This is a genomic window from Collimonas sp., assembly GCF_035566375.1.
In the GTDB taxonomy this organism is placed as follows: domain Bacteria; phylum Pseudomonadota; class Gammaproteobacteria; order Burkholderiales; family Burkholderiaceae_D; genus Collimonas.
Genome location: NZ_DATMRK010000030.1, coordinates 57,194 through 114,864 on the forward strand (window position 1 = coordinate 57,194; position 57,671 = coordinate 114,864).

A 57,671-nucleotide genomic window follows, 5' to 3' on the forward strand; every position below is an offset into this window, starting at 1 on the left:
CCTGGAAACCTGCGCCACGCTGGGCATGCTGGGCGAAGGCCAGGCTGAACGCCTGAAGGGCGCCGGTCTCGATTACTACAACCATAACCTCGATACCGCACCGGAAATCTACGGCGACATCATCACTACCCGCGATTACCAGAACCGTCTGGACACGCTGGACAGCGTGCGCGGCGCCGGCATCAAGGTTTGCTGCGGCGGTATCGTCGGCATGGGTGAATCGCGTTTGCAGCGGGCCGGCCTGGTGGCGCAACTGGCGAACCTGGAACCGTATCCGGAATCGGTGCCGGTGAATAACCTGGTGCAGGTCGAAGGCACACCGCTGCACGGCATCGAGCCGATCGACCTGTTCGAGTTCGTGCGCACCGTAGCCGTGGCCCGCATCACCATGCCGAAGGCGCGGGTGCGTTTGTCTGCTGGCCGCCGGCAAATGGGAGAAGCGATTCAGTCGCTGTGTTTCCTGGCCGGCGCCAACTCGATTTTCTACGGCGACAAGTTGCTCACCACCGGCAATCCGGAAGTCGAAGAAGACCGCGCCTTGCTGGAAAAGCTCGGCATGCATTCGCGCTCGTCGGCTTTCGATGCGCGTTGCGAGGTGACCGCCGACGCCACCGCTGACAGCAATACCCAACCACAATAAATCCAAAAAAAGGGGGAGACAGCATGTTTACCAAAATCCTGATTGCCAATCGCGGCGAGATCGCCTGCCGCGTGGCCGCCACCGCACGGCGCATGGGTATCAAGACCGTGGCCGTGTATTCGGAAGCCGACGCCGGCGCCAAGCATGTTGCGGTATGCGACGAGGCGGTGCTGATCGGCCCCGCTGCGGCCAAGGAAAGTTATCTGCGCGCCGACAAGATCATCGAAGTGGCGCTGGCCACCGGCGCCCAGGCAATCCATCCCGGCTACGGCTTCCTGTCCGAGAACGCCCGCTTTGCCGAGGCTTGCGCCAAGGCTGGCCTGGTATTCATCGGCCCGCCTGCCAGTGCGATTTCGGCGATGGGCTCGAAGTCGGCCGCCAAGGAGTTGATGGAAAAAGCCGAGGTGCCGCTGGTGCCCGGTTATCACGGCGAGAACCAGGATGCCGAATTTCTGCAGCAGCAGGCCGACAAGATCACCTATCCGGTGCTGCTCAAAGCCAGCGCCGGCGGTGGCGGCAAGGGCATGCGCATCGTTGAGCAAAGCGCCGATTTCAAGGCCGCGCTGGCGTCCTGCAAGCGTGAAGCGATCAACAGTTTCGGCGACGACAAGGTGTTGGTCGAACGTTATCTGACGCGTCCGCGCCACATCGAGATCCAGGTGTTTGCCGATACCCAGGGTGAATGCGTTTACCTGTTCGAACGCGATTGCTCGGTGCAGCGCCGCCATCAGAAAGTGCTGGAAGAAGCGCCAGCGCCGGGCATGACGCCGGAACGGCGGCGCGCCATGGGTGAAGCTGCGGTGGCGGCAGCCAAGGCGGTCGGTTACGTCGGCGCCGGTACGGTGGAATTCATCGCCAACCAGGATGGTTCTTTCTATTTCATGGAAATGAACACCCGCCTGCAGGTAGAACATCCGGTGACGGAAATGATTACCGGCCTCGATCTGGTCGAATGGCAATTGCTGGTGGCGTCGGGCCAACCGTTGCCGCTCAAGCAGGAGCAGCTGCAACTAAGCGGCCATGCGCTGGAAGCGCGGATCTATGCCGAAAATCCGGACAAAGGATTTCTGCCGTCGACAGGCACTTTGCGTCATCTGCATACACCTGCCGCCAGTGAATTTACGGTCAGCCAATCCAGTACCAGCATCGTGCGGATCGATTCCGGCGTGCGCCAAGGCGACGCCATTTCGCCGTTCTACGATCCGATGATCGCCAAGCTGATCGTCTGGGGCCAGGACCGGCAGCAAGCGCTGGCGGCGATGGCGACGGCGCTGGCGCAATATCAGATTGTCGGTCTGGCCAGCAACGTCAAATTCCTGCAGCGCCTGGTTGCCAGCAAGGCGTTCTCCGAAGCGGATCTAGATACCGGCCTGATCGAGCGCCATCAGGACACGCTGTTTCCCGCTGGCACTCCAGTGGCGATCGAAGTATTCGCGCTGGCGGCGGCGTCACTGCTGCTGTCGGAACGCAACGCTACCCACAACGCCGGCAGCGATCCGTGGACCAGCACCGATGGCTGGCGCTTGAACGGCAGCCTGCAACGCCGGCTCGCCTTTGTCGACGACGGCCAGGCCAGCCCGCTCGATGTCACGTATGAAACAGGACGCTGGTTGCTGCGCCATGAGCAGTTTGACAGTCAGACTTTCAAGCAGATGAGCGTATTGGAGCAAGACGGTAATTTCATCGAAATCAGTCTCGGCGACAGAACCGTAGCCGGCACAGTGGTGCGCGCAGGCGAGCAGTTCCACGTTTTTTACGGCGGCAGCCAGCACACGCTAGGTTACGTCGATCCGTTGCTGCACGCCGGCGATACCGAAGCCGAAGGCGGCCGCCTGACAGCGCCGATGCCAGGCAAGATCGTTGCGCTGCTGGTTAGCCAAGGCGAACAGGTAAAAAAAGGCGCACCATTGCTCATCATGGAAGCGATGAAAATGGAGCACACGATTGCCGCCCCGGCCGATGGCCTGGTCGAAGAATTGTTGTACGCAGTAGGCGACCAAGTAAGCGAATCCGCCCAGTTGCTGGTCTTCAAACCGGTATAAGAAGTCAATTGGGGTCAGAGTTTTTTTACGGCAGCTTCATCGTCGTAAATTGCTCTGACCCCAATTGACGGCCCACGGAGTAAATGCCATTGCATTCGTGTTGTAAAAGCAAGAGGACCCAACAGTGAAAATCCTGTGTTACGTACCGCCAAACACCGACTTCGAAACCTGGATAGCAGACTTCAGCACCGCACTGCCGCAAGCCGAGATCCGCTTCTGGCAAGAAGGCGATACCGCCGCCGCCGATTACGCCCTGGTATGGCGGCCGCCGGCAGCCATGCTGCAAGGACGCCATGACCTGAAAGCCATCTTCAATCTCGGCGCCGGCGTCGACGCCATCCTGCAATTGGGCGAGGCCTTGCCAGCCGGCGTACCCTTGATCCGGATCGACGACGGCGGCATGGCAATTCAAATGGCGCACTATGTGACGCATGCGGTGCTAGGTTATTTCGGCCGCTACGACATTTACCGGCAGCAAGCTGCGCGCGGCGAATGGCGGCCATTGCCGGCGCCGGATAAACGCGATTTCAGTATCGGCATCCTTGGCATGGGTGTGCTGGGCTCGCGTATCGCCGAGGCCTTGGCGCATTTCGATTTTCCAGTGAATGGCTGGAGCCGCAGTCCGAAAAGCCAGCCGGGTGTACGCAGCTTTGTCGGCGATGACGGTCTCGACGCTTTCTTGCGCGCATCGCGGGTGCTGGTGTGCATCTTGCCGTTGACTGACGCCACGCGCGGCATCGTCAACCGGAAAAATCTGCAGAAGCTGCAACGGGGCGCAGATGGCAAAGAGGGCGCTTACCTGATCAATGTCGCCCGTGGCGGCCATGTGGTCGAAGCGGATCTGCTGGCGTTGATACAGGAAGGACAGATCGCCGCGGCGACGCTGGACGTGTTCGAACAAGAACCGCTGCCGCCGCAGCATCCGTTCTGGCAAGAGCCGCGCATCAGCATCACGCCGCATATATCGGCGGTGACGGTGGATGTCGACACGGTCGAGCAGATTCGCAACAAGATATTTGCGTTAGAACAAGGCCTGAGCGTAAACGGTGTAGTCGATCGCAGCAAAGGTTATTGAAAATAGGACTTACGCAACACTGCCCCAGCGGCGTTGCTCCTCCTAGCCGTACTAGTCGTACTGTCTTCGTCGTCGTGCCTTGCCGGGACAGCGTTGCGTAAGCCCTAGAAAACTGAAAAACAGGTGATGACATGAAATTCCCCAGCAAGGTAAAAATCGTTGAAGTCGGCCCGCGGGATGGCTTGCAAAACGAGAAGGAAACCATCCCGGCCGATGTCAAGATAGCGCTGGTCGACCAGTTGACCAAGGCCGGCTTCGTCAACATCGAAGCCGCTTCCTTCGTCTCGCCGAAATGGGTGCCGCAGATGGCGACCTCGAGCGAAGTGATGGCCGCTATCCAACGCAAGCCGGGCGTCATCTATTCCGCGCTGGTGCCGAATATGAAAGGCTTGGAAGCCGCCCTGGCGGCGGGCGCCGACGAGATGGTGATCTTCGGTGCGGCGTCGGAAGCGTTCTCGCAAAAGAACATCAACTGCTCGATCGCCGAATCCATCGAACGCTTCCGCGAAGTTGCGCTAGTCGCCAAGCAACAGGGCAAGCGCCTGCGCGGCAGCATCAGCTGCGCCTTCGGCTGTCCGTATCAAGGTGAAGTCAGCATAGACTCGGTAGTCGATGTGCTGCATCGTCTGCGCGATCTCGGCTGCGATGAAATCGATATCGCCGACACCATCGGCGTCGCCACGCCGAACAAAGTCCACGCAGTGATGGGACGACTGGTGCAGGAATTCCCGATCGAACGCCTGTCCGGTCATTTCCACGATACCTATGGCCAGGCGCTGGCGAATATCTACGCCAGCCTGGAAGTCGGTATTTCGATTTATCACTCCTCGGTGGCCGGCCTGGGCGGCTGCCCGTATGCCAAGGGCGCGACCGGCAACGTAGCGTCGGAAGACGTGTTGTACATGATGCAGGGACTCGGCATCGAAACCGGCGTCGATCTCGACGCCGTGGTCGACGCCGGACAGTTTATTTCGAAGCATCTCGGGCGCAAGGCGGTCAGCCGCGCGGGCAATGCGATCACGGCCAAGCGCTTGGCTTAACTTAAAAAATATCGTTAAAAGACATGGATAAACTTCCCGAAAGCGCACAGCGTGTCGCCGATCTTCTGACAGAAATTGGACATGACAAGCAAGTCGTGATGCTGCCTGAAACCGGCAAGACTTCAGCCGAGGCCGCCGCCGGACTGGGCTGCAGCGTCGCCGAGATCGCCAAGTCGATCGTGTTCCGCCGTTTGACCGATGACGCCGCCGTGATGGTAGTGGCCAGCGGCAGTAATCGTGTCGATGAAGCTAAGGTGGCGGCGCTGGTCGGTCCGCTCGGCAAGGCCGATGCGCGTTTCGTCCGCGAGCGTATCGGCTACGCCATCGGCGGCGTTTGCCCTATCGGCCATGTCGGTAAGACCGTGATGCTGATCGATAGCGACTTGCTGGAATTGGATAGCGTCTGGGCAGCAGCGGGGCATCCCCATGCGGTGTTCAACCTGACGCCGCAGCAGTTGGTGGCGATGACTGCGGCGCCGGTTGCGGATGTGGCGTTGCGGGCTTGAATGTAAAGATTAACCGTCTGGCTTTTCAGTATTCGCGGTTGCAACTTGTAACTTGTCCGGCGCGGCTTTTATTTGCTTTCAGCAGCAACAGTCCAAGTGCAGCAAGTCAGATGGCTTTCCGTCTTTTATCCAAGCCGCTCCAGCAAAGAATACCGTTGCATGTAGCGCTGCATGCTATCCAAGAATGCATGATCGGCAGCATTCATCTTGCGCTCCCGGTGCCACAGCAAATGGATGTCGACATCCATCAAACCATCGTCCGGCGGCAGTCGCCACAAACGCTGCTGCGCCAGATCGTCGCGCACGATATGTTGCGGCAGGCAGCCGATGCCGAAACCGGCGAAGATCAGGCGTCGTACTTCATCCAGGCTGGGTGACGAGGCGACGATGCGTCCGGTGAATCCGCGTTGATCGCGAAAGACGGCAAGCGGCGACAAACTGTCGCCGATCTGGTCACTGGTGAACGAAACGAAATTCTCCGCCAGCAAATCATCCATAGTGAGGCCTGAACGGCCAAACAAGCGATGATGCCTGCCGCAGAAAATCGCATAGCGTTGGCGAAGAAAACAGTGGCGCTCCAGTTTCTCTATCGGATTACGGCACAGGCTCAATCCCGCCGTCGCGGTTTTCTGCAGCAACGATGAAATCACATCCGATGAACGCATTACTTCGATTTGCAGGTCGATGCGTGGATATGCGCGATGAAACTCGGCGAGGAATTCGTCGTAGACCGGGGAATCGATGCGGCTGACGCTCATAAAACGGATAGTGCCGGTGATGTCGTCGGTCTTGTCGTCGAGTTCCGTTTCAAGGCGAGCAATGTGCCCATAGATATCGCCGGCAATCCGGTAAACCTCTTGACCCGCTGCGGTGGGTTCGAACTGGCTGCCGCGGCGCTGGATCAGCGTGCGGCCAAGGGTTTCTTCCAGCCGCTTCAAGGCTTGACTGACCGCCGGCTGCGTCACGTGCAATCTCGCTGCGGCGCGGCTCATGTTGCGTTCCTGCACGATCACCAGATAGGTGCGCAGCAGGTTCCAGTCCAGCCGGTGATTCAGGTAATCCGAAATATCGAGGCGCATGGAAGACTCCAGGGGACTTCAGGTATTAGTGGGCTGGTATTAGTGAAATTTATATTGATAATAATAATTCAAAATTTGACTAATGCCGCCCTGGCTCCGACAATTTACTCGCACGCCAAGTTGTCTAGGCTTGCACGGTGACCGTAAAGAACGGCGTCGCTTTGTCTATATAAAAAAGACGCCGCAATCCGATTGCGAGCGTACTCAAAGGAGATCGGATGAATCATTCAACACCCTCGGCGCGCCAGCCTGTGCGTGCCGCCACCGCCGCTTTCATCGGCACCATGATCGAGTGGTACGACTTTTACATTTATGCGATGGCGGCAGCGTTGGTATTCGGCGAGTTGTTCTTCCCGTCGCAGGATCCCTTCCTTAGCACCATGGCTTCATTCGGCACTTTTGCCGTCGGTTTTTTTGCGCGGCCGCTGGGCGGCATCGTGTTCGGCCACCTCGGTGACAAGATCGGCCGCAAGAAAGCCTTGATGACCACCTTGATGATGATGGGCGTGGCAACTGTCTGCATCGGCTTGCTGCCAGATTTTGCAAAGGTCGGCGTGCTGGCGCCGATTCTGCTGGTGCTGTTGCGCGTGGTGCAAGGCATCGCCGTCGGCGGCGAATGGGGTGGCGCAGTGCTGATGGCGGGCGAACATGCGCCCAAGGGACGCCGCACCTTTTACGCTTCATTCGCACAGCTCGGCAGCCCGGCTGGCCTGGTGCTGTCGCTGATCGCCTTCCGTGCAGTGAGTGCCATGGACAAGGCGGATTTTCTGGCCTGGGGCTGGCGCCTGCCTTTCCTGGCTAGCGCGGTGCTGTTGATTGTCGGTATCCTGATCCGTCTCGGCGTCAACGAATCGCCGGAATTCCAGCAAGCCAAGGACACGCGCAAGACGGTAAAACTGCCGATCGCAGAAGTATTCCGTTCATCCTCGGGACTGGTATTGCTGGGGATTGGCGCCAATACCATAGGCATCGCCGGCGTCTACTTCACCAACACCTTCATGATCGCCTACACCACACAGTACGTCGGTGTCAGCAAATCGCTGATACTCGATTGCCTGTTCGCAGTCGCCATCATCCAGTTCTGCATACAACCGCTGGCCGCCAGGTTGTCCGAGCGTATCGGCGATGCGCGTTTTCTCAAGCTGGCGGCGCTGGCTGCCATGATTTCGCCCTATCCGATGTTTATGCTGGTGCAAAGCGGCCAAGCCGTGGCGATGGTGATCGGCATCGCCACGGCGGTGGTGTGCATGGCGAGTTTTTATTCGGTGATCGCCGGTTTCATGAGCGGCGTGTTTCCGACCCATGTGCGCTATTCGGCCATCTCTTTGTCGTACCAGGTGTGCGGCGCCATCGCCGGCGGATTGACGCCTTTGGCCGGCACTTACCTGGCGCATCGCTTCATCGGGCAATGGTGGCCGCTGGCCGTGTTTTACAGCTGCCTGGCCGGCATCTCGCTGCTGAGCATAGTGCTGCTGGACGCCCGGCGTCAGCGGCGCGCAGACGCCGTTGATGCAGTATTGGCCAATTAAGATTGAATCCAAGGAATACCGATGCTGACCTATTTTCACCCGCAACAATTGCTGCACCATCCGCGCACTTATCTGTCGCGTGGGCAGATGCGCACGCCGCAGGAAATTCCCGAGCGTGCAGTGCGGCTCGTCATGGCTGCACAAGCCTTGGGTTTCGATGTGCGCGAACCTGCCGATTTTGGCATCGCTGCGCTGGCAGCCGTGCATGACATGAATTATTTGCGGTTTCTGGAAGAAGCGCATCGCAACTGGAAGGATCTGCCTGACGACTGGGGCGACGAGGTAATGTCAAACATCTATGTGCGCGAGCCGAACCGCTTGCGCGGCGTGCTGGCGCAAGCAGCGCGTTACCTGGCTGACGGCAGTTGTCCGGTCGGCGCCGATACCTGGCGCTCGGCGTACTGGTCGGCGCAGAGCGCGCTGGCTGCGGCAGCGGCGGTCAACGATGACGCAGCCGAAGCCTATGCGCTGTGCCGCCCACCTGGGCATCATGCACGGGCCGGCAGCGCCGGCGGCTTTTGTTATCTGAACAACGCCGCGCTTGCCGCTCAGGCCTTGCGCAGCCGTTTTGCAAGGGTAGCGATTCTCGATACCGACATGCACCACGGCCAGGGTGTGCAGGAAATTTTTTACGACCGCGACGATGTGTTGTATCTCTCAATCCATGGCGATCCGACCAATTTCTATCCGGTAGTCGTGGGTTACGAGGATGAACAGGGCGTAGGAGCCGGTGTCGGCTTCAATCGTAACTTTCCGATGCCGCACGGTGCACCCGAACAGCTGTTTTTCGACAGGCTTGACGACGCCTTGCACGCACTGCATCGTTTCGAACCGGATGTCTTGGTGCTGGCCTTAGGCTTCGATATCTACAAGGATGATCCGCAATCGCAAGTGACAGTCACAAGCGCCGGCTTCGAACGCCTGGGCAGCGCTCTCGGCGCCCTCGATTTGCCGACAGTGATTGTGCAAGAGGGCGGTTATCACATTGACAGCCTGGAGGCCAATGCGCGCGCCTTCTTCGGCGGTTTCGCCAGCCGTCGCTCGTTAGGTCGGGTATTCTAAGGAGTCTTTTACAGAAAATAGAAACGAGGAACAGCCTCATGACAAGTAGCAATCCAACGGCCTTGGTCATGACCGACGACAGCGCCGTCGCAGGCCTCACCGCTTCACCTTGCATCAACGTTTGCGTGATGAATGCCGACAGCGGCTTGTGCCAAGGCTGCTGGCGGACCCTGGATGAAATAGCCGCCTGGTCAAGCGCCAGCGATGAGCAAAAACGCGGAATCTGGCAGCGCATCCAGCAACGACGGGCGACATCATGACGCTGCCGCAATTGCCATCCACCATGCGCGTGCTGGAACGCGGCTGGCTGTCTTCCAACAACATCCTTTTCCTCGGGCGCGAGCAAACGGCGCTGGTCGACAGTGGTTACCTGAGCCATGCGGCGCAAACCGTGGCGCTGGTGGCGCACGGTTTGCAGGGCCGGCCGCTGGACCGCTTGCTGAATACCCATCTGCATTCCGATCATTGCGGCGGTAACGCCGCTTTGCAACAGGCTTACGGCTGCCGCACCGCGATTCCGTCAGGGCAGGCCGAGCAGGTGCGCAACTGGGATCGAGACGCATTGAGTTATAGCGGCACCGGCCAGCAATGCGCCCGCTTCAGCTTCGACCAAACGCTGCAGCCCGGCGACTTGCTCACCCTGGGCGATTTGCAGTGGCAGGTATTGGCGGCGGCCGGCCACGATCCGCACTCTTTGATTTTTTATTGCCAGGAGCACGGCATCCTGATTTCCGCCGACGCCTTGTGGGAAAACGGCTTCGGCGTGATCTTCCCGGAACTGGATGGCGATTCCGGTTTCGCTGAAGCGCGGGCGACGCTGGAATTGATCGCGACGCTGGATGTACGGCTGGTGATTCCTGGCCACGGCAGTCCGTTCAGCGGCGTCGGCGCCGCACTCGATACTGCGTTTTCGCGGCTAGCCTATCTGGCCGCCGATCCGCAGCGCAACGCCCAGAACGCCATCAAGGTCTTGCTGAAATTCCTGCTGTTGGAACGACAACAGATCAAGTTGACTGAAGTCCAACACATGCTCGCCAGCCTGCCTCTGGTGACAGCGGCCAACCGGCGTTATCTGCAGCGCAGCGAGGCCGATCTGAGTGAATGGGCGAGCGCGCAGCTGGTGCGCGCCGGGGCGGCGGAAATACGTGGCGGATTCTTGTGCAATCGACATTGATTCAAGCATTGGCATCTGATCAAGAGGTAAAGACGGGGCCGGATTTTAGAGGGCAAAATCTAGCACGATCGTACTTTTTATTGCCGTTTTTCGCCCTATAATCAGATCCTTCTCACCCAATACTAGAGGTCGTTATGGCATTGCCCGCTGCGTTGCAAAACCTGAGCCTACCCGTCATCGGCTCGCCGATGTTCATCGCTAGCGGCCCGGCCCTGGTGGCCGCGCAATGCAAGGCCGGCATCGTCGGCTCGTTCCCGGCGCTGAACGCGCGCCCGGCGGAATTGCTGGATGTCTGGCTGACCGACCTGCAAGCCGAACTGGCCGCCTACCAGGCCGAGCATCCGGACGCAAAAATAGGGCCGATCGCGGTCAACCAGATCGTCCACCAATCGAACGACCGCCTGGCGCACGACGTCGCCGTCTGCGTCAAGCATCAGGTGCCTATCATCATTTCCAGCCTGCGCGCGCCGCCGCCGGAAATGATGGCTGCGATCCACGGCTACGGCGGCATCGTGCTGCATGACGTGATCTCGATCCGCCATGCGCAAAAGGCGCTGGAAGCCGGGGTCGACGGCTTGATCCTGGTGGCGGCCGGCGCCGGCGGCCATGCCGGGCCTTTGTCGCCGTTCGCGCTGGTGGGCGAAGTGCGCAAATTCTTCAAGGGGCCGATCGCCTTGTCGGGCGCCATCGCGACCGGCGACGCGATCCTGGCAGCGCAGGCGATGGGCGCCGATTTTGCCTACATCGGTTCGCGCTGGCTGGCCACCAAGGAGGCCCATGTCGACGACGCCTATCGCCAGGCGATCGTGGAATCGACCGCGGCCGATGTGGTGTACACCAATCTGTTCACCGGGGTGCATGGTAATTACTTGAAGAAATCGATCATCGCCGCCGGCCTCGATCCGGAAAACCTGCCTGAAGCCGATAAATCGAAGATGAATTTCGGCTCCGGCGGCAGCGGCGCCAAGGCCTGGCGCGATATCTGGGGTGCAGGCCAGGGCGTCGGCCTGATGGACGATGTGCCTAGCGTGGCGCAGATGGTCGATCGTTTGCAGACCGAATACCAGGCGGCACGCAAGCGCCTGGCCTTGTAATTGTCGAGGCAATTCGAGTGTGGGCCACGCAGCTTGCGTGGCCTTGAAATAAAAATCCAAAGCCTGTCACAAAGCCTCTGCCAATTCGCCCTATCATCACGAATCAGGAGCAGAGCATGCATCAAAACCCCAAGCCAGACAGCCAATTCAATCAACACCGCAGCCGCCTGTTCGCATCGCCTATCGCAAGCAGGTCACGCCTGCCGAGCTGGCGCAGCCGGTTCGCTAACGGCCGCCAGCCAATCGGACAAGATCTGCAGCAATTGTTGCGGCTTTTCCAGCGGCGTCATATGACCGCAGTCTTCGATCAGCACCATGCTGGCGGCAGGAATCTGCGCCGCCATCTGTTGCGCTTCGGCGAGACTGCTGAGCTGGTCGTTGCGGCTGGCGACAACCAGTGTCGGGCAGCGGATGTTTTGCAGCTCGCTGTAACCGTCGCTGCGCAATGCCGATAACTGACGAATGAAAACTTCCTTGCCGTTGCGCAGGGCCATTGCCTGCAGGCGATCCAGCAACACCCGGTCATGGGCCCGGTCCGGATGAAGCGAGGACGCCAGCGCGCGGCTGGTCAAGCCCTTGAACGGCACTTGTCTGGCCAGTTCCAGCTGAACTTTGTTGCCGGCGATTTCGCGCGGGTTTTGCTGGCGCGCCGAGGTGTTTAGCAACGCCAGCGCGATCACCCGCTCCGGCGCTTGCTGCATGATCGCCTGGGCGACATAACCGCCCATCGAGAAGCCGATCAGGATGAAGCGTGGCGGCGCTTGTTGCAAGACACGCGCAGCCATCGCACTGATCGAATCATCCTGGCCGAGATCACCGAAATGCAACTGGCCGAGTTGCGCCAGGCCGTCGTGCATATCGTCCCATAGGGTTTGGTCCAGCATGAAGCCGGGTAACAGCAGCAGCTGCGGCAAGCTGTGATTCTGGTTGGCAGGCAACGTCATTATTTCTTGACCACTTCTGATTCCATGCGGAAGGTTGGCGTACAAACGTGAGCCGATATTTTAGCGTAACGATATTATTCCAGCCATCGGGCGCGGCCAGCCGCCAGCGCTACCGCAATGCACAGCACGCCGACCAGCGACAAGGCCGCCGGCAAGCCGAAGCCGTGCGCCAGAAAACCAATCACCGGAGGCCCGATCAGGCCGCCGGTGTAACCCATGGTGGTGACGCCGGCCAGCGCCGTCGGGCCGTGGCGGCCGGCGGCGCTGAAGATGAACGGGAAGATGGTGGCAACGCCGACGCCGGTCAGGGCAAAACCGGCGATGGCCAGCGGAATCTGGCTGGCGAGCAAGGCGATCAACATGCCGAGACCCGCCGTCAAGGCGCCGCCGGCGACCACACGGCGAGCGCCGATGGACTCTTTCAACTTGTCGCCGATCATGCGCGTCAGCAGCATCATGCCGGCAAAGAAAGCAAAAGCCAGCGGCGCCACGCCGTCGCTGGCAAGCAAACGGTCTTTCATGTAGACCCCGCTCCAGTCGGCCACCGAGCCTTCGACGATGGCGCCGCCAAAGGCCACCACGCCGAGCGCGATCAGCGGGCCGTGCGGCAATGCGAAGTGTTTTTTACCGGCGATATATTGCGGCCGGTCGTTCGGCAGGGCGCGGTAGCACAGGCGCATCGGGATCGCCGTGCAGACGGCGATCAGGCCGAAATGCAGCAAGGGGCTGACGCCCATGCCGGCGATGACGCTGCCGAGCAAGGCGCCGGACAGCGTGCCGACGCAAAACCAGGCATGCAGCTGCGACATGATCGAGCGCCCGGCGATCTTTTCCGCTTCCGCGCCGAGCGCGTTGATCGCCACATTGAAGCAGCTGGAACAGACGCCAAGGCACAGCATGGCCAGCATCAGCAGCGGCAAGCTTGGCGCCAGCGCCAGGCAGGGGATGGTGATCAGCAGGAGCAGGCCGGCATACCAGCTGGCGCGGCGCGCACCGTAGTGGCCCACCAGCCACGCCGCCAGCGGGAAAGAGCCAACCGCACCGACGCCGCCGCCCAGCAGGAACAAGCTGAGGCTGGCCGCATCCAGCTGCAAATTATCGCGCAGCGCCGGGATGCGCGACACCCAGCTGGCGTAGATCACGCCCAGCAACAGGAACAGCAGCGGCAAGGCGGCCTGACGCATACGTGTGTTGACGGCGGGTACGGCGGGCGATGCGATTGAGTTGGTCACTAAGTTGGACACCAAGTTGGACATTGCTGCAGGAGTTGAACACCGATGCAGACGGCGGAATCACTATAGGCGGCAGACAAGCTAGCCGCCGCCCACAGTCCTGGATGCTCAGAAGTCGGCAGGCATGTCTTTCAGATGCAACCGCAAGGCGTCCAGCAACACTTGGCAAGCCTCATCGGTTCCCACCGTGATGCGCAAGAACTGGGCAATGCGGGCGCTGTTGAAATGGCGCACGATGATACCGTCGCCGCGCAGGCGGGCTGCCAGTTTGGCGCCATCGTGGCGCGGATGACGGGCAAACACGAAGTTGGCAGCCGACGGCAGCACCTCGAAACCAAGCGCAGCCAGGCCGCTTACCAGGTGTTCGCGGCTGGCCATGACGGCTCGCCGGGTTTGGTCGAAATGCGCCTGGTCCTTGATCGCCGCAGTGGCGCCGACGATCGCCATGCGGTCCAGCGGATACGAGTTGAAACTGTTCTTGACCCGTTCCAGCGCCGTGATCAGGTCTGGATGACCGATCGCAAAACCGACCCGCAAACCGGCCAGCGAGCGCGATTTGGACAAGGTTTGCACCACCAGCAGGTTAGGGTAGCGCGCCACCAGCGGGATCGCGCTGTCGCCGCCGAAATCAACATAAGCCTCATCCACGATCACCACGCAATCGGGCTGGCCGGCCACCAGCCTTTCCACTTCAGCCAGCGGCAGCAGGCAGCCGGTGGGCGCGTTGGGATTCGGGAAAATGATGCCGCCGGCGGCGGTATTCAGATAGTCGTCAACCCGCAGCGAAAAATCCTCGGCCAATGGCACGGTCCGATAGGCAACTTCATACAAGCCGCAATAGGTGGGATAGAAGCTGTAGCTGATGTCCGGGAACAGGATTGCCTGCTCGTGTTGCAGCAAGGCTTGGAACGCATGCGCCAGCACCTCGTCGGAACCGTTGCCGACAAATACATGGGCCGGCGTTATCCCATGCGCGGCATTTTGTTCGGCCAGCGCCAGTTTCAGCGGTTCCGCATCCGGATTGGGATACAGCCGCAGAGTGTCGCCCAGCTCGGCGCGCATGGCCGCCAGCGCCAGTGGCGACGGGCCATACGGGTTTTCATTGGTATTGAGCTTGACCAGCTTGCTCAGCTTGGGTTGTTCGCCGGGGGTGTAAGGCGTCAGGCGGCTGACGATGGGGCTCCAGAATTTGCTCATTGGGTGTCGCTAATAAAGTAGGTGAGGGCTGTGCAATGCGTGTCTGCCGGGCAAGCGGACCAGGCCATATGGTAGCAAACCTGGCGCGGCCCGACTGCCCGCACTGAAATTGCTGCGCTGACAGTGTTCTGGCGATTGTTTGATTTGCATCAAATCAATTGAAGACGCCTTCCTTTAAAGTCTGTATCGATACGAACGACACAGGAACGAGAAATGAAGAAAGCAGCATGGTTAGCAGCCTTATTGGCACTGTCGGCACTGGGTTTTGTGACGGGCAACGCTATGGCGCAGGAAAGCCCGTGGCAAGTGCGGGTACGTGCCGATTACCTGAAACCGGCAAATAAATCGGACGCGGTCGGCGGCGTCGGTGCATCCGATACCTTGCACATCAATGGCAAGACCATCCCGGAACTGGATATCTCCTATTTCTTCACGCCCAACTGGGCCGCCGAACTGGTCTTGACCTATCCGCAAGAGCAAGACGTTTCGCTGGACGGAAAAAAGATCGGCACCTTTAAGCATTTGCCGCCGACCTTGACCGCGCAGTATCACTTCATGCCGCAAGCCACGTTCAGTCCTTATGTTGGAGCCGGGCTTAACTACACCCGCATTTCCAGCGTCAACCTGCTGGGCGGCGCAGCCAGCCAGGATAAGGACAGCTGGGGCCTGGCGGTGCAGGCTGGCCTGGATTACAAGCTGGATAAAAACTGGTCGCTCAACCTGGATGTGAAAAAACTGCAGATCCGCAGCGATGTCTTCGCCGGTGGCGAGAGAATCAGCCGCGTCAAGATCGATCCTTGGTTGATGGGTGTGGGTGTCGGTTACCGTTTTTAAACTGGATTTGCAGCAAGTCTAATGCTGCATTTGATTGTCCCCTCGGCCTTTAAACGGGCTGTTGCGCGCCGGGTGTCAAACCGCCCGGCGCGTTTTTTATGGGGCGGCTGGTAACATACGGGGTTTAGATTTCCTGCAATCAAAGGAGCCGCTCTTGAATCTACTCACCGTCAATCAACTCTCCACACTCTGGAATTTCCTGTTGGAATCCTCCATGCACTACGGCCTCAATGCGCTGCTGGCAATTATCATACTGGCGTTCGGCTGGTGGCTGTCGTCGCGCTTTGCCAATGCGCTTGACCGGGTAATGACGCGCGCCGGCCTGGACGCTACCTTGCGTCCGGTGCTGCGCAGCGTGCTGCTGTGGCTGATACGCCTGGTCACGCTGGTTGCGGTACTCGGCCAGTTCGGCGTGCAGACTGCCAGTATCGTCGCTATCCTGGGCGCCGCCGGCCTGGCGATCGGCCTGGCCCTGCAAGGGACTTTGCAAAACATCGCAGCCGGCATGATGCTGCTGTTCCTGCGGCCGTTCCAGGTCGGCGAATACATTTCCAATGGCAGCATCGAAGGCAGCGTCGATGAAATCGGCTTGTTTGCGACCAAGCTGACCAAGGCTGACGGCGTCTGCCTGTTCGTGCCGAACAATCAGTTATGGAATAGCGCGCTGACCAACTTCAGCCGCAACAACACGCGCCGCATCGATATGCCGATCGGCATCGGCTATCAGGACGATCCGGCTGTCGCGATTCAAGCCTTGCATAAACTGTTGCTGGCCGATGAGCGGATTTTGGCGACGCCAGCGCCGTTTGCCGTCGTCACCGACCATCTCGACAGCGCCGTCATGCTCAATATCCGGGCCTGGACCACTACCTCCGAGTACTGGGCGGTGCGCTGGTCGATTGCGCAAAATATGCAGGCCACGCTGACTGCGGTCAATTGCTCGATCCCGTTCCCGGTGCGCGAGCTGCATATCAAGCGCGAATCGGAAGTGGACGCCAAGCTTGTCGCCTGACTCTTACCTGATTCTTGCATGATTTTTGCTGATAAGTTTTTGGCAATATAATCTATCCGGGCTTGCTTTCCTGCCCGGATCAAAGCTATAACAGATATGCATAAACCTATGCATAGATGGCATTAGAATGGTTTGCCAACTTTCCGTTACAGTTCCGCTGCGCGGCAGCGCGTTGCAGAATGCCGGACTGTCGCGTGACCGTTTTTCAGCTTAGCTTGCGGTCTACAACAACTTACGAAATCAGGAGATTTATGTCTACTCGCACACATACAATGCGCACCGCGTATTCCTACGCGCTGATGATGTTCAGCGCCTTATTGCTGTCCACTTCCGTGGCGCACGCGCAAGACGCCAAACTGCCGAATGTGATGATCCTGGCCACCGGCGGCACGATTGCCGGCACCGGCGCCGACAGCACCACCACGGTCGGTTATACCTCGGCCACGGTTGGCGTCGAAAAACTGATCGCCGCCGTGCCTGAGCTGAAGAAAGTCGCCAATGTCAAAGGCGAGCAAGTATTCCAGATCGCCAGCGAAAGCATGACCAACGACCACTGGCTGAAGCTGGCCAAGCGCGTCAATACCTTGCTGGCACAACCGGATGTGGACGGCATCGTCATCACCCACGGCACAGACACCATCGAAGAAACTGCTTATTTCCTCGACTTGACGGTCAAGAGCCGCAAGCCGGTGGTGATCGTCGGCGCCATGCGTCCATCGACCGCGATCTCGGCCGACGGCCCGATCAATCTGTACAACGCGGTTTTGCTGGCCGGCAGCAAGGATGCGATCGGCAAGGGCGTGCTGGTTTCGCTCAACGACCAGATCAACGCTGCGCGTGAAGTGACCAAGACCAATACCTCGACTACCGACACCTTCAAGTCGACCGAACTCGGCATGCTGGGTTATATCCAGGGCAACAAGGCGTATTTCTACCGCCAATCGACACGCAAGAATACGGTCGATACTGAATTCGACATCAGCAAGATGGACGTGCTGCCGCAGGTTGACATCATCTACGGCTACGCCAACATGACCCGTGCCGCGCTCGACGCCCAAGTCGCCTCCGGCGCCAAGGGTATCATCCAGGCCGGCGTCGGCGATGGCAGCGTTGCCGCGCAAATGAAAACGCCATTGGTTGAAGCACGCAAGAAGGGTGTGATCATTGTCCGCGCCAGCCGCGTCGGCCAAGGCATTGTTGCCCGTAACGGCGAAGCCAACGACGACGAACTGGACTTTGTAGTGGCCGATACGTTGAATGCACAAAAAGCACGGATTCTGCTGATGCTGGCGTTGACCAAGACCAACAACACCAAAGAAATCCAGCGCATGTTTTACACCTACTGATCGTAGCGTGATGGACTAAGGCGATGGCAAGCGCAATCGCCTCAGGTTCAGGTGTGACAGCAAAAGCCGGCTAAATCAAATGTGATGATTTAGCCGGCTTTTTTCACGTTTGCGGCGTTGACCATTTCCTGTTGCATCAATAGCAATGGCCAGGCGCTATTTCCATGCGGAATGATGCTAATATGCGCGGACCCGCAAGCGCTAACCCCAGACCACGCAATGCATGTGAACTCCCGAGATCAAGCTTCAGACCAGCCACTGCTATCGCTGGTGGTTCCTTTCTACAACGAGAGCTCGGCCGTTGCGCATTTCTTCCAACGGATAACGCCGGTATTGGCGGCTCTCGACACCTTGTCTTACGAGATCGTCTGCATCAACGACGGCAGCGCCGACGATACCCTGGCGCAGCTGATCGCCATCGCCGAGCGCGATAACCGGGTGAGGGTGATCGACCTATCGCGTAATTTCGGCAAGGAAGCGGCCCTGACCGCGGGCCTGAACGAAGCATTGGGTGATGCGGTGATTCCTATCGACGCCGACCTGCAGGATCCGCCCGAACTGATCCCGCGCCTGATCGAGCAATGGCGCAATGGCTACGAGGTGGTGCTGGCCAGGCGCGTAAACCGGGATAGCGATTCCTTCCTGAAACGTAAGACTGCTCAACTGTTCTACCGCTTATACAATGCGGTTTCTGACATCAAGTTGCCGGATAACGTCGGCGATTTCCGCCTGATCGACCGCCAGGTTCTGGAGGCGCTCAAACAGCTGCCGGAAAACCGGCGCTTCATGAAGGGGCTGTTCGCCTGGGTCGGCTTCAAGACGGCTACGGTTGAATACGTGCGCGAAGCGCGCAGTGCCGGCGAGTCGAAATTTTCCGGCTGGCGTTTGTGGAATTTCGCGCTGGAGGGGATCACCAGCTTCAGTACCGTGCCTTTGCGCTGGTGGACCTATTGCGGTTCGGCGATTTCATTGTTCGCATTCATCTACGGCCTGGTGACCATTATCAAAACGCTGATCCGCGGCATCGACATGCCCGGCTACGCATCCATTCTCACGGTTGTGCTGTTTCTTGGCGGGATCCAGTTAATCGGTATCGGCGTTCTCGGTGAATATCTGGGCCGGACTTACCTGGAGTCAAAGGGGCGTCCGGTTTACCTGATTCGCCGCCGCTATCAGAAAACCGAAGATTAGCCGCAGTATGAGCATGCATCGAGTCAGGCGGTTCTTGATCTATGCCGCAGCCGGCGCCGTGGGCACGGCATGTCAGTACGCGCTCCTGATCCTGCTGGTCCAGAGCGGCATGGCTGCTCCGGTGCCGGCTTCGGCAGCGGGCGCCTTGGTCGGCGCCATTGTCAATTACGGGCTGAATTACTGGGTTACTTTCAAGAGCCAGGCTGGCCACCTGCAAACCGCTAGCCGCTTCGGCCTGATCGCCGTCGCCGGCATCGCGCTGAATACCGGTTTGATGCATCTGCTGACCGTACCGCTGGCACTCAACTATCTGCTGGCACAGGTCTTGTCCTCAGCGGCAGTGCTGGTGCTGACTTATTCCGCCAATGCGCTATGGACGTTCGGATCGAAACGTCCGCACGAAAAAAATGGCTGCCATCGTTCCCGACCCAATGAATAGAAAATTCCCCCCGCTCATCTGGGCGGCGCTGATCGGCGTCGCCGCGTTCATGTTCTATACCGGCGGCGGCGCCATCGTCTGGCCGACTTCCACCGAATGGCTGATGCGCGGAGATTTCGGCCAGCATTTCCTCGGCTGGAATTTTTTCCGGCACACGCCGATGTGGCAATTTCCCTTGGGCGCCAACTGGAACTACGGGGAAACGCTGGGCAGCTCAATCGTCTTTACCGATTCGACGCCGTTGTTCGCCTTCCTGTTCAAGCCCATCGCGGCGTTCCTGCCGCAGCCGTTTCAATACATCGGCATCTGGCTTGCGCTCACCGTGGTGCTGCAAGGCGTTTTTGCCTACAAGTTGCTGTCCCTGTTTTCGAGCGACCGTCTCACGGTTTTGCTGGCGACGGCGTTTTTCGTCATCGCACCGCCGTTGTGGTGGCGCATTTACCTCGAATCCGACGCCTTGTCGGCGCATTGGCTGATCCTGGCCGCGCTATATTTATACTTCAACGACAGATTGCGCCAGCTTGGCTGGCTGATACTGCTCAGTGCAGCCGCGCTGACGCACGCCTATCTGCTCGCCATGGTGCTAGCCATCTGGGCTGCGGATATATTGCAGCGCGCCTTGAAGCAACAGATTTCGCTCTGGGCCACAGCCGCGCACGGGCTGGCAGTGGCAGCGTGTCTGGCGCTGGTCATGTGGGCCGCCGGTTATTTCATGCTGCACGACGGCCTGAGCACGCCGGTCGGCGGCTATTTCCGCATGAGCCTGCTGGGCTTGATCGACCCTGCAACATCCTGGTGGTCGGCTATCCTGCCTGGGCAAGCCAGAAGCGGCGGCGAGTATGAAGGTCTGAGTTATCTGGGGAGCGGCATGCTGGCCTTGCTGGCGATTGCGCTGCCGGCGCTGCTTATCTCCAGCAAGGGACGGGCAACATTGATCTGGCGCTGGCGGACGCTGCTGCCATTGTTTGCGGTTGCCGTCATCCTGACTTTACAGGCACTGACAACGTATATCGGATGGGGCCAGCACGATGTCTTGGTCTACCCCCTGCCATCGATCCTGCAACGGCTTTTTGGTGTGTTCAGAGTAGCGGGACGCATGTTCTGGCCAGTGTTTTACCTGATCTATGTAGGCGCATTTTGTCTCGCTTTTAAACTGATCAACCGGAAATGGCTGCCATATCTGCTTGGGGCGCTGCTGGTTTTCCAGCTGGTCGACGGCAACACTGCGGCACAGCAGATCCGCAAAAGCTTGCGCGACTATCGATGGACTTCCCCAATGCAATCCGTATTCTGGAGCCAGGTACCCAAAACCTACCAGCGGATTGCGGTCGTAATGCCGGCGGCGTATGCCTTTGATTATTTTCCAATGGCGCTGTTTGCTTCGCAACACGGGCTGCCGATCAACCACGGCTACTTCGCCCGGATGGATCAAAACAAGTTAAGCGCACTCCAGCGCCAGACCGCCGAGATGGTGTTTTCCGGCAGCTACGATCCGCACACGCTGTACGTTTTCTTTGAAGATCCGCTTTCCGTTGCGCTTTGGGAGCAGGCCAAGTTGACTGCCGGCCATGGCGATTTTCTGGGCGCCTTCGACCATTACCGGGTACTTGCGCCAGGCTGGAAAGATTGCAAGGTATGCCAGCAATTGGACTTCAACCCGCCTGCGGGGCCGCGTTCACCGCCACCGCAATATGCGCTCGGCACCGCACTCGAATTTCGCGGCGGCGGCAATGCCGCTCCCTATCTTGCAGGCGGATGGTCTGAACCGGAGGTATGGGGAAGCTGGACCTTTACCAATCTGGCAGCGATACGGCTCACCGTTTCCGGACAGCTTGCCGGCGATCTGACACTGGATGTTTCCGGCCATGCTTACGTTCCTGCCGCAGATTCACGGCAGACCATACAGGTTTCCGTGAACGGGCATGCGGTAGGGGAGCTGCGCTACACCGCAAAAGAGAACCAGAGCGTGCAGAGTCTGCGGATTCCGGCGGCCCTGGCGTCCAAAAATCACGGTGAGCTGGTGATCCTGTTCAGCATCGCAGAACCGGTGTCGCCGCTGCAGGTAATGGCGAGCAAGGATATGCGGACTTTGGGGTTGGGCGCGGTATCAATGACGATCCGCTGAATGACGATCAATGAGCAAGGTCATCGCGCATGCTGCCGCCAGCACCTGCTAAAAAACAGGCGGCAAGCCACTTTGAGGATTTGACATGGGAATTTACCGGCTGTTGCTTGCCATCGCTGTCCTGCTTTCGCATCTGGGCATTACCTTCCGTGGCCGTAACATCGGCGTGTTCGCCGTGGTTTCCTTTTTCATATTGAGCGGCTATGTCATGACGGTTCTGTCAGACCGGCACTACCGCCAGCTGTCCCGTGTCGGCATCTTCTATCTGGACCGGGCGATGCGTCTGTTCCCGCAGTTCCTGTTCTATTTTTGCCTGACGCTGCTGCTGATCGCTACCGCCCATCCGTGGTCGCCCTATATCGGCGACCTGACGCCGGCGAAGATCTTGTTGAATGCGAGCATGCTGCCGCTGAATTTTTTCCCATATTTCCTGAACTGCCAAATCATTCCCCAGGCCTGGTCGCTTGGCCTGGAATCGCAGTTTTATCTGGTCTTCCCGCTGCTGCTTATCTGTCGTGCGCGGGGGCCGGTTTTTATCGCTTCGATAGCGTTTTTCATGTTGGCCTATTGCGGCATATTGAATGCGGATACCTGGGGCTATCGCATGCTGCCTGGAACGCTCTTCATGTTCCTGCTGGGCAGCTATATCCATAGAACCCCAAGCAAGGCCGGGCTGTTCGCTGCCTATCTGCTTATTTGCGCCATGTTTGCCAGCCTTGCCATGCACCGCGCATGGCAATTGCCGTTCACCTTTGAAGTCCTGGCCGGCCTGGTGTTTGGCGTGCCGGTGGTATGGGCGCTGACCAAGCTCAGTTTTGGATGGATCGAAGAGCTGGCCGGCAACCTCAGCTATGGCGTCTTCTTGAATCAATTTTTCCTTATCTGGTTATTCCAGAGCATCGGTATCCGCGGCGATTCCTGGTGGTACGTCTACGCACTGATTGCCAGCTCGATCGCCGTGTCCGCCGTGTCCTATGTTTTGGTGGAACGGCCGGTAATCAGGTTACGGCGTGCGTTGCGCACGCGCAGTGCCACGATCGGGCGGGGTGATGCAGTACGTATTCAAACGGATCCCGCAACGCCGTGAATAAAACGCTCCCCATGGTTTTTTGGGCCGGGTTCATCGGTCTCGCCGCCTTTGTGTTCTATACCGGAGGCGGCATCGTCTGGCCGACTTCTACCGGATGGCTGATGCGAGGAGATTTCAGCCAGCACTTCCTGGGGTGGAATTTCTTCCGGCATGCGCCGCTGCTGCAATTTCCGCTGGGCGCCAATCGCGACTACGGTGAAACCTTGGGCAGCTCGATAGTCTTTACCGACTCGACGCCGCTATTCGCCTTCATTTTTAAACCGTTTGCCAGCCTCCTGCCCGAGCCGTTCCAATACATCGGCATCTGGCTGGCGCTATGCCTCGCGCTGCAGGGCGTATTCGCCTACAAGCTGCTGGCGTTGTTCTGCCGCGAGCGCTGCACCGTTTTGCTGGCGACTGCCTTTTTTGTCATCGCGCCGCCATTGTGGTGGCGGATATACGCCGAGCACGACGCCCTTGCTGCACATTGGCTTATTCTGGCTGCCCTGTATCTGTATTTCAGCGATAGGTTTCGCGGGCGCAACTGGATCATCCTGCTCAGTGCGGCGGCGTTGACGCATGCCTATCTGCTCGTCATGGTACTGGCGATCTGGGCCGCCGATATTCTGCAGCGATGGTTGAAAAGGCAAATGCCCGTATCGGCAGCACTTGGGCATGGCTTATCAGCCGTAGCGTGGCTGGCGCTGATTATGTGGGCCACCGGTTATTTCATGCTTGGCGGCGGCCTGCACGGCATGGTCGGTTTTGGCTATCTGCGGTTGAGCTTATTGGGATTGTTCGATCCGATGGGCCGCTGGTCGGCTGTGATACCCGAGCTCCCTAGAAGCGGGGGCGAGTATGAGGGGTTCAGTTACCTGGGTAGCGGCGTGCTATTGCTGTTGGCGATCGTGATGCCGATATTGCTGCTCTCGCAGCGCGGCCGTGCTGCGCTAAGCTGGCGCTGGGCAACGCTACTGCCTTTATTTGCGATAACCGTGATCCTGACGTTGCAAGCGCTGAGCAGCTATATCGGCTGGGGCGAACACGATGTACTGGTCTATCGCTTGCCGCGCGTTCTGCAATCGCTAGCAGGCGTTTTCAGGGTGTCGGGCCGGATGTTCTGGCCGGTGTTCTACCTGATCTATCTGGCGCTGTTTTATGCGTGTTTCAAGCTGATTGGCAGGAGAGTATTGCCGTATCTGCTAGCCGGGCTGCTGCTGTTGCAGCTGGTCGACAGCAATAGCGCCGCTCAGCAAATTCGCAAAGACATGCAAGACGCTCAATGGACCTCACCGCTGCAAGCGGCGTTCTGGAAGCAGGCGCCAAAAACCTATCGCCGCATCGCCTTCGTGATGCCTGCTACCGACCCTGAAGGGTATTTCCCGATTGCACTGCTGGCGTCAAACCATCGCATGTCTGTTAATAATGGCTATTTTGCCAGGACGGATACGGGCAAGCTGGTCGCGCTCCAGCGCCATATGGCCGAGACGGTGTTTGCCGGAACCTACGATCCGCAAACCTTGTATGTTTTCCTGCGCGATCCCATCTCCACTGCGCTTTGGGAGCAGGCGCAGCGCAGCGCAAGGCCTGCAGATTTCGTCGGCGAGCTTGACGGCTACCGCGTGCTGGCGCCAGGCTGGCGCAGTTGCGCCGATTGTGCCGATTGTGCCGATCACCAGCGTGTGAATCAGACTGCAGCACCATTGAGCGTTGCATCGCCTCAGAAATATGTACTTGGCACAACGATCGATTTTCGCAGCGGCGGCAATGCCGATGTGTATCGCGCCGGCGGTTGGGCAAGCTCCGAGGCCTGGGGCAGCTGGACTGACAGCAACGCTGCGGCCGTATCGCTGCAGGTGGGAGAGCACAGCGGGGATCTGACGCTCGATATTCTCGGACAAGCTTTCCTGTCGCCGCAGAATCCGCAGCAGACGATACAAGTCAGTGCGAATGGGCAGCTGTTGGGAGAGTTGCGCTATACGCTTGAGGCAACTAAAAGTCTTAACAGCGTGCGGATTCCGTCTGAACTGATGACAAACAACCAAGGCAATCTACTGCTCATGTTTTCAATCGCGGCGCCAGTGGCCCCCATGCAGGTAATGGTGGCCAAGGATCTGCGGCGTCTGGGGTTGGGCGCGATATCGATGATGATTCATTGACAGCAGACTTGCGGCGATTTTTGCCCTTACAATCACGTTTGATTAAACCCTTTCCAAAGAGCAAGCCATGTCCGAAGAATTCGAAGTTCCCAGCCCCCACGAGCAACATCTCGAACACGTCACCGAGCATGCCCACGGCAGCGGCGACAATTTCGCCGGAAAAATTGCGGTAATGACGGCCATCATGGCGACCATAGGCGCTTTGTTCAGCTACCAGGCCGGTTCCACCGAGAGCGAAGCGGCGATGAACAAGAACAACGCCGCCATCAAGAAAACCGAAGCCTCCAACCAGTGGAATTACTACCAGGCCAAATCCAGCCGGCAAAACCTGTCCGAGCTGGCGACGCATATTCCCGGCGTCGACGCGGTGCACTACAGCGCTGAAGCGCAGCGTTATAAGAGCGAAAAAGAAGTAGTGCAGAAAAAGGCTGAAGCGCTCGAAGCCGAGGCCAGCGCATGGGACGAGAAATCAGAACAGGTATTGCATCAGCATCACCGCTGGGCGCAGGCCATGACGGCGATCCAGATTGCCATTTCCCTGGCAGCAATCACTTTGCTGACGCGCAAAGAGTGGTTGAAGAAAATGGCGTACGGGGCGGCGGGAGTCAGCGTGGTGCTGGGGACGCTGGCCTGGTTGCATATTTAACCGTCATTGCATATAGAGAAAAATGCAATGAGAGCAAGTTTAAGAGAAAAAATAATTGCCGTTTGCGATAAGAAGATTAACGATAAAGGCCCGGATGTCGGGCTATCGTTTTACGCATTTTTTGCTAATAAAAATGATAATCCTCCGCTCCTTATGGAAGCTGCGGAGTGGTGGATCACGACGCATCAGCTAGACCATTTTGAAAAAGCAATAAAGATTAAAAAAATGGTCCAGCAGATGGTTTGAGTCTGGTTCGAGTCTGGCTTGAGTCGCTTACGCAGGGATGACAGAAAGCACAGCACGCCTTCTGTCTCCATCGCTCAACCCGATCAGCGCGTCACCGGCTTGTAGCGGATCCGCTTAGGCTTGGCGCCTTCTTCACCCAGGCGCTTGCGTTTGTCGGCTTCATATTCCTGGTAGTTACCGTCAAAGAACGACACTTGCGATTCGCCCTCAAACGCCAGGATATGGGTCGCGATGCGGTCCAGGAACCAGCGGTCATGGCTGATCACCATCACGCTGCCGGCGAATTCCAGCAAGGCGTCTTCCAGCGCCCGCAAAGTTTCGACGTCGAGATCGTTGGACGGTTCATCCAGCAGCAGCACATTGCCGCCTTGCAGCAGAGTCTTGGCCAGATGCAGGCGGCCGCGCTCACCGCCGGACAGGTTGCCGACGATCTTTTGCTGGTCGCCGCCCTTGAAGTTGAAGCGGCCCAGATAGGCGCGCGACGGCATTTCGAAACGGCCGACGGTGAGGATGTCGGCGCCGCCGGAGACGTCTTCAAACACGGTTTTCTGATCCGACAAGGAATCGCGCGACTGATCGACGATCGAGACCCGGGCGGTAGCGCCAATCACCACCTCGCCGCTGTCCGGCTGCTCTTTGCCGGTGATCATCTTGAACAAGGTCGATTTACCGGCGCCGTTAGGGCCGATGATGCCGACGATGGCGCCGGCCGGAATACGAAAGCTCAGGTTATCGATCAGCATGCGGTCGCCGAAGGATTTGGAGACATTTTTGAATTCGATCACTTCATTACCCAGGCGCTCAGCCACCGGGATGAAGATTTCCTGGGTCTCGTTGCGCTTCTGGTATTCGTGTTCGCTCAGTTCATTGAAGCGCGCCAGACGGGCCTTGCTCTTGGCCTGGCGGCCTTTCGGATTCTGCCGCACCCATTCCAGTTCCTTGGCGATGGTTTTCTGGCGTGACGATTCGGTCGCTTCTTCCTGTTTCAGGCGGTTGCCCTTTTGCTCCAGCCACGAGCTGTAATTGCCCTTCCAAGGGATGCCGTGACCGCGATCCAGTTCCAGGATCCATTCGGCGGCATTGTCCAGGAAGTAGCGATCATGGGTGATGCCGACCACGGTGCCGGGGAAGCGTTGCAGGAATTGCTCCAGCCATTCGACCGATTCGGCGTCCAGATGGTTGGTCGGCTCGTCCAGCAGCAGCATGTCGGGTTTCGACAGCAGCAGGCGGCATAGCGCGACGCGGCGTTTTTCACCGCCGGACAAGATGCCGATCTTGGCGTCCCATGGCGGCAGGCGCAAGGCGTCGGCGGCCATTTCCAACTGCAAATCCAGATTGCCGTCACCAGCGGTGGCCAGGATGTCTTCGAGCCGCGCCTGTTCGGCTGCCAGCGCGTCAAAGTCAGCGCCTTCTTCTGCATAGGCGGCGTATACCGCATCCAGTTTGGCTTGCGCCTCAAACGCTTCGCCCAGCCCGCCTTCGACCGCTTGACGCACCGTTTGCTCAGGATCGAGCTGCGGTTCTTGCGGCAGGTAACCGATGTTCAAGTTGGGCATCGGTACTGCTTCGCCCTGGATATCCTTATCGATGCCGGCCATGATTTTCAGCAGGGTCGATTTGCCGGAACCGTTCAAGCCCAGCACGCCGATTTTGGCGCCGGGGAAGAACGACAGCGAGATATCTTTCAGGATTTGACGTTTCGGCGGCACGATCTTGCCGACCTTGTTCATTGTGTAGACGTATTGGGCCATGAGGAGCAGTGGTAATTAAGTGAATAAAAAAGCAATAGTAAGCTATCTGGACTGCCAAGAATAACCGATGTCTGCCAAGTTGATGCTTTCCTTAAGCTGCGGCGCTGGGACGGGTCATGAAGGTGCGCCACAAACCTTCGGCCGAATACAGCGCCAAAGCGCACCAGATGACGATGAAACCGGTCAGCCTGGCGCCCTCCAGTTGCTCGTTATACAGCCAGACGCCCAGCAGCAGTTGCAGCGACGGCGTGATGTATTGCAGCACGCCGACCAGCGACAGCGGGATGCGGCGCGCGCCGGCGGCAAACATCAGCAGCGGGATCGAGGTGATAGGACCGGCGGCGACCAGCAGCCACTTGGTGGAGGTCGAGGCGCTGACAAAGGTATTCTGATCCTGCACCGTGGTATAGGCCAGGAAGGCCAGCGCCAGCGGCAGCACCAGCGCCGTCTCCAGCGCCAGGCCAGGCAGGGCGCCAAGGCTGGCGGTCTTGCGTAGCAAACCGTAGCTGCCGAAAGTCACTGCCAGCGTCAGTGCAATCCAGGGCGGGTGGCCGGTTTGCCAGGTCAGCCACAGCACGGCGGCGGCGGCCAGTGCAATTGCCAGCCATTGCAGCAGGCGCGGCCGTTCGTGCAAGAATACGCAACCGAGCGCCACGCTGACCATCGGGTTGATGAAATAACCGAGGCTGGCTTCGACGATGTGATTATTGTTGACGGCCCAGATATAGGTGGTCCAGTTGGCGGTCAGCAGCAGCGCGCTGGCGATAAAACCGCCAATCACGCGCGGCTGCCGCAGCACCGGCCCGACCCAGGCCCATTGCTTGCGTACGGTCAGCACAATCACCAGGAACAGAAACGACCACAGCACGCGATGCATGACGATATCGACCGGCGGAATCTCGGCTTCCAGCGCCTTGAAGTAAATCGGAAACAAGCCCCACAGGACGTAGGCGGCGATGGCGTAAAACATTCCTGCTTGCATGGTGTGGGTCTATATAAAAGAGAAAGGCGAGTGAGAGAGCGGTGGCAAGCGCTGGTTCAAGCGCACTTGGATAACATTCAGCATTTTACGCAATAAGCGGCGCGCCTGAGATTAACGATAACCATTTGGCCGATGGGTCAGGCCGCCAGCAATTCCTGGAAATAGTAAATTGTCGAACCCAGTTCCGGTGGCGATTGATAAGGGCTGATGCGTTCACGGCGGAATGGTACTGGGTGAGAAAACGCCGGGCCGTCATACACGAAAGTATGGAATTCGCCATTCTCACCGCAGGCGTCTACGCCCGGCGGCAGGTCGGCCAGAAAAGCCGCATCGAACTCACGCCCGCAAAAATCTTGCGACAGATGGTTGCCGTTGACGCAGACCACCAGCGCCTTGAACCCGAGTGCCAGGAACTCATCCACCAACTGCCGGCGCGGCTGGTTCCACAACGGCAGGCACGCTTGCAGCCCGGCCTCGGCGCAGACTTTTTCTTCCCAATCACGATGCGCCTGCAAATCGATATCGCCGAACACGGCTTGGCCGATGCCGGCGCCGCGTGCAGCACGCAAGGCGGCGATGAATTTCTCTTCATATTGCTGCCAGCTGGCGCTGTAAAACGCCAACGGCACGCCAAGCGCATCGGCCTGCGCCTGCAGTAATGCCGGCGGCACGCCGTGCGAGCGGGCGCGCTGGCCGCTTTCATCGAGTGCTGTGACCAGGCGCTGGATCGTCATGCCGCTTTGGCGGGCGCGCCACAGCGCCAGGCAGGAATCCTTGCCGCCGCTCCAGGAAACCAGCGCACCGGCGGCTTGGCCGTTCATGGCTGCGTCGCCAATTGCAACTGGCGCTGATGTTCCGGCCGGGCGATAAAGCGATGCACCAGCAAGGAGCCGACACCGCAAATCGCCATCACCGTCATCAACGGCAACGCCGTACCGTCATGCCACAAGCTCATGCTGACGCCGGACAGGATGCCGAGCCCGAATTGCAAAGTGCCCATCAGCGCCGACGCGGTGCCGGCCTGCCGCCCTTGTTGCGACAGTGCGATGGCCGATGCATTCGGGCTGATAAAACCGTAACTGGCGAGGAAGCCGAAGAAGCCGACCAGCAAAAGCGCCAGGCTGCTGACGCCGGCGGCAACCAGCAGCGCCACCAGCAAACTCAAGCCGGCCGGCAGCCACAGGGCGCGGCCGAGGATGGTATCGAGCGTGAGCTTGCCGACCAGGCGGGCGTTGATTTGCGAAGCGGCAATCAGGCCGAAGGCGTTGGTGCCGAACACGAAACCGAAATGCTCCGGCTTGATGCCATGCAGTTCGATCAAGACAAAAGAAGAGCCGGTAATGTAGGCAAACATGCCGCCCTGGATCAAGCCGCCGACTATCGTGTAGGCGACGAACTGGCGGTCCAGCAACAGCCGGCCGTATTGTTTCAGGGGGCGGCCCAGATGCAGCGGTTCGGCTTTATGGCGGTCCAGCGTTTCCTGCATCGCGTAATGGATCGCGATCAGGCAACACAGGCCAAACGCCGCCAGGCCGCCGAAAATCACGCGCCAGCCCCACAGCTTGAGCACCGTGCCGCCGATCAGCGGCGCCAGGATCGGCGCCAGGCCCATCACCAGCATCAATAGCGAAAACGCCTTGGCGGCGCCGGTGGTGCCGAGCCGGTCGCGGATTACCGCGCGGCCGATGACCATGCCGGCGCAGCCGCCCAGGCCTTGCACGAAGCGGAAAACAATCAAGGCCGAGACATCTTGCGCAAACACGCAGGCTAGGGAGCCGAGTACGTACAGCGCCATGCCGACATACAGCGGCGGCTTGCGGCCGAAACGGTCGCTGACCGGGCCGTAAAACATTTGACCGACGGCCAGTCCGACCAGGAAGCTGGCCAGCGTCAGCTGTACCAGATTGCTGCCGACGCCGAGCTGTTGAGCGATGGTGGGGAAGCTTGGCAGGTACATGTCGATCGAGAGCGGACCGATGGCGGTGAGGGCGCCGAGTAATAGTAGCCAGCCCGGGAGCAGTTTCTCCGGGCCTGAGGTGTCAGATGTGTTTGTCATGGGGTACTCGGAATTGCACAGTTGCTTGTGCTTCAGTCGTTATTTACAGCGGGTGGAATGCGCCGGCTTGAAGGCCGGGCGGTGCGCTAGATATGGAGCTGGTCTGGCGACCTGGAACAGCTGCACATGTTACACGAACATCGTGATATTTGCCGGAGGCGGCAGTAGTTAAGCGGGGCAGCAGTTAAATGGGGTCAGAGTTTTTTTTCGCGGCTGTTTGCGAAAATTACTCTGACCCCATTTAACGGACCACGGAGTAAGTGCGCGCGCATGCAATGAACGGTTAGGGCGTAACTAAAGCGTTTGCTACTCCGTGGGTACACGCCGGGGGTAGCCCGGCAGCTACATACTTTCTTTTGCTTCGCCAAAAGAAAGTACGCAAAGAAAAGGCGACCGCAAAGCCGTTGCCTTCCCTTCGGTCAGGTCCCCAAATGTGGCGCGTGCCAGTCGGGTGGGAAAACCAACTCGCCTTCGGCTCAGACATGTTTCCCCACAATTCCCGACTGACACGCGCCACATTTGGCAACGTCCCAATGCGGAATTCACGTCAACGTCAACATCAACATCAACATCAACATCAACATCAACATCAACATCAACAGCAACAGCAACAGCAACTTCAACATCAACAGCAACTTCAACATCAACAGCCTTGTTGTTAAGCAGTTGGTTCTTGCGCCAACATCAAGCCTCTAAAAAATCCAGCAAAGTCATGGCGATCACCTTGGTCGCTTTACGTAAATCATCCAGCGCCAGGTTTTCATCGGCTTGCTTGGCGTTGGATTCCATCAGGGTGCGGGGGCCGGCGCCGTATAGGACTACGGGGATGCCGTGTTCGCCATACAGGCGGGCGTCGGTGTATAGCGCTGAGCCGTTGGCTGGGATGGCTTCGCCTAGGACGGTCTGGGCGTTTTTTTGTATGCTGGCCAGTAGTTTTTCGTGGCCTGGCAATGGCCGCAGGGCGCGGGCTAGCAGCAGGCGTTTGATTTCGACGCGGATGCCTGGCAGGCCGGCTGCTGCGGCTTCGATCATGGCGCGTACTTCGGCTTCGACAGCCGCCGGGTCTTCTTCCGGAATCATGCGTCTGTCCATCTTCAGCACGACTTTACCCGGCACTACATTGGTGTTGGTGCCGCCGTCGATGCGGCCGACGATCATGGTCGGATGCGTAATGCCGGGAATCGCTGAACTGATTTTTTTCAGTTCGGGTAGCTTGGCGTAGATCGCTTGCAGAATTTTGGTTGCGGCTTGCAGCGCATCATGGCCGGTTTCGGGCATCGAGCCGTGGGTCGCTTTGCCGTGTACCGTCACTTCAAACTGTAAACAGGCATTGTGCGCGGTGACTACGTTGTAGCTGAAACCCGGGCCAATCACCAGGTCTGGCTTGGTCAGCTGGTTTTCCAGCAGCCAGGCCGGGCCTAGCAAACCGCCGAATTCTTCGTCGTAAGTGAAGTGCAGTTCGAGAGCGCCTTTGAGCGGCACGCCGAGTGCTTCCAGTGCGCGCACGGCAAAAATATAGGTGGCGAAATCGCCCTTGGAAACGGTGGTGGCGCGGCCGTAGATGCGGCCGTTTTCGATTTCGCCGCCATACGGTTGTTTAGTCCAGCCCTCGCCTGGAGGCACTACGTCGCCGTGGGCGTTGAGCGCCAGCGTCGGGCCGGCTTCAGCGTACTGGCGGCGCACGATCAGGTTGGTGATGCTCTCCATGCCATAGTCTTTGACGGTGGCGGCCGGCACCGGATGTTTCTCTGCCTGCCAGCCCCATGCGCTCATCAGCTCGGCGACCGCATCGGCGTGCGGCGCGTTGTTGCCGGGCGGGGTGTCGGTCGGGATGCGGACGATCTGTTGCAGGAAACCGACTTCTTCATCAAAGTGGCTGTCGATCCAGTTGCTGAGCTGTTCGGATAACTTGGTTGTAGACATGATGGCCAATCGCGAAGTGTAAAAAGTAATTGATTTTACGACTTTGGCCATTAAGCGGGGGAAGTCTTCCAGTATTCGCTTCGAAGCAGCGGCCTGCTAACTTTCGATATATTCCCGGTAGTAGCGCAGGCCCAAACCAGTCAGGATCTCGTAGCCGATGGTGGCGGCCGACTGCGCTACCTCATCGACCGCACGGTGGGGGCCGATCAGCTCGACCAGAGCGCCGGCCTGCAAGCGCTCGGCGGCAATGCCGGTGACGTCGATGGTGATCGAATCCATCGAGACGGTGCCGACCATCGGCACTGCGCTGCCGTCGATGAAAACCATGCCGCGATTGCTCATGCTGCGCAGCCAGCCGTCGGCGTAACCGACGCCGACGGTGGCGATCTGGCGCTGTTCGGTGGCGCTGTAACTGATGCCGTAACCGACATGATCGCCGCGTTGGATGGTTCGGGTTTGCAGGATGCGGCCATGCAAGGAAACCACCGGCTGCAGCGGATTGGCGGCGCCGGCCACCGGTGCTATGCCGTACAGCGCCGCACCGGGCCGGACCAGGTCGAACTGATAGTCGCGGCCGAGAAAAATCCCGGAGGAATTGGCCAGGCTGGCGGCTACTTGCGGCAGGCGCTGCCGCAATGCGTTGAAGCGCGCCAGCTGGCTGGCGTTCATCGGATGGTTGTGGTGTTCGGCGCAAGCCAGATGACTTATCAGGAACAGCGGCGGGATGCTTTGCAGGAAGCGCGGATCGGCCAGCCAGGCTTCGGCTTCGGCCGCCGGCAAGCCCATGCGCGACATGCCGCTATCGACCTGGATGATGGCCGGCAGCGGCCGTTGCAGCGACTCCGCCAGCGCGTGCCAGCTTTGGATTTGTTGCAGGCTGTTGAGTACTGGCGTCAAGCCGTGGGCGATGAATTCCTGTTCCGCACCGACTGGCGGACCATGCAGCACAAACACTTGTGCCGTTGCCGGCAAATGCGGCCGCAATGCAATGCCCTCATCCAGATGGGCGACAAAAAAATGCCGGCAACCTTCCGCCGCCAGCGCCGGGCCGACCCGTTCTGCGCCCAAGCCATAGGCGTCGGCCTTGACGGCTGCGCCGCAGATGGCCGATCCCGCTTGCTGGCGGAGAAAACGATAATTGCTGCGCAGGGCGTCGAGGTCGACGGTCAGGATGGCGCCGGCATGTGCCGCTTGTGGATGCATGGTCTGTGTGGTTAAGAAAACGTGATGTCTGCTGCGGCAGGGGCTGACTCAGGCTCAAGCTCAAGCGCACTTAAGCATAAGCAGGATGCGCCGCCTGCGCACCGTGTTTGCTGTAACGGCCGACCGCCAGGTCATCCGAAGCAATCGCCGGCCGCTTGCCGGAAATCAGATCCGACAGCAGTTGCGCCGAGCCGCAAGACATGGTCCAGCCGAGCGTGCCGTGGCCGGTATTCAAAAACAGATTGCGAATGTGGGTGGCGCCGACGATCGGCGTGCCGTCCGGCGTCATCGGCCGCAAGCCGGTCCAGAAGCTGGCGGCGGCGGTGTTGCCGGCGCCCGGGAACAGGTCGTTGACTACCATCTCCAGGGTGGCGCGACGCTGTGGCTTGAGCGTCTTGTTGAAGCCGACGATTTCCGCCATGCCGCCGACCCGGATGCGATCGTCGAAACGGGTGATGGCGATCTTGTAGGTTTCGTCGAGGATGGTCGAGACCGGCGCCGCTTCGACATCGACAATCGGCACAGTGATCGAATAACCTTTCAACGGATACACCGGAATCTGCAGCAGCGAGCCGAGGAAGCCAGTCGAATAGGAGCCCAGCGCCACTACGTAGCTATCGGCTTGCAAATGTTCCGGGCCGCACTGGACGCCGGCGATCTCGCCGTTGGCCAGGGTCAGCGCATCGATCTGCAGGTTGTAGCGGAAGCGCACGCCCAGCTTTTCCGCCATCTTGGCCAGGCGGGTGGTGAACATCTGGCAATCGCCGGTTTCATCGTTAGGCAGGCGCAAGGCGCCGCTCAATTTGTGCTTGACCGCTTCCAGCGCCGGTTCCGCCAGCGCCAGCTGATCCGGTGTCAGCAATTCGAACGGCACGCCACTGTCTTGCAGCACCTGGATATCCTTGGCGGCGTCGTCCAGCTGTTGCTGGCTGCGGAACACTTGCATGGTGCCAAGCTGGCGGCCTTCGTAGGCGATGCCGGTATCGGCGCGCAAGACCTTGAAGCAGTCGCGGCTGTATTCGGCCAGGCGCACCATGCGTTCCTTGTTAACGGCGTAGCGGGGGGCGCTGCAGTTGCGCAGCATCTGCCACATCCAGCGCAACTGGAACAGGGTGCCGTCCGGCGTGATCGAGAGCGGCGCGTGTTTTTGCAGCATCCACTTCAGTGCTTTGAGCGGGATGCCGGGTGCGGCCCAGGGCGAGGCGTAGCCGGGGGAGATCTGGCCGGCGTTGGCAAAACTGGTGTCTTGCGCCGGGCCCGGCAGGCGGTCGATGACCGTCACTTCATGGCCGGCGCGCGCCAGATAATAGGCGCTGGTGACGCCGACCACACCGCTGCCAAGGATCAGAACTCGCATCTTGAATCTCCGTAACGCCTGAATTGGTTTTGAATTACAGGAATAAGCGCTATGCTAATGGCTAATTTCCAGCATTTGTTACTGTATAGATCGATATATTCAGGATTTAACACTAAAAACATCAACAAATTCGAGACATGAGAATCTACAAGGAATCAAGCCGCACCCTGGACAAGCTGGACCGTCATATTTTGCGTTTGCTGCAACAGGACGGCCGCATGTCGATGAAGGATCTGGGCGAGCAGGTCGGCTTATCGATCACGCCCTGTATCGAGCGCGTCAAACGGATGGAACGCGATGGTGTCATCGACGGTTATTACGCCCGCGTCAACCCGGCCGCGGTCGGCGCCAAGCTGCTGGTTTTCGTCGAGATTACGCTGAATCAGAAATCGGCGCATGCCTTCGAACAGTTCCGGCGCGAGGTGCTGCGGATTCCGGAAGTGCTGGAATGCCATCTGGTGTCGGGGGATTTCGATTACCTGATCAAAGCCCGCATCCGCGAGATGGCGGAGTATCGAAAACTGTTGGGTGACATGCTGCTGCAACTGCCCGGCGCGGCGCAATCCAAGAGCTATGTTGTAATGGAGGAAATCAAGGAGACGCTGGCATTGTCGATGGAGAGCAAGTAGCGGCGGCTTCCTGGGTTTCATCACGTGAATTCTTCCAAATTACAACATCAACGGAGATCGCAATTGAAGCTACTCACCCTGATCGCGGCAACCTTGCCGTTCCTCGGTTCACCCGCCTTCGCGCAAACATCGCAGCCGCAACCCACCGCAATTACCGCATTCGTCTCGGTCAACCTGCTGCCCATGGACAGCGACCGTATCGTGCGCGACCAGACGGTGCTGGTCGAGAATGGCAAAATCGTCGCTATCGGATCGGCAGTGCCGATTCCAGACAAGGCGCGCGTCATCGACGGCCACGGCGCCTTTCTCTCGCCCGGGCTGGCCGACATGCACGTCCATTCGGACACCACCGGCGACATGCTGGTCTATCTCGCCAATGGCGTCACTACAGTATTGAATATGGGAGAGGCATCCAATGGTTTCATGGCGGAAGTGCGGCCTGAGATCAACCGCGGCAAGATCGCCGGGCCGCATGTTTACGCCGGTTTCCTGGTCGACGGTACGCCGCAATACGGCCATTTCGTGGTGGCCACGCCGGGGCAAGCGCGCGCCATAGTCGGCCTGGCAAAAACCAATGGCTACGAATTCATCAAGGTCTACAACAATCTGTCGCCAGCCAGTTTCCAGGCGCTTATAGAGGAAGGCCGGCGCCAGCAGATTGCCGTCATCGGCCACGGCGTCACCCGGGTCGGGCTGGAACGCCAGCTCGATGCTGGCCAGGTCTTGGTGGCCCATGCAGAAGAATTTTTTTATACGACATTCGCCCATCCGGATAAAAAGAAACCGGCTGCGTCAGAGCAGATGAACAGTGCGCCGGATCCCGCCGAAATCCCGGCCGCAATCGCCTTCATCAAACGCAACAAGGCTTTCATTACGGCAGACATCATCACCTATGCAACGATTGCGCAACAGTGGGGCAAACCGGAAGTCGTCGAACGCTATCTGCATATGCCGGAAATCCGCTACGTGACGCCTGCGCGGCGGATTCGCTGGCGCGAAGACGATTATGCAGAGCGCAAAGGCAGTCTCAACGCCAGGCTTGAATTCTTGCAGCGTTTCATCAAAGAGATGGCGCAGGCCGATGTGCCCCTGGTGACCGGCACCGATGCGCCGGCCATTCCTGGCCTGGCGCCCGGCTTCTCCTTGCACGATGACATGCGGGCCCTTGAGCAAGCCGGCCTCAGCAGATACCAGGTGCTTTCTGCAGCCACCCGCACCCCGGGCGAATTGATTCGCCGTTCGGTGCCCAATGCCGAGCCGTTTGGCACGATCAAGGTAGGCAATCGCGCCGATTTGATTCTGTCCGCGAAGAATCCGCTGGACGATCTTGCCACGCTGCGGACCCCGCTTGGCGTCATGGCCAACGGCAATTGGCACGCAGAACCCGAGCTGCATGCACTGCTGGATCAGGTCGCAACCAAGTACGACCGCGCTTTCAAGCCCTAATTTAGCCGGCGCTCTCTATCAAGCTGATTTCGATGCGTTCCTTGCCCTTGCCGATATTCTTGCGTTTCAGCTTGAGCGCGCCGACTTCTGCAGTCGAGCGCGGATGGGTGCCGCCGCAAGCCATTTTGGCGAATCCCGCGACTTCCCAATAGCGCCGTTGCGCCGCTTCGTCGGTGAAGGCGGTGACGATAGGCAGGTCGGCTTGCAGCAGGGCTGCCACTTCGGTTTCTATCTGCGGAAACAATTCCGCAATACTGCCTTCATAGGCAAAATCGATGCGCGACTTGTCGGCCGAAATATGGGAGCCGATACGCTCTATCCCGGGCCGCAGCTGGCACACCAGTTGCAGCACCATCTCGGCGGCAAAGTGCAGCCGCATCAGGCGATGGCGGCGTTCCCAGTCGATCAGGATCTCGACTTCGCTGCCGGCCTGAAGACCATGTCCCGGGGCAAGCGTGTAGAGAATATCTAGCCCATTTTTTTCTGCGGACAGCACGGGATGGCCGGCCAGGCTGCCGTGGTCGCTTTCCTGGCCGCCCGAAAAGGCGAAGAAAATAGTCTCGGCGAGGCGGATACGGTCGTTATCGACGGCAACCACCCGAGTCTTAAGCGTGGTGCGATAGGGATCTTGCCAGAAGAGCTTGTGTGTCATGGCCGGCCGGAATAATGGAAGCTGCGATAAGGATAAAGGATAGAGAATAGCAAAAGGGGGCGAGCTCGGCACTCGCCCCCCTTTTTTCTAAGCTTTAGAACTTGCCATCCCTGAAATCCTGGATCGCCTGCTCCACCTGCTCGCGGGTGTTCATCACGAACGGTCCCCACTGTGCAATCGGCTCGTTCAGCGGCCGCCCGGCAATCAGCAGGAAGCGGCTGTTGCCTTGCGCTCGCAGGCTGACGCCGGCGGCGTCGGCCTGGTTGCTCAAGATCGCCATGCGGCCTGCCGGCGCGCTACGGCCATCTTCACCGATGCGCAATTCTCCTTCGAACACGTACAGGAAAGCATTGTGGCTCGCCGGTATCGGCAAATCCAGCTGCTGGCCGGCTTCCAGCTGCAGGTCCAGATACAGCGGCTCGGTGTGCGGCCTTTGCACCGCGCCGGCGGTGCCGAAAGCGGAACCGGCAATCACTTTCACCTTGACGCCGGGCTGGGGCGACACTTGCGGGATTTCGCTGGCCTGCAGGTCGCGATAGCTGGGGGCGATCATCTTGTCGCCCGAGGCCAGGTTGAGCCACAGCTGGAAACCGCTCATCAGGCCGTCTTCCTGTTCCGGCAGTTCCGAATGCACCAGCCCGCTGCCGGCGGTCATCCACTGCACGCCGCCTGCTTGCAGCAAGCCTTCGTTACCGGCATTGTCGCGATGGCGCATGCGGCCGGCCAGCATGTAGGTCACGGTTTCAAAGCCGCGGTGCGGATGGTCGGGGAAACCGGCGAGATAGTCTTCCGGCTGGTCCGAGTGGAAGTTGTCGAGCATCAGGAACGGATCGAGACGCTGTTGCAGATCGTGCGTCAAAACCCGCACCAGGCTGACCCCAGCGCCATCCTGGGTGGCGACGCCGGTGACCAGGCGTTCGAGTTGGCGATTGAAAACCGGTTTGTTCATAAAATTCTCCGTTGCTTGATAGCGACTGCGCGTCTTAGCTCATTTTTTGGCTTACTTTTTTCAGCTTGCCTTTTTCGAATCCGTATCAACCGCCGCCAGCATCAGCAAGGCACCGATGATCGAGATATTTTTCAGGAAATTGATCATCTGGTTTTGCGCATTGGCTGGATCTGCCTGCCAGAAGCGGTGGGCGGTCAGGGTCGCGGCGACCGTGAACAGCGCCACGATGATGGCTACCGGGCGTGTCTGCCAGCCGGCCATGATTGCCAGGCCGCCGCCGAGTTCAACCAGGATGGTGGCAAGCACCGCGAAAGTAGCGAGCGGTACGCCGAGACTGGTCATATAACCGACCGTGCCGGAAAAGCCGGCGATCTTCATGGCGCCGGAAATGACGAACAGCGAAGCCAGCAGGACGCGGCCGATGCGATACAGGTTTGGCGAAATTTGCATGATATTTCCAATCTTTAAGTAAGTTGTAATACGTGAGTTGTGGCGTAAGTGGGCACTAGCTTTCACATCGCCGCATTCACTGATGATTGCATCCCGATGGCAGCGAACAAGGCCATCTTAATCCTCTTGCGGATGGCGGGATATTGATTATCTTGCGATAATCAATATCTAATTATTAGATATAGTTGAGTTGCCATGAATATCGAAAGACTGTCGCTGGATCAATTGCGGGTATTCGCCCAAGTCGCCGATAGCGGCAGTTTCCTGGCTGCGGCGCGGGCACTGACACGTGCCCAGTCGGCGGTCAGCTATGCGATCAGCACGCTGGAAGGCCAGCTCGGCCTGCCGCTGTTTGACCGCAGCAGCTACCGGCCGCAACTCACCGCTGCCGGCATCGAGCTGTTGCGCGATGCACGCCAGGTACTGGATCAGGTCGATGCGCTGCAGGCACGCGCCGCCGCCTACGCACAAGGGCAGGAGTTGGAGATCACCCTGGCGCTAGACGTGTTTTTCCCGACCTCGGCGCTGGTGACGTTGCTGGGCGATTTCCGCCAGGCCTTTCCCGGCGTCACGGTGCGCCTGGAAATCGAAGCGCTGGGCGCCGTCGCCGAGCGCGTGATCGACGGCGAAGCGATGCTCGGTGTGCTCGGCACCTTGCCGATCATCCCACCCAATCTGCTGCATGTCAGTTTGCCGACGGTGCTGCTGGTCGGCGTGGTGGCGCCAAGCCATGCGCTGGCGCAGATCAGCGGCCGCATTCCCAGCCATGTACTGGAGCAGCAGGTGCAACTGGTGCTGAGCGACCGCAGCGCGCTCACCGCCAATCAGGATTTTTCGGTGCACTCCGCGCTGGCCTGGCGCATGAGCGATCTCGGCACCAAGCACGCTTTGCTGCGAGCCGGCCTGGGCTGGGGTTATATGCCGCAGCATGTGGTGGCCGACGATCTGGCCAGCGGCCGGCTGGTACGTATCCAGACCACCGGCCATCCGCCGCAAGGCGCGGCGCTGCCAATGCAATGCGTGTACCGCCCCGATCGCGAGGTTGGCCCGGCGCTCAGCTGGTGGCTGGATGCGCTGGCAAAGCTGACCAGCCTGGGCTAACAAAAAAACAGCGCCCCGGAGAGCGCTGTTGCATCGGCCGTCGAAAATCACGGTTGGCGGTATGCTTATTTACCCGGCTTGACTAACGGTATCGACATCTCGTGAAAGAAAATGTTTTTCGGATCGAAGGCCTGCTTGGCCTTGATCAGATTGTCGAGCTTGTCGCCGTAATACAATTCCAGCCACCTGGGATCAACTGTTTTATGCGCGTCATCAATGTATTTCATGTCAACGTCGGGGTAGTTGATGTAACAGCCCTCATAGCGCCCGGTCGAGTCGGCGTAGGGTTTGCCGCCCTGGTCTGCAAAGACTGCGGAATAGAAGGTGCGGATCCAATCTACATGCAACGCTTCGATTTCGGCGGCAATGCTTTCGTCCTTCGTGGGTAGCGCCCAATAGGTTTGATATTGGGCTTTCAGCAGCGACTTGCGTTGATACACCGAGCTGGCCCCGGTTACTGGCGCGGGTGCCGCGTTGATGGCGCCGCCGTAAGAATCGATCTGAACCAGCGACTGGGTTTGCGCCGTGTCATCGTTGTTCAGGTTGTTCCACAAGGCGTCTATTTCGGTTTCCCCGAAATTGCCGACCTGGTACGACGATTTGTATTTGCCGCGCTGATTGTTGCCGGAACCATTCAGCATTTGGGTCAGGTACAGCCAATCCATATGCAAGGCGTCGTCCAGCGGGGCCTTCACCCGCAGTTCCAAGCCAGCGCGCGGATGGCGCAGCGGCGCCAGGTTCGGCAGTAAAAATGTATCGCCGATCAGCGGTGTGAAGCCTGCTGCCTGCGTCATGGTGTTAACGAAATTGACCAAAGGCTGGCTATTGGCGGGGTTGGCAGTACCGTCGCTGCCGGTGTATTGAATCGCCAGCGCCACCGAGCCAGTTGATCTGTGGTTGAATTTACCCAGCACAAACAAGCCGCCATTAGCCTTGGCCGGATCCAGGCTATTCCAGTCGCTGTCGTGATCGCTGAACCATTGCCAGTAGGCCTGCAAAAACGTGCCGAATTGATCCTTGCCGACTTGATCCCACTGCTCCCACGGGAACTCCAGCACCAGCCAGTATGCTTCGCGCGGAGCCTCCGGCAGATCCGCGAAATAATAATTGGTGATAATGCCGTAATTGCCGCCACCGCCGCCGCAGCAAGCGGTGAACAGCGCCAGATCGTCGCCCGTGCTGGTGCGCTCCACCGTTTTCAGCACCACGCTCGTGCCATTCGTGGACGGCACCAGGATATCTACCGCCGACAACCAATCGACCGTCAAGCCATGCTTGCGTGACAGCAGCCCGTAACCGCCGCCGCAGATATGGCCGCCTGCGCCCACCGAATAGCAGGAACCGGCAGGAATGGTCTTGTCGGATAGCTTGTACAAAGCGGCGTAGCCATCCCAGTTCTGTGAACCGGAGGCGATGCGGAATTTATAAGTGGCGTTGGACTTGTGCGGCGCGATCTTGCCGTGCTTGTCATACTGCATGCCCGACATCAAGCCCAGATCGATGATCGCCAGCGGCTTTACGCCGGGTTGCGCCTTCGTTAACGCATTCGATACGAATCCTTCGTAGCAATGGCCGCCGCTGCGCACCGTCAGGCGATAACCTTTAGCCAGGGCGTCGTTCGCGGCGGCTTCCACTTCGGCGGCGGTTTTACAAACGTAAATCATCCTGGCGCCGTCATCGCCAACTTGCGGCCAGCGCAAATTGAAGCCTTTTTTCAGGGTTTGATAGCGTGCATCGTCTTTGGTGACAGGGACAAAATCGGACATACAAAATCTCCAGTGGTGAGGGGAAAATTGCAATCGAATTTGATGCGTCGAGTACTGCATCGGCAGCTGATCGCAAGAGGGATCCGGTAACCATATAACAACATCACGGCCCACAGCTAGCTGTCACTTCTTACAGGTACATTTTGAAAAGGCTGCGGCGCCGGCACGCAGGCGCTGGAGCCTGGCTAACGCTTGCCGGTTGCACCGGCAGGTGCTGTCCGGCACAATACCGCCAGCTGCCGTCCAGGTATGAGTTCTCCAAATCCAGCCCCCATATTGATGCAAAAAATAAAATACCCCGAGCAGCTTTTAATGCTGGCCTACCTCGCGCGCTGGCTGCTGCTGGCGTCCGTGGTTGGCGCTCTGGCCGGCCTGGCGTCGGCGCTTTTGCTGCGGTCGCTGGAGTGGGCCACGGATACCCGCAACGCCCATCGCTGGCTGTTGTGGCTGCTACCGCTGGCGGGGTTTGCGGTCGGGCTGGTTTATCACCTGCTGGGCAAATCGGTTGAGGGCGGCAACAACCTGCTGATCGATGAAATCCATGATCCCCAGCGTATCGTGCCGAAGCGCATGGCGCCCATGATTTTGCTGGGCACGGTGATTACCCATTTGTTCGGCGGCTCGGCCGGCCGCGAGGGCACCGCGGTGCAGATGGGCGGCGCGCTGGCCGATGTGATTACCCGCATCACCCGGCTGGGCCCGGACCAGCGCCGCATCCTGCTGATGGCCGGCATCAGCGCCGGTTTTGCCTCGGTGTTCGGCACGCCGCTGGCCGGCGCCGTGTTCGGGCTGGAAGTGCTGGCCATCGGCCGCCTGCGTTATGACGCCATCCTGCCCTGTTTCATCGCCGCCATCATCAGCGATCAGATCCCGGCTTTGCTCGGGGTCCAGCATACCCACTATGCGATTCCCTTCGTGCCGCATTTCGGCATCGGGATTTTTGCCGCGACGCTGGCGGCCGGCATCGTGTTCGGTGTGGTCGGCATGGGCTTTGCACAAGCCACCCACGGCTTGTCGCGCCTGATCAAGCGTCTCATCAAGTTCCCGCCGCTGCGGCCGTTTTCCGGCGGCGTGGCGGTACTGTTGCTGGCCATGTTGCCGAGCACTGACAAGTATCTGGGATTGGGGATTCCGACCATCGTCGAGGCCTTCGAGAAGCCGCTGCCGGTCTACGACTTCGCCGGCAAAATCGTCTTCACCGTAGTCACCCTGGCGTCCGGCTTCAAGGGCGGCGAGGTGACGCCGCTGTTCTACATCGGCGCCACGCTGGGCAACGCCCTGGCGCAACTGCTGGCGCTGCCGATCCCGCTGCTGGCCGGGCTGGGATTCGTAGCGGTCTTCGCCGGCGCCGCCAATACGCCGATCGCCTCGACCATCATGGCGATCGAATTATTCGGGCCGGACATCGGCGTGCTGGCCGCGATTGCCTGCGTTGTCAGCTATCTGTTTTCCGGCCACACCGGGATTTATCATGCGCAACGGATAGGCCAGGGCAAGCGCATGGAGTAGTAGTTCAGCTGCAACTCAACTGCCGTTCAGCCGCCGTTCAGCTCTGATTCAGCCGAACTTGCGCACCGCATCCAGCGCCAGACCGGCGCCGATGCTGCCGAACAGATCGCCTTCCACCGCTTTCGCCGAGGGCACCAGGGCGGCAATCTTGTGGCGCAGCAGTTGCACACCGCTCGAGCCGCCGGTAAAAAATACCGTATCCACTTGCGCCGGCGTCACACCGGCATCGCGCAGCAGATTGCTGACGGTGTCTTCCACCGTGCCCACCAGATGCGCGATGCTGGCGTTGAATTGCTGCCGGGTCAGGCTCAGGGCCTGGTTCGGCGCGATGCGATCCAGGCTGAGTTGCACCGTCTCGGCGTCGGACAAGCCGATCTTGCCCTGTTCCACTTGCAATGCCAGCCAATGCCCGGCGCGCTGCTCAACCAGATCCAGCAGCCGGCCGAATTTTTCGCGCTCGACGGTTTCGCGCTGTACATCCTTCAACTGCTGCCAGGCCTTGCGCGTGTAAATCTGGTTGATGGTGTGCCAGGTCGCCAGGTTGAAGTAGTAACTGGAGGGCACCTCGCTATTGTTCACCAGGCGGCTGCCCAGCCCCAGCATCGGCATCACGCTCGACAAGCTCAAGTATTTATCGAAATCGGTACCGCCGATATGGACCCCGCCGGTGGCCAGGATATCGTCGCGCCGTTCGCTCTGGGCAGCGCGCTGCGGCGACAAGCGCACCAGTGAAAAGTCAGAGGTGCCGCCGCCGATATCGACGATCAGCACCAGTTCCTCGCGCTCGATATCTGATTCATAATCGAAGGCGGCAGCGATAGGTTCGTATTGGAAAGCGATGTGCTGGAAACCCACCGAGCGGGCGATTTCCGCCAGCGTATCTTCGGCACGCTGGTCGGCAGCCGGATTATCGTCGACAAAAAACACCGGGCGGCCCAGCACCACGCTTTGGAAATCCCTGCCGGCGGCGTGTTCGGCGCGGGTTTTCAATTCAGCGATGAAATGGGTCAGCAAGGCACGGAATGGAAGCGCCCGGCCGCCGACTTCGGTCTGGGCGTCGATCAGGCTGGAGCCGAGCAAGCTTTTCAGGGAACGCATCAAGCGCCCCTCGTAACCGGCCAGATAGCCGCTCAGCGCGGCACGGCCGAAGCTGAAAGCATCGTCCTCGGCGTTAAAGAAGACCACCGACGGCAAAGTCACTTTGCCGTCTTCCAGCGGCAGCAAGGCGTTGTGTCCAGGCCTGCTCCAGCCAACTGTGGAATTAGACGTACCGAAATCCACGCCGCAAGCGCTAGTCATACGCAGACCTCACAAATAAAAAAGGGGCCGGCTATGGTATACCAAATGTGGCTTGCTTCCATGGGTAGTACACGGATAACAACAGCAAACTTTGATGATTGAGAGCGGATTGGCAACAAGGTCGCTGGATTGGTGTTGCCACATGGGAAATTTACAGTTTTTTTGTGTATCCCTTATCCTTATCACCAGCGCGAAAAATGCTCCTCAGTCACCCCCACCAGATGTTCCACCGGCCGTGGCGCAGCATTGCGTTCCGCCTTGACCCAGCCGCAGAAACTGCCTATCGGCTGGATATAACGGGTGGCGGCGATCAGCAGGTTCTTGTTTTCACGGCGGGCGCCTTCCGGCATGAATTGCAGATCGAGCAAACCGTCGTCGGTATAGATATGCCAGGGCGCCAGCGGCGCAGCTGGGTCGTACTCGAAACGCACGTGGCCGAGCGCATGCAGCTGGCCGTCTAGCCACAGTACGTTTTCCTGCTTGCCGAAATAACCGGCTTGCAGATTGAAGCCGATATCCAGCCCATGCGCCGAGGCCCAGCGCCATTCGGTATTGCGCGCCAGTAAGCCATTCGAATAATCAAAGCTGGCGACGCCACCGTCCAGGTCATAGCGCTGCTCGCCCACCCGTACTTCACCATTGAGCGGCATGCCCGGTGATTTCTGGGTGGCGTGCACCGAGCCGTGCACAATCGGCCCGACTGCCAGCAGCAAGGGTGCGGCATGGCTGGCGTCGAATTCAGCCTCAAGCTCGAATTGCTCGCATTGCAAACTGAGTTGATATTTGCCTTCACGCTGATCGCCGGCGGCTGGCGGCCGATAGTCAATCCGGTTGCCGAAACAATGGAACCGGCTAGGGCCGCTGGCTTGATCGCTGACTTTTGCGCTCAGGCCGGGTATGCCGTCTTGCGAAAAACCGGCAATTTGCTTGCCTTGCTGACGATCGAAGACATAGGCGAAAGCAGTGTTGGTCCAGCCGACGTCGACAATCGCGATGCCGCACAGCAATTGCGGTGTCGATAGCGCTACGTATTGCCAGCGTTTGTGGTGAAAGCGTCGCCATAGGCTGTTGCGCGCATACGGCGCGGCCAGGGTCGACCAGTCGATAGCACCGGTCTGGCCGGCATAACGCCCCATGCGCGGCTGGCCGTCGGCATCGACGACATTGGCCGGAGCCGTGGGCAGGCCCTGCGACAATGGGGAAATCATGGGTGACTGATAAGACATCAGTGAGTTTCGAGCAGTTTTTTTAACGCGGTCAGGTCGTGCTGAATAGTGATGCTGAGGTGACGGCTGGGGCAGCTTGATGGCACGGGTGTCTCCTGGCGATGGGCTGGGAATGTCTGATCGCATTCTAGAAATGCATGTTACGGATCGCCTGGCTTTCTGTCCACTGTCTAACACTGTCTAAGATACCTGCTCGTGATGTCAGGCGCTACCATTTACAATGGCGGGTTGCTCTTTGATTTATACAATTAGGCGGCTGATTCACGGCAATATCCGATATGTTTTCATTTTTGCAATTTATCTTCGTAACTACTGCAGGCAACCCGATTGTTTTTCGAACCAGACCGACTTAATTTCTTCCGGCCGCTGGCTGGCAAGCACCGTGGCGTGGTGGTGGCTTGCGTGCGGGCGCTGTATGAACGGCTGCATGGCCCCAGCGCCGACTACGGCCAGAACCTGACGCGCGACGGCTTGCGCGATCTGTTGCTGCCGGTGGTGCAGGAAGCGCGCCAGATCATGCTGATGCAAGAAGAGGCGGCAGCCGGCACGGAGCTGGCTGACGACGATTTCATCCCGGCCGGCGCCGACGATCAGCAAAGCAGCAGCGCGCTGTTGCGGACCCTGCTCAGGGACGGCTGGCTAGAAACCTTCGGCGACCGCGCCGGCCTGGTCACCGCTTACCGCTTTACCCGTGCCGGAAAATTGTTTGCCGAAGCGTTCTGGGCCATCGACCGGCGCAGCGCCCGCACTCGTCAGCGCAATGTGCGCAGCTGCCGCAATGCGCTCAACGCCGCACTGCGCAATGTCGATGCCTACGATCTGATCGACGCTTACGACTATGCCGAAAAAGTCATCAGCGATTTGTCGGAAGGCGTCGATTATTTCCAGGAGCTGGTGCGGCGTTTGATGCTGGAAGCATCGCAAACGCCGTGGGACGGTTTCATGGAATTTCTCGACCGCTTCGAAAAGGAATTCAAGAAGCAGCTGACCGCCGATAGCATCGAACGCCATCGGCAGGCGATCCGCGATGTGATCGCGCGTTTGCATAGCCTGGAACAAGACAAGTCACTGGCGCTGGAAGAGCAGCTCAACGATATCGCTCGCTGGGCCAGCCAGGAACGGCAAGGGCCGTCGACTTTGGAGTGGATGCTGGATCGCATCGAAGAAATGGTGGAGGCGGCTTGCACCACCAAACATCCGGAGCTGATCAAGGCCATGAGCGTGTATATGCAGCGCGCCGCCAGCATCGTGCAGCAGGCGCTGATGCTGCGCGGCGGCCAGACCCGCCAGGCTTATAGCCTGGCCATCAGCAAGACTGCCAAGCTCAGCGGCGCAGCCCAGAATGCATTTCTGGAGCGTATCGGCGCCGCCATCGCCCCGGCCGAAATCCGCCTGCTCGATCCGGCCGCGTTCAAGTTGCGCAGCGCCTCGCAACGGCGCAAGGCCCTGACCGTGACGGCACAGCCGAAAGTGACGCGCGACGCCAGGCTGGCGGCCGCCATGTATCGCGCCGAAGCCGACGCCTTTGCCTTGTCCAACGACGACATCGTGCACCGGATCCGCGCCGAACTGCGCTTGCGCGACCGGCCGATCCGGCTGTCGACGCTGCCGGTGGCTACCACCACCGATGTCCTCAACAATATGCAAGTAGTGGAAGCCGTGCGCGGTGCGCGCGATGAACGGCTGACCGTGCAGAAATTGCCGAGCAAACTCTGGAACGAGTTCTATGCCGGCGACGATTATCAGATCGAGATGAAACATGACACTGAATGAAACACTGAACGAACAACTGGCAGTTCACCATTTGTCGCTGGAACGGTTTCGCGAAATCGTCGGACGCTTGTTTGCCGCCGGCATCGTGCTGCGCGAAGAAGACGGTGTCGAGCAGCGCTTGTATGACGACGCGCGCCGTATCGAAACATGCCTGGGCGACTATTTCGGGCTCGGCGGCTTTCGGCTTGAACATAATCTGAAAGGTGAATTTTTCCGCCTGTATGCGCCCGGTGCAGAAGTGCCAGGCATGCCGGAAGACGGGCTGGAACCGGTGCCGGGTTTGCGCGCCAGGCTGTCGCCGGATTTTGTGGCGGCGGCATTGGCGCTGCGCTTCCAGTATCAGCAAGGCTTGTCGGAAGGCGGCAACCGCCTGACCGATTCGGGTGAGGTCTTGACGCGCTTTGAAGAATTGTCGGCCACCCTGCAGACGCAATTGAAACGCGCTCTGCCGCCGACCAGCATCGAGCGGCAGCGTTTGCTCAACGATCTGAAACGGCATCGCTTGATCCGGCTGGCCGCCAATTTTTCGATGGATGATGAAGACGCCTTGCTGGCGATCCGGCCGACCATTCTTGGCATCATCAGTGACGATATGCTGGAAGCTGCGTTGGAATCGGAACCGCAGCTGGTGGAAGCCGGTGCTGAAGTTGAGGCCGAGGTAGAGCAAGCCAGCCCGCAACTCATGACAGAAGAAGAAAACATCGAAGAAAGCATTGAAGGAAACATCGAATGAAGCTGGATAAACTGATCCTGGTGAACTGGGGCGCCTTGCGCTCGCAGGAATACCCGATGGGCAATATGACTTTGCTGACCGGCCCCACCGGCTCCGGAAAATCGACCATGCTGGATGCCTTGCAAACGGTAATGACGGCGGTCTACCAGAATATTTTCAGCTATAACCCGGGGCAGGATGAAACCACCCAGGGCGCGCGTAACGGCAAGACCAAGCGCACCTTGTGGTCTTACATCGTCGGCGCCGAGGATAATTTGTTTGCTCGTCCGAACGGCGCGCACGGTTATATCGCCGCAGTGTTTAAACCGAGCGAGGGCGAGGAAGGGCGTGAGTTCACGGCGCTGGTTGCGGCCTCGGCCCGGGTCGATGGCGCCGGCGAAAGGCGCCAGGCGGTATCGGAACGGCTGGCGTTGCTGATCATCGACGGCGTTGCGCTGCAATTGGGCGATCTGACCTCGACCGAGATCGACGGCGGCATGGCAGTGGTTGCGGTTGAAAAGATCGAGCACCACCTGTCCGGAAAATATCGCGGCATCACCAATTTCCGCGACAGCAAGCGCGAATATCTGTGCCAGTTGTATGGCCGCTTTCGCGGTCAGAAAACGGTTTCCTTTGCCGAAGCCGAAAGCGCCGCTCGGGCCTGGAGCCAGTCGATAGCGCACAAGCCTATCGGCAGCGTCGACGATCTGGTCAAGCACCAGATCCTGGAACTGGACACCACGCAACTGTCGCAGCGCATCGGCCAGATCAGCAAACTGATGCGGCAGGTCAACGAGTTGCGCAAGGAAGGCGAGCGCCTGAGCGACAACGTCAAGCGGTTGGAGTCGCTTGGCAAAGCTGTCGGCGATACGGCGCGCGCGCATCAAGCGGCATGCCAGTCGCAGCTGCTGGTGTCGTCGCTGGCTTTGCGTGAAGACCAGCGCCAGCTGGAAGCGGCCACTTCTGCGATCGAAGGCTTGCAGCTGCTCATCAGCGATGAAACCGAGAGCGCCGATAAACTGGAGCAGGACCGTAACGCCAAGAACCGCAGCCTGACGCAGATCCACGCGCAAATGATGGGCATCCCTGCGGCCGAACAAAAGACCCGGATTCAAAATCAGATCGAGCAAAACGACGGCAAGATCAAGGCTGTGTTCAATGCCTTGCAACAGAATGCGCTGCTGGCCCAGCAATTGGAAACCGCAGCGCGCAGCGTGGCCGGCATGCAGATTCCGCCGCAGCAAAAAGAGATTGCCAACGCCGCCCGCCAGGTAGTGCTGGCGCTGTCGGCCGCCGGCACGCTCGATCTCGCTACGCATCTGCGCAGCATCGCCGAACTGGCCAAGGCGGACGAAGTGGACGTACTGAAATCGCTGATGCTGGTCAACGACTTTGAAGGCGTCGATACCGCCTTGGCAAAATTGCATGGCGCGCTGGCCGGCACCGAACACAGTTTTGTTTCCGCCTTGCATACGCAAATTGCGCAATTGCGCGCCGCCGAGCACGAGGCCTTGCGCCATGAAAAAGACGCCGCTTCACGCAAAGCCAATCTGGCCGAAGGCGGCGCTGATTATCCGCAACATATCCGTCACGCATTGAAGGAATTCCGCTCTGAACTGGGTGCTGCGCGGGCGCAGGTATTGTGCGACCTGGTGGAGCCTCTGTCGGCGGAGTGGCAGGCCGCGATCGAAGGTTATCTGGGCGGCGCCCGTTTCAACCTGGTGGTGGACCAGGAGTGGGAAAGCAAGGCAATCGCATTCGTGAGGCAGAAGAAACTGCGGGCCAATGTGATCCAAGGCAGCTTCTGTCTGAAAAACCTGAAGGTAGAAAGAACCGCCAGCGATTCCATCGTGCATGAGCTCAGCACCGAACATCCGATTGCGCATGCTTATCTGCACGATCAGTTCGGCCAGGTGGTCAAGGTGGCCGATACCGAAGCCTTGCGCCATACCTCGCGCGGTTTGACCAAGGACGGTAAGGGCAGCGGCTCGCGCACCATGTTCACCGCCGATACCGATCTGCTGGTGTTCGGCCAGGAAGCCAAGCGCCTCGCCAAGCAGCGCGCCGAGCATGAGCATGCACAAGCAGAACAAGAGTTGACACAACTGCGCGCCCAGTTGCGCGAGTTGCAGGGTGCGCTGGCCTTGATGGGACAATTGCAATGTCCGTCGTTTGCTGCGATTGACGAGTTGGAGAATCTGGTGCGCGAGCTTGATGCTGCACGCCAGGATTTGAGCCGGCTCGATCTGACCCAGGTCAGCAAGCTGGAAGATGAAGCCGAAGCATTGAGCGTCGAGATCGCCGCTTTGGAGGCGCGTAAGACCGCCTGCAGCAAAAACATCGGCGGCCATGAAAAAGCCATACAAGGCCATCAGGCGGTGATGACACGCTTGAGTTTTGGCCTGAGCGGCAAACAGGCACGGGTCGATGGCGATAGCGGCAAGTTGCGCGATTTGTGCATCGTCAATGGCAGCTTGTCTTTCACCGCGCTGACGGACGAAGTCGCAGCATGGATGAATGAGGGCAGCTATTCGCAATCGCAGGCATCGAATAACGTCGCCAGGCAAACCGCGCTCAGCTGGCAGTTATATGGCGATGCGCGCAATGCACTGGGTGAATATCATGCCCATGCACGTATCGACGAACGGTTTGAAGTGGCCCAGGGCGAGGATCTGCGCGACGGCGATTTTGCGCCGCTGTATGCGCTGATGGTGGCTTTGCAAGAGCGCACTCGCGCGCAATTGACGCGGCAGAAAGATATCGGCCTGATCAAGAACCTGGAGCAGTTGCGCACGGCCGAAGCCTCGTTCAACGATGTTTTCACCAAGCAGTTTTGCTACGAGATCCGCAACGCCGTCGATACCGGCGTGCGGACCTTGAAGACGCTGAATACCGAACTCGACAAGCTCAAGTTCGGCACCGATAAGTTCCGCATCGATTGGTCGGAATGGATACCGGAATTCAAGGCTTATTACGATTTTTTCTGCGCCACCTCGGAAATGTCGGATACGCAAGAAGCCGGCAACCTGTTTGCCGACCCGGTGCTGAGCGCGGAAAATTGCCAGGTCCGGGATCGCCTGGTGCAATTGCTGTTGTCCGACGACGAAGACAAGGCGGTCAAGGAGTTACAGCGAGTTGCCGACTATCGCAATTACCGGCGCTACGAAATCTACAAGGAATCCGATACCGGCTCGCACGTGCGCTTATCGGAGTGGGGCACCGGCTCCGGCGGCCAGCTGGAAACGCCGGCTTACATCATTCACGCCGCCGTCGTCACCAACCGCCTCAAGCGTTTCGAGAAGGGCAACAGCCTGCATCTGCTGGTCAACGACGAATCGTTCGCCAAGATGGATGAAGGGCGCGCACGCGATGTCTTGAAGTTCTTGCGCGATCACCTCGGCATGCAATTGATCTGCGCCATGCCAACCAAGCACGCCGGCGCCATCAAGCCGGAATTCTCGCGTGAATGGAGTTTCAGCCGCACCGTCGCCGATGGCAATGGCGAAGTTGGCTTCGTCTCGGAATCGGATGAGCGCGAACTGCGCTCGGACAAGCTGCGTGAGTTGTGGGAACTGCGGCGGGCCCAGGTGCGCGAACAGGCGCAGATCAATTTTGAAGCGGCCGAGCAAGCGGCGTGAGTGCGCTCGCGAGCTTGTCTCGGATTTGGCTCATGATCATGGCGCACGATCTGACTTATGCATTGACCTTGGTCGGCCGCCGTTTGAAAAAGTCCACCGCGTGCTGGCGTGTCTTGATGTTCGCCAGCGTGGCGGCAGGATCGAGGCCGAAGCGTCTTGCCGATCCGCTTACCAGGCTTTTTTGCAGATCGTTGGGCGCGCTCGCTAGCGCCGGTTGCACCAAGGCCGCGCCTGGCGCCGCAATGTCGGGCAGATCGCTGCGCGGTGTGCTCAGCGTCAATACCTGGGACAGCGTCGGCGCCACCGCGATGCGCTCGCTCGGCAGCATGTCCGACGGCGCGATGCCGATCCAGTCACGCAAGGTTGCGAGTATCGAGGTGTGGTCGTAAGGGACCGAAGTATCGGAACGGAATACCGTACCCGCCGCAATGTAGGGCGAGACCACCACGGTTGGCACGCGCACTCCGAAGCGATCGAACAAAAAGCCGTCGTCACCGGGGGTGCTCGCTACATCCGGCGGCATGGCATGGGCCGGCGGCAGTACATGATCGTAGCAGCCGCCGTGTTCATCGTAGGTGATGATGAGCAAGGTCTTGGCCCAGCCCGGAGAGGAGCTGACGGCAGTCCAGATTTCATGGAGAAAGGCTTCGCCCGCCTGCACATCGTGCGGCGGATGCTGATCGTTCGGTTGCAGCAGAAAACACGGTTCGATGAAAGAGTAGCGCGGCAGGGTATCGCTGGCGCAGGCGTCGACGAATTCGGTAAAGCGGCTGAAGTGGCCGTTGAGCATCGGGTCCCACAGTTTTGGAAACATGGTGCGTGTGAGCGACGGCGTCAACAGGGTGTCGCTGTACACCACCCAACTGCTGCCGCACGCCTGCAGCACGTTGTAGATGGTCGGCACGTCCCAATCCAGCGGATCGGGCGGGCTGCCGTTGTTAATGCGTCCGTTCGAGGTACCGGCGTGGACAAAAGCGCGGTTCGGCCAGGTCTGGCTGGGCACTGAACAAAACCAGGAATCCGATACCGCATATTGTTGCGCCAGTGTCGCCAGCACCGGCAATTGGGCGCGGCTGTGGCATTGCATGATCTGGGTGGCGTCGGCGGGCGCCGCGCTGTCGCTCAATGCCTTGGCGTAGTTGATGACGAAGCCTTGCATCGGCCAGCGCGGATCGGGGACGACCCCTTCCGGTCCGTACAGTTGATACGTGACGTTGTCGAAGGTTTCTTCCGGATCGGGATCGGGCATGGTGGAGGAGTTGGTCACCGGTTTGACCTCGACCTGCTGCGGCGGATCGCCGTCGAAATAGCCCGCATTCGCCGGGTTCCACAGGCCGGGGCGCAAACCGTCGTATTGCGCCGCGCTCCCCTTTGGCAAGACTACAGCTGGCGTGGCGCCGTTCGGGTAGAGTCCGCCGAGCATATTGTCGAGCGACCGGTTTTCCAGCATGACGACCACGATGTGTTCTATCTGGGGCAGGATCTGGGCCATGTGCGCCTCCTCGTTCTGGAGTGTAGTCATGCTGTCGAGGAAGTCAAGAAGGCTTAGGTCCGGCATGCATTGTGGCGTCGGCGCAGCTTTTGTCGATCAAAACCCGATTCTGCACTGTGAGAGGCGAGAGCTCCTGTCAAAAGTGACAGCTCTAAAAAAGCTCCCGGCATTTTCCGACAGATGAACTTTTCCGCGCTACATTAACGGGGTTGTGCTCGATGCCGTTGCTGGCGTTCCGTTGGCGGTTGCTGAACTGTCTAGTGAAATATGCGAAAGGAGAATCCCTTGTTTGCTCGTACTCCCGTATTGACGATGTTGCGCCGGATTGGCGGCGCCTTGCTTGCCAGCGGCATGCTGGTGGCGGCTACCGGAGCGGCCGCCGAGAGCCGTTGCCTGACCGAGTGCAAACCGCGCATCGGCATCGTTTCGGCGTTCGGCGCCGAGGCGGATATCTTGCTGGAGCAGACGCAGAAAAAACGCGATTGGAAAATCAACGGCAACCGGTTTACTACCGGTGAGCTGCGTGGCAATCCGGTGGTGATCGTGCTCAGCGGCGTCAGTGTGGTGAACGCCACCATGGTGACGCAGCTGATGATGAATCATTTCCATGTCGAGCGTTTGCTGATGAGCGGAATTGCCGGCGGCATCAATCCGGCCAACCATGTCGGCGACGTCATCGTAGCGGAGAGTTGGGCGATGCCGATGGAAGTTTACTGGAATGGCGATGGCAGCCTGCCGTCGCCTTGCGGTGCGGCTGGCGATGTCAGCTGCCTGGGTGTCAAACTGGCGACGGCTAACGGCAAGCCGCGCCCGGATTTCAAGTTCGATACGGCTGGCGGCGCGGTCAGCAGCGGCCTGTTCATGCGCGACAATTTTGTGATGAATGCGAGTAATGCACCGCAAGGGGAGTTCCGTTTCGATTTTCACGCCGATCCGGAAATGCTGGCGCTGGCCCGTACTTTGAAACCGGCGTTGGCGAAGTGCGGGCCGAAGAATCCAGCCTTGTGTGTCAGCGTCCAGCCTGAGTTGCGGGTTGGCGGCCGTGGCGTTTCGGTCAGCGCTTTCATGGCTAATCCTGGCTACAGGGCTTATCTCTACGATAATTTGCAGGCGCAGGTGCTGGATATGGAGACGGGTGCTTTTGCGCAGGTAGCGTACGCCAATCGCGTGCCATTTATCGCGTTCCGCAGTTTGTCGGATCTGGCCGGAGGCAATGATTTCAAAGATGTCGGCGCTTTTTTTGGCAGCGGCCTGGCGGAGACCAATGAGGCTAGCGTAACGCTGGCTTTCCTGGAAGCGTGGAGCCATCGCAACCGGCGTTGAGCGCACTGCAGGTTCGGCTGCCGTCAGAGTCATCTGGGGTCGGAGTCAACTTTCGCAGTGCTTCATCGCGAAACTTGACTCCGACCCCAGTTAGCTGCGTTTGTTAAGCGCAACCGGGTAAGAGTATTGTCATGTTTTATGAAATTCTCAATAGCAAACCGAGTGGAATTACTTCAAAGACGCCAGCTTCTGTTCCAGCGCCTTGGCGTCGAGCGCGCTGCCGGTGCGGCTGCCGTCAGCAAAATACACAGTGGGCGTGCCGACGATGCGCAGCTTCTTGCCCAAGGCCAGTACTTTGTCGTTCGGTGTCGGGCAGCTCGGTGCGGCCGCTGCTGCGGGTTTGCCATTGATCATCCAGTCGCTCCAGGCTTTGCTGCGATCTGTCGCGCACCAGATATCGCGGGACTTCACCACCGAATCGTCAGACAGGATATTGAGCAGGAAAGTATAGACCGTGACGTTGTCGATTTCCTGCAGGGTCTTGTGCAGATTCTTGCAGTAGGGGCAGTTCGGATCTTCGAATATCGCCAGCACCCGTTTGCCATCTCCCTTGACAGTCTTGACCGCTGCATCGAGCGGCAGATCGGCGAAATTGATCACCGCCAGGTGATCCACCCTTTCTTTCGTCAAGTCCTTGTAGGTATGGGTGTCGATGACTTTGCCGACCACGATGTAGTCCGCATTTTCATCGGTATAGAAGATGTCGCCGTTGGTGCGCACTTCATACAGTCCGGCATACGGCGTCTTGCTCACGGCATCGACCTTGATGCCGACACCCATGCGCGGTTCGATCAGTTTCTTGATGCGGGCTTCCTGCGCGGTTTCGGCGCTGGCGGTGGCCGCCGCCAGGGTAAGCAGCAGGAGCAAGGTTTTGGTTAACCGGGTCATGACGTTTCCATTGCTAAGAAGGGGGCAGAGGTTTCAGCGTCAGATTTTCTTCTTGGCGTCGATGCCGGACAGATCGACTCCCGGCACTGTCTTGTGCTGCGCATCGGCCGGCGCCGCGTAACGGGTCGCCAGTTTCCAGTCGCCGTCGACCTGTTTCCAGGTGTCGACCACAAAGATGTTCTTCGCCAACGGACTGGAGACGGCAACATCCAGCGACCAGAGGAAACTGACGACCATCACGGCGCCATACTCATGCACCGCCATCTGTTGTACCTGCGATGCAAACGGCGTTTGCTTCAAGGCGCTGGCGATAGATTCCGCGCGTGGCGTCGGCCGGCCGGGAGCGGCGGCGCTACGCAGTTCGTAGTCGACGGCCAGGCGTTTGTCGATGACGCCGCTATTGCGCTGCTGAACAGCGTCATTCAATTCGTTTTCCAGCGTGCTGAAAATTTGCACCGTGCGGGTCACGGTGGGTACGGTTCTTTGGACAGGCGCGGCTGCTTGTTCTGCTTGTTCTACTTGTTGCGCGAAGCCTGAAACATGGCTGCCCAGCAGCAGCGCGAACAGAAGCGAAATTTTTTTCATGGTATGGACTCGGGCGATTGAATAGGGAAGAGCATCAGCTGAAGCTCCGCCGCAGAGCGCTCTGCGACGGAATTCCATGTTACATCACGACCGCCTTGCCATCAGGGATAGTGCTGGGCGCAAGCCTGGCTTGGCAGCAGCGTCCAGTTTTGCTGGATCAGATACTTCATGGTGCCGAAGGTCTGGTTGTACGCAGCACCGTTGGAGGCGGTGGATGTAGCGCCGAAATTCCATGCGCATTTGTCGCCGTTTTCCATGCCGTTGGCCAGGGCATACCACGCATTGCCATCTGGATCGGTGGTTGTTTCCTCTAACTCATGTGAAATGATGCTGGCCATCGCATCTGCGCCGGGCGTGTTGTTCGGGCTTGGCGTATTGGCGCCGCAGGAGCTTGCGCACTGGGTTTCAGGATTGCCGATGAAGGCGTATTTGATATCCTGGCCATTGATCGTGGCGTTGGTATGCCAGCCGCAATACTGGGTGCAGAAACCTGAGGTTGCAGTGGTGTTCTTGTCGGTCAAGACGAAGTAGACACCGTTCGCATCCAGCGGCAGGGCGCCGGAATTGATCTTGTTGGCGACGATGGTCTGGATGTTTGCATCGGACAGTTGGGTGCCGAGCGAACCGGTGTCGGTGGTGGTGCCGGCGTAGTTGACGACGTTCTGGACGTGGGTGCCGGCCTTATTGGTGTACGTGGTGTTGATGTTGAAATAAGGCGAACCGCCGATGTGGTTGCCGAGATTGGTCAGCACGTTTTGCGAAGCTGCATCCCAGCTGCCGTACCAGATGTAGTAGACGTTCTTCGGTCCGGTCATCACCGGGCCGCCCTGGTCGGTCAGGTTAGCGCTGCGCTGAGCTCTCAGGGTTGCAGCTTTTTGTGCATGGGTCTGCACGTCCAGATCCAGCTCGCCCCAGCCCTTGCCGGTCGGCTTGTAGACTGAGTCGCTGGATCCTTTGACTGCGCCTGCAAGCGCAACGCTGGCGTAGGTAAGGGACAACGCTAGTACAACTAATTTGCGATTCAATTTCATTGCATCTCTCCGTAGTGGATGTGAATTGACATGCCGGGCGTCCGATCAGGAGCGTCCGGTTACCGCATCTGGAGCGGGATTGCGTCTCGCTTCAGAGTCGACGCACGGCCGGTCCGCCACCTGCCATGACGGAACCATAGGTGCGTCTAAGACAACCCGGGCATTCGTGCAGAACGCCAGGATTGAAATTCGGTAAAGCGAAGGAAATGTGAAGCTACAAGTTAAACGCTAGGAAAAGCGCTAAAAACG

The 57,671-nt window shown here is 59.1% G+C and carries 50 protein-coding genes (1 of these 50 cut by a window edge); 29 read left to right on the forward strand and 21 right to left on the reverse strand.

From position 1 onward, the window contains the following. From bioB to VNZ60_RS09535, 5 genes are all read left to right on the forward strand, one after another. Positions 1–640 carry the 3' portion of a biotin synthase BioB gene (gene bioB, locus VNZ60_RS09515; protein ID WP_325658455.1) on the forward strand. 419 nt of this gene lie to the left of the window's left edge, so the window shows 640 of its 1,059 coding nt (coding positions 420–1,059); the start codon falls outside the window, past its left edge; it ends in the stop codon at positions 638–640. 23 nt (positions 641–663) lie between these two features. Then, positions 664–2,682 carry an acetyl/propionyl/methylcrotonyl-CoA carboxylase subunit alpha gene (locus tag VNZ60_RS09520; RefSeq protein WP_325658457.1) on the forward strand — a complete coding sequence of 673 codons (2,019 nt, stop codon included), beginning with the start codon at positions 664–666 and terminating at the stop codon, positions 2,680–2,682. A gap of 124 nt (positions 2,683–2,806) precedes the next feature. Continuing rightward, positions 2,807–3,757 (forward strand): 2-hydroxyacid dehydrogenase, encoded by a 951-nt coding sequence (locus VNZ60_RS09525; RefSeq protein ID WP_325658459.1) that lies wholly within the window; start codon positions 2,807–2,809, stop codon positions 3,755–3,757. A 131-nt stretch (positions 3,758–3,888) separates the two neighbouring features. Next, on the forward strand, positions 3,889–4,797 hold the full coding sequence (locus VNZ60_RS09530) for a hydroxymethylglutaryl-CoA lyase (RefSeq protein WP_325658461.1): 909 nt from the start codon (positions 3,889–3,891) through the stop codon (positions 4,795–4,797). Positions 4,798–4,820: 23 nt separating this feature from the next. Then, the gene (locus VNZ60_RS09535) at positions 4,821–5,303 is read left to right on the forward strand and encodes a YbaK/EbsC family protein (RefSeq protein ID WP_325658463.1); all 483 of its coding nucleotides are present in this window, start codon (positions 4,821–4,823) and stop codon (positions 5,301–5,303) included. Between the two features lie 125 nt (positions 5,304–5,428). On the opposite strand, the gene VNZ60_RS09540 is transcribed toward VNZ60_RS09535, so the two are convergent. After that, on the reverse strand, positions 5,429–6,382 hold the full coding sequence (locus VNZ60_RS09540; RefSeq protein ID WP_325658465.1) for a LysR family transcriptional regulator: 954 nt from the start codon (positions 6,380–6,382) through the stop codon (positions 5,429–5,431). 218 nt (positions 6,383–6,600) lie between these two features. Here VNZ60_RS09540 and VNZ60_RS09545 point away from each other — a divergent pair, with 218 nt between their 5' ends. From VNZ60_RS09545 to VNZ60_RS09565, 5 genes are all read left to right on the forward strand, one after another. Beyond that, a complete protein-coding gene (locus tag VNZ60_RS09545) occupies positions 6,601–7,911 on the forward strand; it encodes an MFS transporter (protein WP_325658467.1) in 1,311 nt (436 codons plus the stop codon). Positions 7,912–7,932: 21 nt separating this feature from the next. After that, complete coding sequence (locus tag VNZ60_RS09550; protein WP_325658469.1) at positions 7,933–8,973, forward strand: histone deacetylase family protein; 1,041 nt, start codon at positions 7,933–7,935, stop codon at positions 8,971–8,973. Positions 8,974–9,011: 38 nt separating this feature from the next. Then, complete coding sequence (locus tag VNZ60_RS09555; RefSeq protein WP_414648806.1) at positions 9,012–9,233, forward strand: DUF1289 domain-containing protein; 222 nt, start codon at positions 9,012–9,014, stop codon at positions 9,231–9,233. Further along, on the forward strand, positions 9,230–10,147 hold the full coding sequence (locus tag VNZ60_RS09560) for an MBL fold metallo-hydrolase (RefSeq protein ID WP_325658471.1): 918 nt from the start codon (positions 9,230–9,232) through the stop codon (positions 10,145–10,147). The genes VNZ60_RS09555 and VNZ60_RS09560 overlap by 4 nt, the downstream gene beginning before the upstream one ends. Positions 10,148–10,281: 134 nt before the next feature. Further along, positions 10,282–11,241 (forward strand): NAD(P)H-dependent flavin oxidoreductase, encoded by a 960-nt coding sequence (locus VNZ60_RS09565; protein ID WP_325658474.1) that lies wholly within the window; start codon positions 10,282–10,284, stop codon positions 11,239–11,241. Positions 11,242–11,435: 194 nt separating this feature from the next. On the opposite strand, the gene VNZ60_RS09570 is transcribed toward VNZ60_RS09565, so the two are convergent. The 3 genes from VNZ60_RS09570 to hisC form a co-directional block, all read right to left on the reverse strand. Beyond that, positions 11,436–12,185, reverse strand: a complete 750-nt coding sequence (locus VNZ60_RS09570; RefSeq protein WP_325658476.1) for an alpha/beta fold hydrolase — start codon at positions 12,183–12,185, stop codon at positions 11,436–11,438. 74 nt (positions 12,186–12,259) lie between these two features. Beyond that, a complete protein-coding gene (locus VNZ60_RS09575; protein ID WP_325658714.1) occupies positions 12,260–13,369 on the reverse strand; it encodes an MFS transporter in 1,110 nt (369 codons plus the stop codon). Between the two features lie 156 nt (positions 13,370–13,525). Continuing rightward, positions 13,526–14,614, reverse strand: coding sequence for a histidinol-phosphate transaminase (gene hisC / locus VNZ60_RS09580; RefSeq protein ID WP_325658478.1), 1,089 nt, complete (start codon positions 14,612–14,614; stop codon positions 13,526–13,528). A 213-nt stretch (positions 14,615–14,827) separates the two neighbouring features. On the opposite strand from hisC, the gene VNZ60_RS09585 reads away from it, so the two are divergent. From VNZ60_RS09585 to VNZ60_RS09630, 10 genes are all read left to right on the forward strand, one after another. Then, positions 14,828–15,448, forward strand: coding sequence for an OmpW/AlkL family protein (locus VNZ60_RS09585; RefSeq protein ID WP_325658480.1), 621 nt, complete (start codon positions 14,828–14,830; stop codon positions 15,446–15,448). A gap of 154 nt (positions 15,449–15,602) precedes the next feature. Continuing rightward, positions 15,603–16,460, forward strand: a complete 858-nt coding sequence (locus VNZ60_RS09590) for a mechanosensitive ion channel family protein (protein WP_325658482.1) — start codon at positions 15,603–15,605, stop codon at positions 16,458–16,460. A 299-nt stretch (positions 16,461–16,759) separates the two neighbouring features. Next, positions 16,760–17,806 carry a type II asparaginase gene (locus VNZ60_RS09595; protein ID WP_414648809.1) on the forward strand — a complete coding sequence of 349 codons (1,047 nt, stop codon included), beginning with the start codon at positions 16,760–16,762 and terminating at the stop codon, positions 17,804–17,806. 219 nt (positions 17,807–18,025) lie between these two features. After that, on the forward strand, positions 18,026–18,997 hold the full coding sequence (locus tag VNZ60_RS09600; protein WP_325658484.1) for a glycosyltransferase family 2 protein: 972 nt from the start codon (positions 18,026–18,028) through the stop codon (positions 18,995–18,997). Positions 18,998–19,004: 7 nt separating this feature from the next. Next, a complete protein-coding gene (locus tag VNZ60_RS09605; RefSeq protein WP_325658486.1) occupies positions 19,005–19,436 on the forward strand; it encodes a GtrA family protein in 432 nt (143 codons plus the stop codon). Beyond that, positions 19,405–21,561 carry a DUF6311 domain-containing protein gene (locus VNZ60_RS09610; RefSeq protein WP_325658488.1) on the forward strand — a complete coding sequence of 719 codons (2,157 nt, stop codon included), beginning with the start codon at positions 19,405–19,407 and terminating at the stop codon, positions 21,559–21,561. Before VNZ60_RS09605 ends, VNZ60_RS09610 begins: the two co-directional genes overlap by 32 nt. Before the next feature lie 85 nt (positions 21,562–21,646). Then, the gene (locus VNZ60_RS09615) at positions 21,647–22,648 is read left to right on the forward strand and encodes an acyltransferase family protein (protein ID WP_325658490.1); all 1,002 of its coding nucleotides are present in this window, start codon (positions 21,647–21,649) and stop codon (positions 22,646–22,648) included. 14 nt (positions 22,649–22,662) lie between these two features. Continuing rightward, entirely contained in the window at positions 22,663–24,789 is a 2,127-nt protein-coding gene (locus VNZ60_RS09620) for a DUF6311 domain-containing protein (RefSeq protein ID WP_325658492.1), read from the forward strand. A 67-nt stretch (positions 24,790–24,856) separates the two neighbouring features. Beyond that, positions 24,857–25,435, forward strand: a complete 579-nt coding sequence (locus tag VNZ60_RS09625) for a DUF4337 domain-containing protein (protein WP_325658494.1) — start codon at positions 24,857–24,859, stop codon at positions 25,433–25,435. 27 nt (positions 25,436–25,462) lie between these two features. Further along, complete coding sequence (locus VNZ60_RS09630; protein ID WP_325658496.1) at positions 25,463–25,681, forward strand: DUF6500 family protein; 219 nt, start codon at positions 25,463–25,465, stop codon at positions 25,679–25,681. A gap of 83 nt (positions 25,682–25,764) precedes the next feature. Here VNZ60_RS09630 and ettA read toward each other — a convergent pair whose 3' ends face one another. The 4 genes from ettA to VNZ60_RS09650 form a co-directional block, all read right to left on the reverse strand. After that, positions 25,765–27,432, reverse strand: coding sequence for an energy-dependent translational throttle protein EttA (gene ettA, locus VNZ60_RS09635; RefSeq protein ID WP_325658498.1), 1,668 nt, complete (start codon positions 27,430–27,432; stop codon positions 25,765–25,767). Positions 27,433–27,523: 91 nt separating this feature from the next. Beyond that, positions 27,524–28,414, reverse strand: a complete 891-nt coding sequence (gene rarD, locus VNZ60_RS09640) for an EamA family transporter RarD (protein ID WP_325658500.1) — start codon at positions 28,412–28,414, stop codon at positions 27,524–27,526. Between the two features lie 137 nt (positions 28,415–28,551). Continuing rightward, positions 28,552–29,235 (reverse strand): Dph6-related ATP pyrophosphatase, encoded by a 684-nt coding sequence (locus VNZ60_RS09645; RefSeq protein WP_325658502.1) that lies wholly within the window; start codon positions 29,233–29,235, stop codon positions 28,552–28,554. Then, a complete protein-coding gene (locus VNZ60_RS09650) occupies positions 29,232–30,470 on the reverse strand; it encodes a Bcr/CflA family multidrug efflux MFS transporter (RefSeq protein WP_325658504.1) in 1,239 nt (412 codons plus the stop codon). Before VNZ60_RS09650 ends, VNZ60_RS09645 begins: the two co-directional genes overlap by 4 nt. A gap of 519 nt (positions 30,471–30,989) precedes the next feature. Between VNZ60_RS09650 and VNZ60_RS09655 the strand changes: the two genes are divergently transcribed. Next, positions 30,990–31,166: a hypothetical protein gene (locus tag VNZ60_RS09655; protein ID WP_325658506.1), complete on the forward strand. Its 177-nt coding sequence runs from the start codon at positions 30,990–30,992 to the stop codon at positions 31,164–31,166. On the opposite strand, the gene VNZ60_RS09660 is transcribed toward VNZ60_RS09655, so the two are convergent. The 3 genes from VNZ60_RS09660 to VNZ60_RS09670 all read right to left on the reverse strand — a co-directional run bounded on the left by VNZ60_RS09660 (position 31,155) and on the right by VNZ60_RS09670 (position 34,953). Beyond that, on the reverse strand, positions 31,155–32,393 hold the full coding sequence (locus VNZ60_RS09660; protein WP_325658508.1) for an ArgE/DapE family deacylase: 1,239 nt from the start codon (positions 32,391–32,393) through the stop codon (positions 31,155–31,157). The two genes, VNZ60_RS09655 and VNZ60_RS09660, sit on opposite strands and share 12 nt — an antisense overlap. A 96-nt stretch (positions 32,394–32,489) precedes the next feature. Next, positions 32,490–33,596, reverse strand: coding sequence for an alanine racemase (gene alr, locus VNZ60_RS09665; RefSeq protein WP_325658510.1), 1,107 nt, complete (start codon positions 33,594–33,596; stop codon positions 32,490–32,492). 70 nt (positions 33,597–33,666) lie between these two features. Then, positions 33,667–34,953, reverse strand: a complete 1,287-nt coding sequence (locus VNZ60_RS09670) for a D-amino acid dehydrogenase (protein ID WP_325658512.1) — start codon at positions 34,951–34,953, stop codon at positions 33,667–33,669. Between the two features lie 137 nt (positions 34,954–35,090). On the opposite strand from VNZ60_RS09670, the gene VNZ60_RS09675 reads away from it, so the two are divergent. Together VNZ60_RS09675 and VNZ60_RS09680 are read left to right on the forward strand one after the other, a co-directional pair. Beyond that, on the forward strand, positions 35,091–35,582 hold the full coding sequence (locus tag VNZ60_RS09675; RefSeq protein WP_092395599.1) for an Lrp/AsnC ligand binding domain-containing protein: 492 nt from the start codon (positions 35,091–35,093) through the stop codon (positions 35,580–35,582). A gap of 63 nt (positions 35,583–35,645) precedes the next feature. Beyond that, on the forward strand, positions 35,646–37,028 hold the full coding sequence (locus VNZ60_RS09680) for an amidohydrolase family protein (protein ID WP_325658514.1): 1,383 nt from the start codon (positions 35,646–35,648) through the stop codon (positions 37,026–37,028). A 1-nt stretch (position 37,029) separates the two neighbouring features. On the opposite strand, the gene VNZ60_RS09685 is transcribed toward VNZ60_RS09680, so the two are convergent. The 3 genes from VNZ60_RS09685 to VNZ60_RS09695 form a co-directional block, all read right to left on the reverse strand. Next, the gene (locus VNZ60_RS09685) at positions 37,030–37,680 is read right to left on the reverse strand and encodes an alanyl-tRNA editing protein (RefSeq protein ID WP_325394494.1); all 651 of its coding nucleotides are present in this window, start codon (positions 37,678–37,680) and stop codon (positions 37,030–37,032) included. 94 nt (positions 37,681–37,774) lie between these two features. Beyond that, a complete protein-coding gene (locus VNZ60_RS09690; RefSeq protein WP_325658516.1) occupies positions 37,775–38,629 on the reverse strand; it encodes a pirin family protein in 855 nt (284 codons plus the stop codon). A gap of 60 nt (positions 38,630–38,689) precedes the next feature. Beyond that, positions 38,690–39,079: a DoxX family protein gene (locus VNZ60_RS09695; protein WP_325658518.1), complete on the reverse strand. Its 390-nt coding sequence runs from the start codon at positions 39,077–39,079 to the stop codon at positions 38,690–38,692. Between the two features lie 195 nt (positions 39,080–39,274). Between VNZ60_RS09695 and VNZ60_RS09700 the strand changes: the two genes are divergently transcribed. Beyond that, positions 39,275–40,180, forward strand: a complete 906-nt coding sequence (locus tag VNZ60_RS09700) for a LysR family transcriptional regulator (protein WP_325658520.1) — start codon at positions 39,275–39,277, stop codon at positions 40,178–40,180. 65 nt (positions 40,181–40,245) lie between these two features. Here the strand turns inward: VNZ60_RS09700 and VNZ60_RS09705 are convergent, their stop codons facing one another. Further along, a complete protein-coding gene (locus tag VNZ60_RS09705) occupies positions 40,246–41,946 on the reverse strand; it encodes an FAD-binding oxidoreductase (RefSeq protein WP_325658522.1) in 1,701 nt (566 codons plus the stop codon). A 279-nt stretch (positions 41,947–42,225) separates the two neighbouring features. On the opposite strand from VNZ60_RS09705, the gene VNZ60_RS09710 reads away from it, so the two are divergent. Continuing rightward, a complete protein-coding gene (locus tag VNZ60_RS09710) occupies positions 42,226–43,455 on the forward strand; it encodes a voltage-gated chloride channel family protein (RefSeq protein ID WP_325658717.1) in 1,230 nt (409 codons plus the stop codon). A gap of 48 nt (positions 43,456–43,503) precedes the next feature. Here the strand turns inward: VNZ60_RS09710 and VNZ60_RS09715 are convergent, their stop codons facing one another. Together VNZ60_RS09715 and VNZ60_RS09720 are read right to left on the reverse strand one after the other, a co-directional pair. Beyond that, positions 43,504–44,754 carry an Hsp70 family protein gene (locus tag VNZ60_RS09715; protein WP_325658524.1) on the reverse strand — a complete coding sequence of 417 codons (1,251 nt, stop codon included), beginning with the start codon at positions 44,752–44,754 and terminating at the stop codon, positions 43,504–43,506. A 182-nt stretch (positions 44,755–44,936) separates the two neighbouring features. Further along, positions 44,937–45,962 (reverse strand): DUF2804 domain-containing protein, encoded by a 1,026-nt coding sequence (locus VNZ60_RS09720; protein ID WP_325658526.1) that lies wholly within the window; start codon positions 45,960–45,962, stop codon positions 44,937–44,939. 345 nt (positions 45,963–46,307) lie between these two features. On the opposite strand from VNZ60_RS09720, the gene VNZ60_RS09725 reads away from it, so the two are divergent. Genes VNZ60_RS09725 through VNZ60_RS09735 form a run of 3 tightly spaced genes read left to right on the forward strand, consistent with a single transcriptional unit; the run spans position 46,308 to position 52,103 of the window. Next, positions 46,308–47,753, forward strand: coding sequence for a Wadjet anti-phage system protein JetA family protein (locus VNZ60_RS09725; protein WP_325658528.1), 1,446 nt, complete (start codon positions 46,308–46,310; stop codon positions 47,751–47,753). After that, positions 47,740–48,486, forward strand: coding sequence for a DUF4194 domain-containing protein (locus VNZ60_RS09730; RefSeq protein WP_325658530.1), 747 nt, complete (start codon positions 47,740–47,742; stop codon positions 48,484–48,486). Before VNZ60_RS09725 ends, VNZ60_RS09730 begins: the two co-directional genes overlap by 14 nt. Beyond that, positions 48,483–52,103, forward strand: a complete 3,621-nt coding sequence (locus VNZ60_RS09735) for an ATP-binding protein (protein ID WP_325658532.1) — start codon at positions 48,483–48,485, stop codon at positions 52,101–52,103. The genes VNZ60_RS09730 and VNZ60_RS09735 overlap by 4 nt, the downstream gene beginning before the upstream one ends. A gap of 55 nt (positions 52,104–52,158) precedes the next feature. Here the strand turns inward: VNZ60_RS09735 and VNZ60_RS09740 are convergent, their stop codons facing one another. After that, the gene (locus VNZ60_RS09740; protein WP_325658534.1) at positions 52,159–53,595 is read right to left on the reverse strand and encodes an alkaline phosphatase family protein; all 1,437 of its coding nucleotides are present in this window, start codon (positions 53,593–53,595) and stop codon (positions 52,159–52,161) included. A gap of 285 nt (positions 53,596–53,880) precedes the next feature. Here VNZ60_RS09740 and VNZ60_RS09745 point away from each other — a divergent pair, with 285 nt between their 5' ends. Then, a complete protein-coding gene (locus VNZ60_RS09745; protein ID WP_325658536.1) occupies positions 53,881–54,918 on the forward strand; it encodes a 5'-methylthioadenosine/S-adenosylhomocysteine nucleosidase family protein in 1,038 nt (345 codons plus the stop codon). Between the two features lie 168 nt (positions 54,919–55,086). On the opposite strand, the gene VNZ60_RS09750 is transcribed toward VNZ60_RS09745, so the two are convergent. The 3 genes from VNZ60_RS09750 to VNZ60_RS09760 all read right to left on the reverse strand — a co-directional run bounded on the left by VNZ60_RS09750 (position 55,087) and on the right by VNZ60_RS09760 (position 57,422). Further along, on the reverse strand, positions 55,087–55,806 hold the full coding sequence (locus tag VNZ60_RS09750) for a DsbC family protein (RefSeq protein WP_325658538.1): 720 nt from the start codon (positions 55,804–55,806) through the stop codon (positions 55,087–55,089). Positions 55,807–55,845: 39 nt separating this feature from the next. Continuing rightward, positions 55,846–56,391, reverse strand: a complete 546-nt coding sequence (locus tag VNZ60_RS09755) for a nuclear transport factor 2 family protein (RefSeq protein WP_325658540.1) — start codon at positions 56,389–56,391, stop codon at positions 55,846–55,848. A gap of 101 nt (positions 56,392–56,492) precedes the next feature. Continuing rightward, entirely contained in the window at positions 56,493–57,422 is a 930-nt protein-coding gene (locus VNZ60_RS09760; RefSeq protein ID WP_325658542.1) for a hypothetical protein, read from the reverse strand. Positions 57,423–57,671 lie beyond the last annotated feature (249 nt).

Excerpts from the sequence above, each read along its gene's own strand:
- VNZ60_RS09755 (WP_325658540.1), bottom strand. The coding sequence starts at position 56,391 with ATGAAAAAAATTTCGCTTCTGTTCGCGCTGCTGCTGGGCAGCCATGTT.
- VNZ60_RS09690 (WP_325658516.1), bottom strand. The coding sequence starts at position 38,629 with ATGAACAAACCGGTTTTCAATCGCCAACTCGAACGCCTGGTCACCGGC.
- VNZ60_RS09695 (WP_325658518.1), bottom strand. The coding sequence starts at position 39,079 with ATGCAAATTTCGCCAAACCTGTATCGCATCGGCCGCGTCCTGCTGGCT.
- alr (WP_325658510.1), bottom strand. The coding sequence starts at position 33,596 with ATGCATCCACAAGCGGCACATGCCGGCGCCATCCTGACCGTCGACCTC.
- VNZ60_RS09735 (WP_325658532.1), top strand. The coding sequence starts at position 48,483 with ATGAAGCTGGATAAACTGATCCTGGTGAACTGGGGCGCCTTGCGCTCG.
- VNZ60_RS09540 (WP_325658465.1), bottom strand. The coding sequence starts at position 6,382 with ATGCGCCTCGATATTTCGGATTACCTGAATCACCGGCTGGACTGGAAC.
- VNZ60_RS09730 (WP_325658530.1), top strand. The coding sequence starts at position 47,740 with ATGACACTGAATGAAACACTGAACGAACAACTGGCAGTTCACCATTTG.
- VNZ60_RS09535 (WP_325658463.1), top strand. The coding sequence starts at position 4,821 with ATGGATAAACTTCCCGAAAGCGCACAGCGTGTCGCCGATCTTCTGACA.
- VNZ60_RS09660 (WP_325658508.1), bottom strand. The coding sequence starts at position 32,393 with ATGTCTACAACCAAGTTATCCGAACAGCTCAGCAACTGGATCGACAGC.
- VNZ60_RS09595 (WP_414648809.1), top strand. The coding sequence starts at position 16,760 with ATGATGTTCAGCGCCTTATTGCTGTCCACTTCCGTGGCGCACGCGCAA.
- VNZ60_RS09570 (WP_325658476.1), bottom strand. The coding sequence starts at position 12,185 with ATGACGTTGCCTGCCAACCAGAATCACAGCTTGCCGCAGCTGCTGCTG.
- VNZ60_RS09675 (WP_092395599.1), top strand. The coding sequence starts at position 35,091 with ATGAGAATCTACAAGGAATCAAGCCGCACCCTGGACAAGCTGGACCGT.
- hisC (WP_325658478.1), bottom strand. The coding sequence starts at position 14,614 with ATGAGCAAATTCTGGAGCCCCATCGTCAGCCGCCTGACGCCTTACACC.
- VNZ60_RS09550 (WP_325658469.1), top strand. The coding sequence starts at position 7,933 with ATGCTGACCTATTTTCACCCGCAACAATTGCTGCACCATCCGCGCACT.
- VNZ60_RS09545 (WP_325658467.1), top strand. The coding sequence starts at position 6,601 with ATGAATCATTCAACACCCTCGGCGCGCCAGCCTGTGCGTGCCGCCACC.
- VNZ60_RS09760 (WP_325658542.1), bottom strand. The coding sequence starts at position 57,422 with ATGAAATTGAATCGCAAATTAGTTGTACTAGCGTTGTCCCTTACCTAC.
- VNZ60_RS09750 (WP_325658538.1), bottom strand. The coding sequence starts at position 55,806 with ATGACCCGGTTAACCAAAACCTTGCTCCTGCTGCTTACCCTGGCGGCG.
- VNZ60_RS09710 (WP_325658717.1), top strand. The coding sequence starts at position 42,226 with ATGCAAAAAATAAAATACCCCGAGCAGCTTTTAATGCTGGCCTACCTC.
- VNZ60_RS09605 (WP_325658486.1), top strand. The coding sequence starts at position 19,005 with ATGAGCATGCATCGAGTCAGGCGGTTCTTGATCTATGCCGCAGCCGGC.
- VNZ60_RS09555 (WP_414648806.1), top strand. The coding sequence starts at position 9,012 with ATGACAAGTAGCAATCCAACGGCCTTGGTCATGACCGACGACAGCGCC.
- VNZ60_RS09530 (WP_325658461.1), top strand. The coding sequence starts at position 3,889 with ATGAAATTCCCCAGCAAGGTAAAAATCGTTGAAGTCGGCCCGCGGGAT.
- VNZ60_RS09600 (WP_325658484.1), top strand. The coding sequence starts at position 18,026 with ATGCATGTGAACTCCCGAGATCAAGCTTCAGACCAGCCACTGCTATCG.
- VNZ60_RS09740 (WP_325658534.1), bottom strand. The coding sequence starts at position 53,595 with ATGGCCCAGATCCTGCCCCAGATAGAACACATCGTGGTCGTCATGCTG.
- VNZ60_RS09620 (WP_325658492.1), top strand. The coding sequence starts at position 22,663 with ATGGTTTTTTGGGCCGGGTTCATCGGTCTCGCCGCCTTTGTGTTCTAT.
- VNZ60_RS09565 (WP_325658474.1), top strand. The coding sequence starts at position 10,282 with ATGGCATTGCCCGCTGCGTTGCAAAACCTGAGCCTACCCGTCATCGGC.
- VNZ60_RS09705 (WP_325658522.1), bottom strand. The coding sequence starts at position 41,946 with ATGTCCGATTTTGTCCCTGTCACCAAAGACGATGCACGCTATCAAACC.
- VNZ60_RS09625 (WP_325658494.1), top strand. The coding sequence starts at position 24,857 with ATGTCCGAAGAATTCGAAGTTCCCAGCCCCCACGAGCAACATCTCGAA.
- rarD (WP_325658500.1), bottom strand. The coding sequence starts at position 28,414 with ATGCAAGCAGGAATGTTTTACGCCATCGCCGCCTACGTCCTGTGGGGC.
- VNZ60_RS09650 (WP_325658504.1), bottom strand. The coding sequence starts at position 30,470 with ATGACAAACACATCTGACACCTCAGGCCCGGAGAAACTGCTCCCGGGC.
- VNZ60_RS09615 (WP_325658490.1), top strand. The coding sequence starts at position 21,647 with ATGGGAATTTACCGGCTGTTGCTTGCCATCGCTGTCCTGCTTTCGCAT.
- VNZ60_RS09670 (WP_325658512.1), bottom strand. The coding sequence starts at position 34,953 with ATGCGAGTTCTGATCCTTGGCAGCGGTGTGGTCGGCGTCACCAGCGCC.
- VNZ60_RS09560 (WP_325658471.1), top strand. The coding sequence starts at position 9,230 with ATGACGCTGCCGCAATTGCCATCCACCATGCGCGTGCTGGAACGCGGC.
- VNZ60_RS09630 (WP_325658496.1), top strand. The coding sequence starts at position 25,463 with ATGAGAGCAAGTTTAAGAGAAAAAATAATTGCCGTTTGCGATAAGAAG.
- VNZ60_RS09520 (WP_325658457.1), top strand. The coding sequence starts at position 664 with ATGTTTACCAAAATCCTGATTGCCAATCGCGGCGAGATCGCCTGCCGC.
- VNZ60_RS09720 (WP_325658526.1), bottom strand. The coding sequence starts at position 45,962 with ATGATTTCCCCATTGTCGCAGGGCCTGCCCACGGCTCCGGCCAATGTC.
- VNZ60_RS09645 (WP_325658502.1), bottom strand. The coding sequence starts at position 29,235 with ATGAACGGCCAAGCCGCCGGTGCGCTGGTTTCCTGGAGCGGCGGCAAG.
- VNZ60_RS09610 (WP_325658488.1), top strand. The coding sequence starts at position 19,405 with ATGGCTGCCATCGTTCCCGACCCAATGAATAGAAAATTCCCCCCGCTC.
- VNZ60_RS09685 (WP_325394494.1), bottom strand. The coding sequence starts at position 37,680 with ATGACACACAAGCTCTTCTGGCAAGATCCCTATCGCACCACGCTTAAG.
- ettA (WP_325658498.1), bottom strand. The coding sequence starts at position 27,432 with ATGGCCCAATACGTCTACACAATGAACAAGGTCGGCAAGATCGTGCCG.
- VNZ60_RS09585 (WP_325658480.1), top strand. The coding sequence starts at position 14,828 with ATGAAGAAAGCAGCATGGTTAGCAGCCTTATTGGCACTGTCGGCACTG.
- VNZ60_RS09700 (WP_325658520.1), top strand. The coding sequence starts at position 39,275 with ATGAATATCGAAAGACTGTCGCTGGATCAATTGCGGGTATTCGCCCAA.
- VNZ60_RS09715 (WP_325658524.1), bottom strand. The coding sequence starts at position 44,754 with ATGACTAGCGCTTGCGGCGTGGATTTCGGTACGTCTAATTCCACAGTT.
- VNZ60_RS09575 (WP_325658714.1), bottom strand. The coding sequence starts at position 13,369 with ATGCGTCAGGCCGCCTTGCCGCTGCTGTTCCTGTTGCTGGGCGTGATC.